Here is a 57,078-nt window from a genome sequence, read left to right as displayed (position 1 = left end):
TACGACGCCGACGAGGAGTGGCCGGCGGCCTTCGCCCGTTTCTGCGAGGCCGTCGACACCACCCGGGTGCGTGCGCTGATCGTCGGCGCCTGGGCGGAGGCGTACGACAGTGACCCCTCCGAAGTCATCGAGGCGCTGCTCGCCGCCCGGGACCGGCTGCCCGCGCTGCGCGCGCTGTTCCTGGGCGACCTGGTGATGGAGGAGTGCGAAATCTCCTGGATCAACCAGACCGACGTCACCCCGCTGCTGGCCGGCTTCCCCGGGCTGGAGGAGTTCGGCGTGCGCGGCGGCTCGGGTCTGCAGTTCGACGCGCTGCGCCACGAGGGGCTGCGCCGGCTGGTGGTGGAGAGCGGCGGTCTGCCCGCCCGGGTGGTGCGGGGCATCGGCGCGAGCGACCTGCCCGCCCTGGTCCACCTCGACCTGTGGCTGGGCACCCCCGACTACGGCGGCGACAGCGAGGCCGCCGACCTGGAGCCGCTGCTGTCCGGCGCACGGCTGCCGAACCTGCGTCACCTGGCGCTGCGCAACAGCGAGATGCAGGACGCCGTGGCCGCGGCCGTCGCAGCCGCGCCCATCGTCGCCCGTCTTGAGGTGCTGGACCTGTCCATGGGCGTGCTGACCGACGAGGGCGCCGTGGCACTGCTGAGCGGGCAGCCGCTGTCCCACCTGAAGAAACTGGACCTGCACCACCACTACCTCAGCCAGACGGTCGAGGAGCGGGTGCGCCAGACGCTGGAGACGGCAGGCGTGGAGGTGGACCTCGACCGCGACGACGCGGAGGAGGACACCGAGGACGACGGCACGGTCTGGCGCTACGTCGCCGTGGGCGAGTGAGCGCGGGCGGCGTGGACCCTGTGGACGATGTGCGCTTCGCGGTGGTCGGGAACCCCGGCAACCGGCGGGTGTCGCTGTTCGCCGACGCGGTGCGCGCCGCCGGACTGCCCGGCCCGCGCGTGGTGCCGTGGGCGGACGTCCTCGGCGCGGGCGGAGCGGACTTCGCGCCCGAGGAGTACGTGCGGGTCGACTCCCCCGGTGAGGAGCCCGAGGTGAACCGCATGCTGCGGGGCGCCCTCGAGCCCACCCGGGTGGAGGGTTCGGCGCGCTGGTACGCCGCCTTCACGGCCGCGTTGCGCGGACTGCGCGGCGGGGTCCCGCTGGACGATCCGGGCGAGCTGGCCGTGCTGTTCGACAAGCGCCGCTGCCACGCCGTACTGAACGCGGCGGGGGTTCCCGTTCCCTCCTCCCCCACCTCCGGACCGCAGGGCGCGCCGGTGCGCGGCTGGGACGACGTACGGGCGCTGATGCGTGAGCACCGGATGTCACGGCTCTTCGTCAAGCCCGCCCATGGTTCGTCGGCGTCGGGGGTTCTCGCGGTGGAGGCGGGCCGCGGGCGGATCAGGGCGACGACCTCCGTCGAGCTGACCGCGGACGGCCGACTGCACAACTCCCTGAAGGTGCGCCGCTACGAGCGGGAGCGGGACGTCGCGGCGGTCGTGGACGCCCTGGCGCCCGACGGGCTGCATCTGGAACGGTGGGTGCCCAAGGCGTCTCAGGAAGGCCGGGCCGCGGATCTCCGGGTGGTCGTGGTCGGCGGACGGGCGACCCACGCCGTCGTGCGCACCAGCCGTACGCCGTTGACCAACCTCCATCTGGGCGGCCGCCGCGGTGATCTGGACGCGGCCCGTGATGCCGTCACGGCGGCGGGCCGGAGCTGGTCCGAAGTACTGGCGGTGTGCGAGCGGGCGGCCGCCTGCTTCCCGCGCACCTTGTGCGTCGGCGTGGACCTGCTGCCGGCCCTCGGCTGGCGCCGGTCGTTCGTCGGCGAGGTCAACGCCTTCGGCGACCTGCTGCCGGGCTTGACCGGCCTGCCGGGCAGCGGCGCCGAAGGGCTGGACACCTACGGCGCGCAGGTGGCGGCGGTCCTGCGCGCCCGAGCCCGGCCCGAGGACACCTGGCTGGGCGCTCCGCGCACGCCGGGCCCGCCGTCGCGCGGCGCCCAGGCCGCACCCGTACTCGTAGCGAACAGGAACACGGCATGACCGAGCCCGACATGAACGACGTCGTCGGCGATCACGACATCCTCCTCGTCACCCTGGACACCCTGCGCCACGACGTCGCCGAGGAGCTGGCGGCCGCGGGCCGCATCCCGCATCTGGCGAGCCGGCTGCCCGGCGGCCGCTGGGAGAAGCGGCACGCGCCGGGCAGTTTCACCTACGCCTCCCACCAGGCGATCTTCGCCGGTTTCCTGCCCACTCCGGCCGCTCCGGGTCCGCACCCCCGGCTGTTCGCGGCAACGTTCGCGGGCAGTGAGACCACCGCGTACGGCACGTTCGTCTACGACACGCCCGACCTCGTCAGCGGGCTGGCGAAGGCCGGCTACCGCACGGCGTGCATCGGCGGCGTGGGCTTCTTCAACAAGCAGGGCCCGCTGGGATCGGTGCTGCCGGGCCTGTTCCAGGAGTCCCACTGGGAGCCGGAGTTCGGCGTCACCTCGCCCCGGTCCTTCGAGAACCAGGTCGACCGCGCGGAGCGGATCGTCGCCGGACTTCCCGGCGAGCAGCGGCTGTTCCTCTTCGTGAACGTGTCCGCGCTGCACCAGCCGAACTGGTTCCATCTGCCCGGCGCCACCCGCGAGGCGGGCGACACCCGCGCCACCCACGCCGCGGCCCTGGAGTACGTCGACCGGCACATCGGCCGCCTCTTCGACGCCATGCGCTCCCGGCGGCGCTGCTTCGCGATCGTCTGCTCCGACCACGGCACCGCCTACGGCGACGACGGCTACACCGGCCACCGCCTGGGACACGAGTCCGTGTGGACGGTGCCCTACGCCCACTTCTTCCTCGACCCCGCCGAGGCCACCCGATGAGCACCAGCCTGACGACCCCCGCCGCCACGAGTGCCCCGGCCGCGTCGACGAGTCCGTACCAGCACTACGTGTACGCCTACCCGCACAAGACCGCCTACCGTCCGCTGGACGACCGACCAGCCCTCAGCGACCTGTGGGCGACGGAGGACAAGAGCGCGCTCTCGCTCTACCTGCACATCCCGTTCTGCGAGGTGCGCTGCGGGTTCTGCAACCTCTTCACCCGCATCGGCGCCCCCGACGGCCTGACCGGCGCCTACCTGGACGCGCTCGAGCGGCAGGCCGGGGCGGTACGCGAGGCCCTCGGCGACGGCATCCGGTTCGCCACGGCGGCGTTCGGCGGCGGCACCCCCACCTTCCTCACCCCGCGGGAGCTGGAGCGGCTCTGCGACATCGCCGAGCAGGGGATGGGCGCCGACCTGCGCGCCGTACCGCTGTCGGTGGAGGCCTCGCCCGCCACGGCCACCGCCGACCGGCTCGCCGTCCTGGCGGAGCGCGGCACGACGCGGCTGAGCCTGGGCGTGCAGAGTTTCGTCGACTCCGAGGCGCGGGCCGCCGTACGCCCGCAGCGGCGCGCGGACGTCGAGGCCGCGCTCGGCCGCATCCGCGACACGGCCGTCCCGGTGCTGAACATCGACCTCATCTACGGCATCGACGGCCAGACCGAGCGGACCTGGCTGCGCTCACTGGACGCGGCGCTCGCCTGGCGGCCCGAGGAGCTGTACCTCTACCCGCTCTACATCCGTCCCCTGACCGGCCTGGACCGCCGCCGCCGGGACGCGGGCGGCCCCGACCCCGCGTGGGACGAGCAGCGGCTGCGCCTGTACCGCGCGGGCCGCGACCATCTGCTGGCCCAGGGGTACGTCCAGCAGTCGATGCGGATGTTCCGCCGGGCCGACGCGCCGCCCCAGGGCGCGGACGACTACGCCTGCCAGATGGACGGCATGATCGGCCTCGGGTGCGGTGCCCGCTCGTACACGTCCGCGCTGCACTACTCGTTCGACTACGCCGTGGGCATGCACGAGATCCGCGGGATCATCGACGACTACGTCGCCACCACCGACTTCGGCCACGCAGCGGTGGGTTACCGCGTCGACGGCCCCGAGGCACGCCGCCGGCATCTGCTGCAGTCCCTCCTCCAGGCGGACGGCCTGGACACCGGCGACTACCGGGCCCGGTTCTGCGCCGAGCCCGGCGACGACTTCGGTGCCGAACTCGACGGCCTCGCCGCACAGGGCTGGCTGGCGGACCCCACCGCCACCCGCCTGCGACTGACCCCCGAAGGACTCGCGCACTCCGACGCCGTCGGACCGCTGCTGTTCTCGCCCGCCGTGCGCGCCGCCATGGCCGCCTACGAGCGCAAGTGAGCGACCCGTCATGGATCTGACCGTCCTGTACCGCGGCCCGCTCGCCTCCTGCGACTACGACTGCCCCTACTGCCCGTTCGCCAAGCGGCGGGACTCCCCCTCCCAGCTCCGCGCCGACCGGGCCGCCCTGCACCGCTTCGCCGACTGGGCGACCCGGCAGACCGAGGACCGCCTCTCCCTGCTGTTCACCCCGTGGGGCGAGGGTCTGGTCCGCTCGTGGTACCGCAACACCCTCGCCGAGCTGTCCCACCTGCCGCACATCCGGCGCGTCGCGATCCAGACCAACTTGAGCTGCCGCACCGACTGGCTCGACACGGCCGACCGCGACACGCTCGCCCTGTGGTGCACCTACCACCCGGGCCAGACGCCCTACGACCGGTTCCTCGCCAAGTGCCGCGACCTCGCCGGACGCGGCATCCGCTACAGCGTCGGCGTGGTCGGCCTGCCCGACCACCTCCCGGCCGCCCGCCGTCTGCGTGACGACCTTCCCGACCACGTATACCTGTGGATCAACGCGGCGGAAGGGCACACCTACCGGGACGCCGAGGCCGAGCAGTGGACCGCGCTGGACCCGCTGTTCCCCTACAGCCGCACCCCGCACACGAGCGCCGGACTGCCCTGCCGCACCGGCGAGTCCGTGATTTCCGTCGACGGCGAAGGCACCGTGCGCCGCTGCCACTTCGTCCGCGCCGAACTCGGCAACCTGTACGACGGCACCTACCGCGCCGCCCTGCGCCCGCGCCCGTGTCCGCTGACCGTGTGCGACTGCCACATCGGCTACGTACACCTGGAGACCCTGCCGCTGTACGACGTCTTCGCAGGCGGCGTGCTGGAGAGAATCCCGGCGGCCATGCAACGCAACGGCAAGTAGGGCTCCGCCCCACCACCAGGCTCGCCACCCGCGGCGACCGCAACACCCTCGCCCGCCGTAGGCACATGTGTGCCGTCGGCAGCCCGGGCGAACAATCCTGGCCATGCGGCACAGACACGCACAGTTGACGTGCTCCCTGGCCCAGAGTCCAGGGATTCCGGTCTGGGTCGTCTGACCCTTGCGGGGGCTTCCTGCCTCACCGCGCCGTGCGGGCACGGGCGCCCGTCTTAATGGCGCTCCACAGGCGTTCAGTGTCTCCGCCCGTCCGGCGGCGACAATTTCGGCGGCCCTCGAAGAGGACGTTGCGGGCTGCGTTGTGGTCGCGGTCGTGCACGGTGCCACAGGCCCTACACGTCCACACCCGGACGTACAGGGGCTTGGGGCCGGACCATCCCGCGTCGTGCACCGACTTGGCGAGCCGGGTACGGCCGAGGCCGGACACCGCGAGGTCTTCCACGGACACCGCTTGGGCGAATGATCTGTGTGGATGCCCAGGCCGTCCGGCACGCTGATCCGGGGTGGGACCATCCCCGCGTCGGCACGCGGCCGCGACCGCGCTCGACGGCCCGTCGCGCACCACACGCCGTCGGATGGCCTATACGGCCTGCGCACCTACTGTTCCCGCGTACCGTGCGAGATATGAATAAATGCCACATCTCGTATCTGGCCTGTGCTGCTGCGCTCATCGGGTCAGGAATCGGCGCGGCTCCGCCGGCCGCCTCTCACATGGTCCACGTCGTCCTGCCGGGCCAGTCGATCCAGAAGGCGGTGGACGCCGCCGCGCCCGGGGACACCGTTCAGCTGTCGGTCGGCACGTACTACGAGAGCGTCAAGGTGAGCACCCCGGGCCTGACCCTGCGGGGTGTGGGCAGCCGCACCGTGATCCGGCCGGCCGCCGTGGTCCCGCCGGGCACGGAACGTGCGGCGGCCAACAGCTGCGCCGAGGGCGGCAACGGCATCTGCGTGGTGGGGACGAAGGAGCGCAACGTCGAGGACGTCACGGTCAGCTCCCTGACCGTGACCGGGTTCTCCAGGACCGGTGTGTTCGCCATGGGGACCGACCGGCTGACAGTGCGCGGTGTGAGTGCGGTGAAGAACGGTGTGTGGGGCATCGCCCAGGAGCGTTCCGTGCGCGGAGTGTTCCGCGGCAACACGGCCCGGGACAACGGGGACGCGGGCCTGTTCCTCGCCAACACCGTCAAGACGGAGGAAGGTGCTGCCGACACGGAAGGCACCCTCGTCACCCGCAACCGCTTGGAGGGCAACCGCATCGGAGTCACGGTCCGCCGCCTGCGCAACCTCACCGTCGCGGACAACAGCATCACCGGCAACTGCGCGGGCGTCTTCGTCGTCGGGGACGAGAACAAGCCGAAGACCGGCGCCCTGGCCGTGCGCGACAACCGCGTCGTGGGGAACAACAAGTCCTGCCCGAAGACCGATCGGCTGGAGGCGCTGCAGGGCTCCGGCATCGTCGTGACCGGCGCCGAGGACACGCTGGTGACGCGGAACACGGTCCGCGACAACGCGGGGTCCTCGTCCATGTCGGGCGGCATCGTCCTGTTCAAGAGCTTCGTAGGCACCGCCAACGAGCGCAACCAGATCACCGGCAACGTTCTCGACGGCAACTCTCCGGCCGACCTGGTCAACGCGGACACGGCCCGCAGCAACGCGTTCGAGGGCAACAGCTGCCGGGTGTCGAAGCCCGCGGGCCTGTGCTGACCGTGACGGCATGGGGCCGCAAGAGGAAGGGAAACGACACATGACGACCGCTCACACGGCCGCGCCGTCCATGCGGCTGAGGGAGTTGGCGTTCGGTGCGGCGTGTGCCGCGGCTCTGCGGGCATCGGCCCGGCTGGGAGTCGCTGACGCGCTCGGCGAGGAGGCCATGACGGTGGAGGACCTCGCCGCCGCGGTGAAGACCGAACCGCGGCCGCTGCTCAGGCTGTTGCGGGCGCTGTCCTGCTACGGCCTGTTCGCCGAGCAGCCGGACGGGCGGATTGTCCACACCGAGATGTCCCAGCTGCTGCGCGAGGACCACCCGCACAGTCTGCGCGACATCGCCCTGTGGTGCACCGAACCGTGGACCTGGGACGCCTGGCCCAGGCTGGACGAGGCGGTACGCACCGGCCACAACGTCGTGCAGGACCTGTACGGCAAGGAGTTCTTCACCTACCTCCACGAGGACGCACCGGAATCGGCTGCTGTCTTCAACCAGGCGATGACCACGTCCAGTGAGCAGTCGGCGCGGGACGTCGCCGCCTTCCTCGACCTGTCGGGCAGCTCCTCGGTCGCGGACATCGGCGGCGGTCAGGGGCATGTGGTGGCGAGCCTGCTGGACAAGTACCCCACGCTGCAGGGCGTCCTCCTCGACCTGCCGCGCGTCGTGGAGAACGCCGTCGTGCGGCTGCGTGAGGGAGGCGACCTCGCCCACCGCGTCCGTATCGTCCCCGGGGATGTCCGCGTGGCTGTCCCCGTCGCGGCCGACGTCTACGTCATCAAGAACATCCTGGAGTGGGACGACGACAGCACGGCCAGGACGCTGGCCAACGTCATCGGTGCCGGCGGGCCCGGAACGCGGGTCGTGGTGATCGAGAACCTCGTCGACGACACGCCGTCGATGCGGTTCAGCACCGCCATGGACCTGCTGCTGCTCCTCAACGTCGGCGGTGCCAAGCACACCACGCAGAGCATGCTGAGCCGGCTGGCTGCCGCGGGCCTCGTCGTCGACGACGTCCGGCCGGTCAACCCCTATCTGCACGCTTTCGACTGCCACGTCCCCGGCTGAAGCCCGGCCCCGCACATCCCGGTTATCGACCCCGCCGCGCTACGAGCGGCGGGGTCGGCGAGGTCAGCTGGCCGCGTCGCTCTCCCAGAGGTAGAAGCGCTGCGCCATGGCGTCCTTCGGAGAGCGCCAGGTCTCGGGGTCGTACGCGCTGACGTACGCCGAGAGCCGGTCGCTGACGAGCTGGAACTCGGGATGCCCGGTCACCTTGGCGATGGCGGGGCCTGGGTCCTGCTCGGACTCGATGAGGTGCAGGTACACGTCACCGAACTGAAAGAGGCTGCGCCGGCGGACACCCACGAGGTGCGGCAGCTCTCCCCTGTCGGACTCCTCGAAGATCTTCGCGATGTCCTGGGCCGAGCCCGGGGCCATCCGGGCGACGATCAGGGCTTGGTGCATGGGACTGTCCTCCCGTACGGCTCAGTCGGTCAGGCCCGGAGCGGCGCCCTGGTCGGCGGCCGCTTTCTCGACGCGGTCGCGGATGAGGGCCATCTGCACCTTGGAGTTGCGGTTGATGTTGTCCGTCATCCAGTCGTCGTCGACCGGGGCGTCGGGCTTCATCTCGAAGTCCTGCGTCCACACCATCCGGGTGCCCTTTGGTGTCTCCTCGTACTGCCACCGGATGTTCATGTAGGCGAAGGGGCCGGTCTCGATCCGGTGCGCCTTCACGGTGAGGCTGTCGCGGTCCGTCTCGCGTTCCGACACCCAGCTCCAGACGGTGCCGTTGGCGTCCGGGTGCATGGTCAGCCGGAACCTGGTCCGGTTGCCCTCCCGGGACAGGATCTCGACGGAGGCGTACTCGCTGAACAGCTGGGGCCAGCCTTCGAGGTCGTTGGTGATGTCCCACACCAGGCCGACCGGCGCGGCGATGGTGATCTCGTTCTGGGTGTGTCCGGCCATGTCAGGCTCCTGCCGCAAGTGCGCCGTTGACATGGTCCAGGAACTGGCGGGGTGTCTTGCAGCGCTCCGCGTCCGGCGGCATCGGGGCGCCGTAACGGTTCTCCAGCTCGCCCACGATGCCGAGCAGGCCCAGCGAGTCGACGCCGAGGGTGTCGAAGCCGGAGTCCAGGCTCTGCTGGAGCTGCTCCGGGGACACCGTGGCCCCGGCGGACTTCTTCATGAGCTCGGCCAGCTCTTCCAGCGTGATGCGGTCACTCATAACGTTCCTCTCCTTGTGTCAGCGGCGCCGCAGCAGCAGCGCCGAGTTCGACCCCATGAGTCCCCGGCTGAGGACCAGGGCGGTGCCCACCTCGGCGGCGCGCGCCCGGCCGGTCACGAGGTCCAGGTCGTGGCAGATGTCGAAGACGTGGGGTGTCGGGGGGATCAGGCCGTCCTCCATGGCCAGGACCGCAGCCGCGGTGTCCAGCACGGGCGCGGCACCCCAGCCGCGGCCGATCCCGGTCTTGGGGGCTGTGACGGGCACGCGGGTGCCGTGCGGGCCGAGGGCATCGGCGATCGCCAGTGCCTCGGCCTTGTCCGCCTCGGGCACGCCGAGAGCGTCGGCGAAGACCACATCGATCTCCTCGGGAGCGCAGTCCGCCTCCTCCAGCGCGCCCCTGATCGCCTGCGCGAGTCCCTCCCGCGAGTTGGCCCAGCGGGATGCGCCGGTGAACGTGGCCGCGTGGCCGGCGATCACGGCACGCACCGGCACTCCTCGTTCGCGTGCCGAGTTCTCGTCCTCGACGAGGAGCATGGCGCCGCCCTCGGCGGGCACGAACCCGCAGGCGGAAGTGGTGAAGGGACGGTAGGCCAGGTCGGGGTCCTCGGCGGTGCTCAGCTCCTGGTAACCGAGCTGGCAGACCACCGAGTACGGGGCGAGCGGCGCTTCGGTGGACCCGGCCACCAGCGCCTTGGTGCCGAGCCTGATCGCCCGGGCCGCGTGGGCGAGGGCGTCCAGGCCGCCGGCCTCGTCGCAGGCGACGACACCGCAGGGGCCCTTGAAGCCGCGGCGGATGGAGATCTGGCCGGTGCTGGCGGCGTAGAACCAGGCGATGGACTGGTAGGGGCCGACGTAGCGGCTGCCCTTGCTCCACAGCTGCTGGAGCTCACGCTGCCCGAACTCGCCGCCGCCGGAGCCGGCTGCGGTGACCACGCCGATGTCGAAGGGCGAGGCCTCGCTGTCGCTGCGGCCGAGGCGTGCGTCAGCCAGCGCGAGATCGGCAGCGGCCAACGCGAAGTGCGTGAACCGGTCGGTCTGGACGAGGTAGCGCTCCTCGATCCCGGCCTCCGCGTCGAAGTCCGGGACCTGTCCGGCCACCCGCAGCGGCAGGTGTTCGCACCCCTCGCGGGTGACCGGGCCCAGGGCGCTGATGCCCTCCTTGGTGGACTTCCAGAACGTCTCGGTGTTCGATCCGTTGGGCGCGACCACGCCGATACCGGTGACGGCTGCTCGCCGAGGGTGCGGTGCGTTCATCGTGTCGTCTCCCTCGAGCGGGTCAGGACCACCGCGGACTGGAAGCCGCCGAACCCGCTGCCGACGGAGAGCACGCTGCTCAGCTTCCGTTCGCGGGCGTGTCGTGGGACGTAGTCGAGGTCGCACTCCGGGTCCGGGGTCTCGTAGTTCGCGGTGGGCGGTACCACCTGGTGGGCCAGGGCCAGCACACAGGCGACGAGCTCGATCGACCCGATCGCGCCGAGTGAGTGGCCCACCATGGACTTGATGGAGCTCATCGGCGTGGCGTAGGCGTGCGCGCCGAGCACCCGCTTGACCGCTGCGGTCTCGTGGCGGTCGTTCTGCTTGGTGCCCGACCCGTGCGCGTTGACGTAGTCGATCGCCGTGGGATCGAGCCGGGAGTGGTCCAGGGCGTGCTCGATGGCCCTGGCCATCTCCAGGCCCTCTGCGGTCAGTCCCGTCATGTGGTAGGCGTTACCGAATGTCGCGTACCCGGAGAGCTCGCAGTAGACGTGCGCTCCGCGGGCCCGGGCGTGTTCGAGTTCCTCCAGGACGAGCACCGCGCCGCCCTCGCCCATGACGAACCCGTCCCGGTCAGCGTCGAAGGGACGCGAGGCGTGGGCGGGATCGTCGTTGTTCGGGGAGGTGGCCTTGATCGCGTCGAAGCATGCCATGGTGATCGGCGAGATCGGCGAGTCGGAGGCACCGGCTATGCACACGTCGGCCCTGCCCTCCTCGATCGTGTGGAAGGCGTACCCGACCGCGTCGAGACCGGAGGTGCAGCCGGTGGAGACCGTCTGCACCGGCCCTCGCGCCTCGAACCGCTCGGCCACGGTGGCGGCGAGCGTGCTCGGCGTGAACGCGCGCTGCAGATACGGGCCCGCCTGGCGGTGGTCGACGTCCCAGCGCTGCCCGCGATGGCTCACCAGGACGTAGTCGTGCTCGAGCCGGGTGGTCCCGCCGACCGCGGTGCCCAGACAGACCCCGATCCGCCACGGATTCTCCCGGGCGAGGTCCAGGCCGGAGTCCTGGACGGCTTCCGCGCCGGCCGCCAGAGCGAACTGGATGTACCGGTCGCTGCGCGTGATCTCCTCCGGCTCAAGCCCGTGGGCCTCCGGGTCGAAGTCGCACTCGGCGGCTATCTGCGACCGCAGCCCAGTGGGGTCGAAGAACGTGATGCCCCGTGTCGCCGTGCGCCCGTTTGCCAGCAGGGCCCAGAACGCCGGCACGCCTATGCCGCCGGGCGCGACAACACCAATGCCGGTGACCGCCACACGCCTGCTCATGAACGGACACGGTTTCGTTCGGGCACCAGGTCCGCTTCGCCGGCGACGGCCGTGTCCGCGGCGGTGTCGGTCCCCTCGGTGTCGACGTGGCCGAGCGGCGGGCTCGGTGCCAGCGGGCCCAGATGGAAGACAATGCGTGCTTCCACATTCCCGACGTTGCGGAAACGGTGCCGCACATGGGTGGGGATCATCAGCGCCTGCTCGGCGCCGAGCGGGTGGGCCACGCCGTCCAGGTCCACCTCCAGCTGGCCGCACACCACATAGACGAACTCCTCGGAGTACGGGTGGTAGTGCTCGCTGATGCGATCGCCGGGCTGGATGGTGGCTGCGCCCATGAAACCGCTGGTGGAACCGACCGTGGTGGGCGTGAGCAGGGCGCGCAGGTCACCGCCGCGCCGCGTGTTGGGCTCGATCTCGCAGAAGTCCACGATCCGGGGAGAGGGTTTGATCACGACATTCCTCCGATCACGTTCGGCAACGGCGGGTCGCCGCAGCCTTACTGACGACTAGTCAGGCGCTGGGCGCGCGACGGTCGGTGATGAGGTCCATGCGGGCGAGTGCGAGCAGACGGGCCGCCTCTCCCGCGTTCAGCGCGCGGGCGTCCGCACCGAGCGCCTCGGCGTCGAGGAGCTCGCACAGCCCGGCCGCCCGGGCACGGTCGCTGAGGCCGAACAGCGAGCCGGGATCGGCGTCGAGCCCGCCGCGCACATCGATCAGCCGTACGACGGTGTCGTCGCGCTGGAAGATCGTGCTGCGCAGCACCGGAGTGTCCGGGGCCTCCGCGGCCGCGGCGTCCAGCTGTGCCAACAGCTCGGCCAGTCGCATGCCGCACCCGTTGCGGGCCGGGTAGTAAAGGGCGAGCCGCTCGGTGCCCTCGGTGTCCTGGCCCGTCGTCACATGCTGGACGGCGGGCAGCGCCGCCCGGGTGAAGAAGACCCGTGCGGACTCGGGGTCGTCGAGGTCCCGGTCCTGCTCCAGATACGGATTGATGGCCTCCTCGACAGCGCGTACCTCCGGCTGCCGGGCGACATGACGCAGCGCGGCGAGCAGGTCTCCGCGTACCTCGACGGCCCTGACGACCCGGTTGCCGTGCATGAACAGGGATGTGCGGCACAGCCGGGTGCTGTCGTCGACCCGCGGCTCGGGGGAGGCGTAGTCGGCGAGGATCTTCGCGACGATCTCCTCGCTGCCCGGCTTGACCGTGAAGGTGAGAGCGTGGCGGATCACCCCGTCACCGATCCTGGGCGCTGCCTGGAGCCGGCGGCTGCCGGGCTCGGCCTGCGTCACGGGAGCGCCGGTCTCACGCACGATGTGAAAGCGCAGCGACCTGGTGTCCCGGACGCAGCTGTGCAGCGGCTGCACCATCCGCACGTGCTCCTCGCTGTTGACCCAGGTGAGGAACGGCGGGGCGCTCTCCCACTCACTGGTGATGAGCCACTGCGAGGGATTCTCGATGGACTGGCACAGCTGGTCGCTGACATGTCCGGGAACAGAAGCGACTTGGTTGCACAACTGCTCGTAGGCATCCAGGAACTGCTGCTGAGCACCTTCGTGGACATCGACCAGCAGCACGACACGCAGGGGGGAGCCGTCGAACACGGACTGCGAGATCGCCTGCGACACCTGTCGCGTCCCTGCAGCGGCACGGCGTTCGGAGGTAGCGGTCATCCGGGCACATCTCCTTCGCGGGGGTGAAAGCCAGGGACGCCGCAAAAGCGACGACGCCATGTCCTGATCCTGTGCCCGCCCTCGCAAGTGTGCGACTTGTCGCTACTCCGAACAGGAGAGCCCCCACGCAGGAGAAGACCGCTCAGCCGAGGCGGGCGAAGACCACCCGATGGTCCATGCAGTCCCGAGCCGCACGGTCATCGTCACCCGCACAGGTGACAAGCCGCGCCTGCGCCTGGGCGTTGCCGCCGTGCACCCTTGCGCCAGGAAAGCATTCTGGGCGCACGTCTGAACGCTGCCGGCCACGAAGGCCGCACTGCTCCCGTCGGCGCGTTCCACGGGGCAAGCCCTCCGCCCTCTGAAGCTCCCTGAGGTCCACGACACCAGCCAGTGACGTCGCTGTGCCGACGTGCCCGGCGATGACGGACGTGGCGGCCTCTTGCGGTGACGGTTCCTGGGCGCACCCAGCCCACGAGGCTGACGCCGGCAGCGGGCGAAGGACCGAGCTGCCCCGGGGCGCCGATGGACAGCCTCACGAAGGGGGCACCGGCCGAGATCTTCACGATACGCAGTCGCACGGGCTCCGATCGGGGCAGGCTCTTCGACGCGGGCTGCCCCGCGGGAGGAACCGGCGCGCAGGCCGCAGGCAAGGCTGCCGGCCGGCAGCGCCGCACGGCTCGTCACCGCCGCCGGACACGGTCAGGGCCGGCACGACGCAGGCCACAGCCGACCAACACTCCGGCCCGGGAGACCCCTCTTCCCGCCGGCGGCCTGGCCACCGGTACGGGAAGTCAAGAACGAGATACGCCCTCGGCAACCACCTCAGCCGGGCACAGCAGCAAAACGGCGGACAGAGCCAACAGCGCGGGCCGGCAGGGCCGCCACGCGGCAGGCACCGCAGCGGCCGCCGCGGCTACCGCATCCGGCATGGCCAGGCCACGCTTGTGGCTGTCCTCCTGCGGCGAGCCGTGCACAGACCCGCGCCGACGACGGCAATGACGGCCGGCCCGCCGGCGGTCACCGAACGCGCGGCCAGGGCGGCGCCACCGGTGTGCATGCCACCGCGCGGCACGCCATGCCGGCCCTCGCCGTCGCTCTCCTTGCTCCTCTCCTTGCTGGAGGAGGCGTCGTCGTGGTCGTAGCCTGCCGCCGCGCAACACCGGGCCGAGCCTCAAGTCGGCTGATGCCGCCGCAGTGGCCGACAGCATGCGCGGAACGCCTCTGACATCCCTTCCGACGACGACAAGACCAGCTGACGTCGCATCAGCCGAGCAGGACCCCCGCCTTCGACGTGATCCGCCGTCAGACGGGAGCGCGGCGTACGGCACTCGAGACGAACAGCAGGGCGACTAATGTCCACCTGAACACCGGTCAGTCCCGGGCAAGGACCTCGGCCAGGACCTGACGCAGTGTCAATCCGGGATCCGTGACCGGACCCGGTGACCTCCAGGCGACGAAGCCGTCGGGACGCACGAGCACGGCACCCCCGGGCCCGACCCCGTGGTGCCGCGACCAGTCCGCGCCGTCCTCGCACATCAGGTCGGCATCATCTGTGGGGCCGACCCGATAGGACGCCAGCGGTACTGACATGTCCTCAGCGACACGGACGGCGCTCGCGTGCCAGCCGCACGGATCACCGGAGTCGCTGAGCAGAACGAACGACCTCTCGTACAGGTCGAGAGTGGAGATCCGCTCCCCTCTGTCCCACAGCCAGATATGGGGCGCCCTACTGCCGGGTTCGCCGCTCAGGTCGAGGCCCTCCGGGACAGCAGGCGTCTCGGGGGAAGCCCCCACGACGGCACCCTGCGGATAGCGGTAGCCCAGGGCCACATTGAGGATGCCGCGCTGCGGTTTGCCGCCTGCGCCGGGCGGCGGAGCGAAGCCGGGGTGGCTGTGCTCGACCGACCGGGCGGCAGCGCGAGCGCTGGTCGCCTCCGCCACGGGACGCCGCTCAGCATCGTAGCTGTCCAGCAGCCCCTCCCCCGCCCAGCCGCCTAGCACGGCGGCCAGCTTCCACGCGAGATTGTGCGCGTCCTGGATACCCGTGTTGGAGCCGAAGGCGCCGGTGGGCGACATCTCGTGGGCCGAGTCCCCCGCCAGGAACACACGCCCTGCCCGGTAGCTGCGGGCGACCCGCTGCGCGGCATGCCAGGAAGCCTTCCCCGTGATACGCACATCCAAATCCGCGACCCCTACCGCCCGGCGGATGTGCTCCACGCACCGCTCATCGGTGAACTCCTCCATGGTCTCTCCGCGTTCGGGGTGCCAGGGGGCATGGAAGACCCAGTTCTCGCGATTGTCCACCGGCAGCAGAGCGCCGTCGGCGTCCTGCTCGGTCAGGTAGCAGACGATGAAGCGGCGGTCCCCCACGACATCGGCGAGCCCAAGGGAGCGGAAGGTGATACTGACGTTGTGGAACAGGTCGCCGGGACCGCTGTGCCCGATGCCGAGCTGTTCACGCACCGGACTGCGGGGGCCGTCCGCCGCGACCAGGTAATCCGCCCGGACGGTGGTGTGCTCACCGCTCTCCCGGCTCTTGACCACCGCGGTCACACCTTCCGGCCCGGTCTCGAAGGAGATCAGTTCCTGGCCGTAGCGCAAATCACCGCCCAACCGCCTGGCGTGCTCGAACAGCACCGGCTCCAGGTCGTTCTGGCTGCACAAACACCAGCAGCTGGGACTGAAACGGGCCAGCCCCCCACCCGGATCGATCTCCCGGAACAGCCACTCGCCCGCGTCGCCGACCAGAGTGCGGGTCTGCAGGATGCCGTGGTTGCCGGCGAGCGTGGCGGCAGCCTCACGGATCGCTGCCTCGGCGCCGGCCACACGGAACAGCTCCATCGTACGTACGTTGTTACCGCGGCCGCGTGGATGGATAGACGTGCCGGCATGACGCTCCACCAGCATGTGAGCCACCCCAAGCCGGCCCAAGAACAACGAGGTCGACAGACCGACCAGAGAACCACCCACGATAAGGACCGGCACCCGCAGCACGGCCGGACCGGTACGGTCTGTACTTCTGGACATCACGCGCCTCCGGCGTGTCAGGTCAAGGGAGTCCAGCCGGGTCCGGCCAGACCTCATCCATCCCCGGACAAGACACCCACCGACCAAACCTTCACCCACTCAACTCACCGGATTCGCTACCTCGGAGCACAGGGCGCAGCCGGACATCATCCCTGCCTCCGCCAGAGGGGAGGGGAACGCCGTTTGTTCGTCGAACAAGTTCCCGCCCCTGAAGGCAATGGAACAACTTCCGCTTATGCGGTGAAGCAACCTGACGCCTAGCCCGGTGAGATGTCTTTGTCAGGACCTCTCAGAACCAAGGGCAAGGCGGTAACAAGCGCGATCGAGGGCCCGCTCCTCTAGGACGGCCCGGAGCCGGACGTGAACAACGGTGCGCTGGTCCGTGTCACGCAGCAGACCCGCGGCGGGAAGGTCCTCGGGCAGTTCGCCTACCCGCTGGAGAAGATCTTCGCCCAGAACGACCCCGACAGCCCCTGGGGCCCGGACACCGGCGTCCCCTCCATCCTCGCCTTCCCCGGTCAGCCCCACCGCTACCTCGTGCTCGAACGCACCTGGGTTGCCGGAGCGGGCTACAAGATCCGCCTCTTCGACGCCACCACGCGCGGGGCGACCGACGTGCAGGCCATGGAGTCACTGGCCGGGCAGACCGTCGTGCCGATGCGCAAGAAGCTCGTCGCGGACTTCGACACCCTGGGCCTGTCCGCCATCGACAACACCGAGGGCATGACGTGGGGCCCGGACCTCCCCTCCGGTGAACGGCTGCTGATCCTCGTCAGCGACGACAACTTCACCCAGGAAGCGATCACCCAGATCGTCGCCCTCGGCATCCACTGACGGGGGTTCCATCCGTCATTCATGTGCAGGAGCGCCTGCCAGGCAAGGCTCACGGCAGGCGCCCCTCTCGTCGATCGCGGCAAGCCTCAGCCGGCGCGCATCCTCCTCGGCCTGCATCATCCGATACTGACCTGGCACCTCCACCTACCCTCCCGCCTACACCCGCTTCAGGAGCGAGGCTGGTCGGCTACCGTCATGAGCTGCGCACTCCGCGCCTTGGGTGCTGGCTGGCGGTGTCGCCCTTGCGGACTCTGGTCCCAGTGAGTCTCCGTACGTTCTGGCCCAGAAAGTGGCACGGCCGGGACCGCGCCCTGCCCCCTCAATGCGAACTACGGGCAGGACGGTCGCTGAAGTCCTCTGGGCCGGATCCCCCTGGCGACCGTAGTGGGGGGCGTCTCCATGCGGTCGTCCTGGGTGCTGTCCTTCTGTGCCGTGCAGGGGGTCCTACGGGTCCTCAGGCCGTTCCCCATGGACCGGCGGTGTCCTCCGACTTGGGGATCCACAGCAGGGGTTGATTCTCTCGACAGTAGTCGGCCGCATCGTCTTCCCACGGAAAGCGGCCTTCCCGGTCGGGCCAGAAGAGCTGTGCCATGGGCAGTGGTGAAACCTGGTAGAAGTCCAGCCCTGCGCCGAAGAAGTCGTGGCACCAACTCTCATGAACGGGCCGGATGACAGCGGGGTAATTGTCGTAAATGTCGTTCCGGCGCTGGTCAGGTACGAGCGGAAGCCCGCTGCGCACGGCATCCCCCGCGTCATTGACCAGGGACATCATGACGTCAACGTCCAACCCGAAGATGCACACCTCCGGGCTGCGCAGCGTGTGCCACATGCCTACGGAGTAGGCCCACCCCGCTGGGACTTCGCCGCCAGCGGGGACTCCCATCACATGCCAGCCGTAGTCCCTTGTGCTGGCGGCCACGGTCCGGTCTCGGTGGTTCCACGACGCTTCGTTTGACGACTGTGTGCACAGGATGCACGGACATCCGGAGTTACCCATCGGGGGATGCTAGCGCTGCGAACGTTCAAGGCCGTCACTCGGGCGTTTCCAGGGCTCAGTCCCAGCCCGTTCCGCAGCGGAGCAGCCACAGCCCTCCCCCGGCTCCCATCCCATCTGCCGTCGGCCCACGCCGTGGGGCGGGCGTGGTTCACGGCGTCCAGGTGGAGCGCGCCAGTGCACGAGCGGCCTGGGCGCCAGGGGCCGCGACTGCTCGGCTCTGCCGGAGGCGATGGCAGACGGGATGGGAGCGCCCCCACGCACGCCACTGGCTCGCCGACATCCGCGAACGGCGCCCCCCCCATCTCGGAGCCTGAGTCGGCGAGCAGGCCGCGTACGTCCTCACGCATGCGACGACGCCGCTCCACGCGCCGGAAGGGGCGGCCGATGTTCAGGCCGTGAGCGCAGCCAGGGGGTCGGCTCCAAGGGCCGGATCCCGGGACAGCACAAGGGCCAGTTCAAGGGAGCAGCATGCCCCTGAACTGGCCCGTCAGTGTGTGCTCCGGGCAGGAATCAGTTGCGGGTGATCTTGACTGTCGCCTCAGCCGAGGAGGCGGCGTGCCAGTGGTCACCGCCGTACGCCACGACGTAGCGGACCTCGCCGGCCTTGGCCGGGGCGTCGGTGGCCGTGAAGGTGCCGTCGGCCGCCACCGGTACGGCGCCCAGGGAGACGCCTTCAGGGTTGGTGGCGTCGTGGCGTGTGACCGTGACCGTGGTGCCGGGAGCTATTCCGGGGGTCAGCGTGCCGGTGAGGGTCAGCGTCCGGCCCTTCCTGCTGGTCGCCGGCGCGTTGAGGGCGATCGCCGTCTGCACCGTGGTGTTGACGGGGACAGAGTGGAACCGGAGCCCCATGACCCCGCTCTCCCCCGTCACGGCGAAGAGCCGGCTTCCGTCCGGCGCCCAGGCAAGGCCCCGGACCACAGGGCTCTGCGTGGCGGCGCCCAGTTCGACGGTGGTCAGCGGAGCCGGGGCAGCCGGAGCGTAGAAGGACACGTCCGGTACGTCGGCGCTGGTGTTCTGGGCGCCCCCCGCCACCGTGCCGTCGGGTCCGGCGGCGACGGCCAGGGGCGAGGCCGGGGCCGTGTGCGTCGCCACGTCCGAGAGATCGTCGAGGCGGAAGGCTCGGTACCCCGGCGAGATGAGGGCGGCGGTGAGGATCGTACGGCCGTCCGGTGTCACGTCGATGTCCCGCAAGCCGTTCATCTCGGTCCCGGACAGCACCCGCCGCTCGGCCATCACGGGCAAGCCGCTGCTCACGTCGTACACCGTGAGGGTGTTGCGGTTGGGGTCACCGGTGCCGACCACCAGCACGTTCGGGTCGGCGGGGGAGGTGACGAGCTCCGCGCCGAAGTCCAGCGAGCTGTCCAGCCCCAGTTCGACGACCGGCTCGGAGCCGCTCATGTCGATCGAGCCGAGGTCCCCGCTGACGCCGTAACCGAACCACAGCTTGCCACCCGCGACCGCCACGCCCAACGGGGCTGTGCCGTCGCCGACGTGGTATCGCGCGGTCTCTGCCAGCGTCGCGGTGTCGTACGCCACGATGGTGTCGATGTCCCGCGCGGCCACGTACAGGGTCTGGTTGTCGGGCGAGAGCGCAAGCCCGCTGGCCCCCGGGAGGCCGCCCAGCCACGTGCTCTTCCCGTTGTAGTCCGTCACCACTACTCGGCCGTCGACTCCGGCCGGCATGCTGAGGAAGATCTTCTGATGGCTCCCGTCGACCTTCATGTCGGCGAGCTGGTACAGCGGCAACGACACACCGGTCGCCGCGTACGCCGGCGTGGCCCCCGGTATCGCCAGCAGTACGGAACCGAGCACCGCGGCGAACGTGGCACCCAGCGTGCGTCTGGATCTGCGCACGGCAGAACCCCCCTCTGTGTCCTGTCAGTTCGCACCGGCAGCCCCCTCGACCGACCGGCGGAGACGACGCATGACGCCGTCGTCGATCATTCTGAGCCGCGATGTGTGAAACCGGCGATCTATTTGGCAAGAAAAGCCAAGAAACCAGCGTCTGTTGGGCAGATCACGATGTCACCCGAGCGTGCAGCAGGCTGCCGACTCCGAGCTCAGTGTCGGTTCAGCAAGGACGCGCGACCTCGCCACCGCTCTCACACGGGCACGTAAAGGTCCTGCGGCGATGCGCCCAGGATGAGCCCGTTGTCGAAGCGGACCCGTACCGTCACCAGTGGTCCCTGTTCCTGGAACGCGACCCACGCCGGCTGCAGCGCGCCGACCTTCTGCTCCAGCTGCCGCCTGCTCTCCGGGGGCATGTCGTCACCGTAGGAGTCGAGCAGCGACTTGAGCCGTTCGTACTCGCGGACGTCGGCGTCCTCGCGGACGTGCTCCGTGACCTCTTCCACGGTTCCCACGGTGTCGGCGGCGAGGGACAGGATGCCAATGACCGCCCCGGACACCTCGATCGGGTCGCTCAGGCGAAGATCGGCGGCCAGCTTGACGCGCTGGCCTTCCTGCAAAGTCATGGGATTCCTTCTTCTACGGTCCGGTCGTGCTCGTCCCATGATCGCGCCCGCCCCGCTGAGCCGGAATACCGGCCGGGCCGCTGGCGACGATGCCACGGTGTCTGCCTGCAGACAACGTTCGCCGGCCGTGAAAGTCGCCCCCTTCCTTCGGGGGTGCCCAGCCCGGCCATGATGCTGGTAAGCCCGGACGGCAGCGCGATGACGAGCGGGCCCGAGCTACCCCGCGGGCGCGAAGGTAGCTCCACCGAACGGTCCGGACCTTACCGCTGCCGCGCGTCGTCTCCGTGCCCGCATGGGTAGTTCTACGGGCCGACGTCGCATTCGACGCCGAGGCTGCGGGTGGTCTGAGAGTCGCGCACGGCTTGTTCGGTGTTGGGGCCGAAGTCGCCGTCGATGCCCACGGTGCCGCCGAGCGCGGCGGTCAGTGCTCGCTGCAGTCGGCTGGCGTCCGCACGCATGGCGGGCATCAAGATGGGCACACGCCAGGTCCGGCCCGCAGCCAGCAGCGTCGGCCCGCAAGACAACGGACGCACGGCCGACGGCATCAGGGCCGCCGAAGGCGCGCCCGCACGCAGGGGCGCGGATTCGTGCTTCGGGGAGAGAAGACCTTTCCCGTGGCCCGACATAAGGGAATTATTCCTCATGTGGCGACTTTCGCCCGTAGGGAAGAAAGTGGGCATGGTCGACAACGAAAGGCAGACCGTGATGACCGAGAGCCGACCCGCGACGACGACCGACGCCGGCGCTCCGGTGGAGAGCGACGAACACTCACTCACCGTAGGTCCGGACGGACCCATTCTTCTCCAGGACGCCTACCTGATCGAGCAGATGGCGCAGTTCAATCGGGAGCGGATCCCTGAACGGCAGCCGCATGCCAAGGGCAGCGGTGCGTTCGGCCGTTTCGAGGTTACCCATGACGTCAGTGGGTACACCAAGGCGGCGCTGTTCCAGCCCGGGGCTCGTACCGATCTGGTTGCCCGGTTCTCGACCGTGGCCGGTGAGCGCGGCAGCCCGGACACCTGGCGCGACCCGCGGGGCTTCGCGGTGAAGTTCTACACCGCCGAAGGCAACTACGACATGGTCGGCAACAACACGCCGGTGTTCTTCGTGAAGGACCCGATGAAGTTCCAGCACTTCATCCGGTCCCAGAAGCGCCGGGCCGACAGCAACCTGCGTGATCACGACATGCAGTGGGACTTCTGGACCCTCTCGCCCGAGTCCGCGCACCAGGTGACCTGGCTGATGGGTGACCGGGGCATCCCGCGCACCTGGCGTCACATGAACGGGTACACCTCCCACACCTACATGTGGATCAACGCGTCCGGCGAGCGCTTCTGGGTGAAGTACCACTTCAAGACCGACCAGGGCATCGAGTTCTTCACCCAGGACGAGGCCGACCGCATGGCCGGCGCCGACTCGGACTTCCACATGCGGGACCTGTTCGAGCACATCCGGGACGGCGACTTCCCGTCGTGGACGCTGCATGTGCAGGTCATGCCGTACGAGGAGGCTGCGGCGTACCGGTTCAACCCCTTTGACCTCACCAAGGTGTGGCCGCACGGCGATTACCCGCTTCTCCCGGTGGGCCGCATGACGCTGGACCGCAACCCCACCGACAACCACGCTGAGATCGAGCAGGCCGCCTTCCAGCCGAACAACTTCGTCCCCGGCATCGGGCCCAGCCCGGACCGCATGCTCCTGGCCCGGCTGTTCTCCTATGCGGACGCGCACCGTCACCGCATCGGTGCCAACTACCAGCAGCTGCCGGTGAACGCACCGGTCGTCGACGTCCACACGTACTCCAAGGACGGCGCGATGGCCTACCGGAAGACGTCCGATCCGGTCTATGCGCCGAACTCCAAGGGCGGACCCGCCGCCGATACCGAGCGCTACGGCAGCCCTCCGAGCTGGACCGCTGACGGCGAGATCACCCGGGCAGCGTATGTGTCCCATTCGGAGGACGACGACTGGGGGCAGCCCGGCACCCTTGTCCGCGACGTCCTGGACGACGCTGCCCGTGACCGCCTCGTGGACAACGTGGTCGGGCACCTCCTCGACGGGGTGAGCGAGCCGGTTTTGGAGCGCGCCTTCGCGTACTGGACCAACATCGACCCGGCCGTGGGCAAGCGCATCACCGAGGGCGTTCGGGCCAAGCAGGGCTCGTAGGCCCTGTGGGAGATCACCGCCGGCCCGGACGGAGGATCCAGGCCGGCGGGGCGTACGGGCGCGCGACGGCCGGTTGGTGTCGGTGTGCTGTCTGCGGCTACGGGGCCGAGTGACCCGCGGCTGGAGATGGCCGTCGGCCGAAGTTCTTCCTCCCCGGCCTGTTGGCTGGGCGCGATCGGCCGCCGCGGCGGCGGCTGGCGGACCTGCACCGGCTCGCCCCGCTCACGAACAGCAGCGTCGACGCCCTCCGACGCGCCCTGCCCGACGCGCCAGGAGGGGTCGACACCGCCCCCAACTGGTCCAGCCGTTCCCGCAGCGGGTCGACCGGACTCATGGCCAGGCTGCTGGCCGGGGCAGGAGCGGGCAGCGGTCGAGGATCCGCCCGCCCCGCCGCGAGGCCAGGGTGAAGCCGGCGAAGCTGTACAGCAGGGCCGGTGAGCCAGCCGCCCAGCAGCGGACCGACAGCGGTCAGTGCGCCGGACAGCCCGAAGAACAGGGCGAGGGCACGGCCTCGCCGCTCGGCCGGCAACACCGCGGCCCGAGGTGTGTGTCACTCACCATGTCAGTCGTGCCCGTCCGGGCGGGAGCGCAGCGGCAGGGGTGGCCGTCACAGGGCGCGGGTCCTGAGGTCTCTGGGCCTGCGCCCTGTCGTTCCGGACGGCGCGGTCGGTTCGGGCAGCGCTGCACCGGACCATCGAGTGGCAGCGTTCACCGCGGGGCCCTTCATTCCACGCCCGCTCCGTCCGCGGCGGTGCCAGACTGGATGGCGTGGCGCAGACGGACGACGACAGGCGGCTGGAGCAGGCCATCAGGGGCCTGCTGGAGCGCCGTGCCGAAACCGCCTCGATCTGCCCGTCGGAGGTTGCGCGCGAGGTGTACGAGGGCGACGACGACGGCTGGCGGTCCCTGATGGGACCAGTACGCCGGGCGGCCTGGCGGCTGGCGGAGGCCGGTAAGGTCGAGGTGACCCAGGGCGGGCGGCCCGTCGAGGAGAGCGTGGCGCGCGGTCCCTTGCGTATCCGTCGCGTACGGCCGTAGCTGCGGCCCGCGGCGCGAGCACTCGCCGGGACGGCGGGCACGTACCGCCGGGTTGCGGTGACCGGCCTCTCAGCCGACGGCCTCACCCCGCCCCTCATGCCCTGACAGCAACCCGCACGATGGACTGGGAACACGCCGCGCCGCAGCTGGCCGACCAGATCGTGGCCTCCGGCCCGGGCTTCACCCCGCGCGTCCCGGCCGGGGCCCTGCGCCAGCCTCAACGGTTGACGGACCGCATGCCCGCTTCGTCGTACCGCTCACCGGCCGCCTCGGGAAGTTCCGCGTCGATGCGGGCCAAGTCGTCCTTCGTCAGGTCGATGTCGACGGCGGCAGCGTTCTGCTCCAAGTAGGTGCGGCGCTTGGTGCCCGGGATCGGCACCAGGTCCTCGCCCTGGGCCAGCACCCACGCGATGGCCAGCTGAGCCGGCGTCACGTCCTTCTCGGCGGCGATCTCCTTCACTTTCGCCGCCAACCGCAGGTTCGCCTCCAGATTGGCGTCCTGGAAGCGCGGGTTCTGGCGGCGCCAGTCGTCGGCGTCCAGGTCGTCCGGCGAGGTGAACCGCCCGGCGAGGAAGCCGCGGCCGAGGGGCGAGTACGGTACGAAGCCGATGCCCAGCTCCCTGCAGGCGGGCAGCACCTCGGCCTCCACGTCCCGCGACCACAGCGAGTACTCGCTCTGCACGGCCGTGACCGGGTGCACGGCGTGCGCACGCCGGATGGTCTCGGCGCTCGCCTCGCTCAGCCCGATGTAGCGCACCTTGCCCTCGGCGACCAGTTCGCCCAGCGCGCCGACCGTCTCCTCGATGGGCACGTTCGGGTCGACCCGGTGCTGGTAGTACAGGTCGATGTGATCGGTTCCCAGTCGTTTCAGGGAGCCGTGGACGGAGCTGCGGACGTGTTCGGCCGAGCCGTCCTGCGGGCCGACCGTGCTGATGTCGCCCGGGACAGCGTCGTCCATCCGGTAGTTGAACTTCGTCGCGATCACATACTCGTCGCGGCGCCCCCGGATCGCCTCGCCCACCAGGGACTCGTTGGTGAGCGGGCCGTACATCTGCGCGGTGTCGAGAAAGTTCACCCCGAGGTCGAGGGCGTGCCGGATCGTGGCGACGCCCTCCTCCTCGTCGGCGGTTCCGTAGAAGGCGGACATGCCCATGCACCCCAGCCCTATGGCCGATACCTGCAATTCCCGCAGACTTCGCTTCTGCATGTCGTGTCCCAGCCTTCCCTGCACGGTTGATCGTCCTTCGGGCCGCACGAGGCCTCCCGTCCGTCCAGGCACGGACGCCACCACCCGGAATCCCAGGAGGAGCGGGCGCTGAGACGACTGCTTCGTGCGCCGTTACGTCCTCGACGCTACGACTTCGAGCGCACTCCATGGCAAGTCGGATTGAGGGAAGGCCTGGCTCCTGGCCGGGCACCGCACCCGTGTGATGCTCCAGCGCCTGGAGGAGACGAGCCTGGACTCGTTCGTCTTCGCGTGCGGAATGCGGCGCCGGGGACGCCGGTGGTACCAGCGGCCGGCCGCGCCCGGGACGACGCTGTCGGCGACCGCCCGCCACGTCTCGGGGCGGAGTCCGGCTGTCAGATCGCCCGCTGCGCCCGCCCCTCCCCCATAGGTGGGCACTCACCCGGGGTGGGCACTCACCCGGGGTGGGCACTCACCCGGGGTGGGCACTCACCCGGGGTGGGCCGCGGGGCTGCTGGCCGCCTCCCAGACGATGTCGACCGTGGTCACTTCCGGGTGGCCGATGGGCGCGGGGCGGCCCCCTCCGGCGTGGAGGGGCGCCGCTGGGACGGAGTCAACGGTGGCCTGCATCTCCTGTGCGGTGTCGGGGCGAAACAGTGTGGAGAACAAGGACCGCAGGGGAGAGAACGTGACCGACACGGGCGTGGGCCGGGGCGCAGTACTGCCAAGAAGCGTGATGTCGAGTGCGCAGGCCGGTGATCACCAGTGACGAGATGGACGCCCCGGCCCGATGGCGGACGGCCCTCGGGGAAACCCTGCTCCCACACCTGGACGGCGGACCCACCCCCGCTGGGCGAGACGTGCGCGTCCTGCGCGGCGCGCGGACGCACACCGGCCGACCTGCTGCTGTGTCTGACCTGCGGCCACGTGGGCTGCAGCGACAGCTCGCGCGGCGCTCACGCCACGGCCCACTTCGACTCCAGCACACACCCGGTGGCACGCACCCTGTCAGGCCACCGGCAATGGGCCTGGTGTTACGAGGACGAGGTGTATCTGGACCAGCTGGAAGAGCCCGTGTCACGTTCGGCCCCGCGGCCGCCCGAGTCGGTCTGGGACTACCCGCGGCCGCCCGTCATGCGGGAGGACGACCGCGACGTGCGGGTGGAGTGCGCCGGACAGATGATCGCCGAGACCCGCAGCGCCGTCCGGGTACTGGAGACCAGCCATCCTCCCGTGTTCTACATCCCTCCGCGCGACGTCCGTACGGATTTCCTGATCCCAGCGGTCGCGGGCCGGACCTGGTGCGAATGGAAAGGGGCGGCCCGGTACTGGGACGTCGTCGTGGGAGACCACGTACGCGCTCGCGCCGCTTGGAACTATCCCCGTCCCGAGCCCGGCTACGCACCCATCGCCGGTTTCTTCGCCTTCTACCCGAGCCGCGTGGACCGCTGCACGGTCGACGGCGAGGAGGTCACGGCGCAGGAGGGAGACTTCTACGGCGGCTGGATCACGGCGGAGGTGCGTGGGCCGTTCAAGGGCGCCCCGGGCACCCGACTGTGGTGAGGCGGCCAGGGTGAGCGCCGCTCAGTCGAGGATCGCGGTCGCTGCCACCTCGACCAGGACGTCTGGCTCGAACAGGTACTCCACCCCGGTCAGCGAGGAAGGCGGAAGCGGCACCGTCAGCCCGATCTCCTCCGCCACCTGCCCGAGGCCGACGTCGTCCGCCTGGCCCTGCGACGGCGCCACCTCTGGTACTCCCAGACCCGGTGTTCGTGCCATGGCGCACGCGGCCGCGAGTTTCGGACTGGCGGCCTCATCGAGCAGTAGTGGGTTCTGGCACAGATCGGTTGACCGCCCGGACGGGTGGCGAGGAGGGTGAGCCATGGAGTGGCTCAGGGACGCGCGGCTGGCAGCCGGGCCTGAGGCCACCCGGTCCTTGGAGGCGGCTTTTCACGCTCGGTGCTCACCTTATGAGGGTGTAGTGACGGTGTACGACGATCCGACGACGCCGGTAGTCGTGACGGGCATCGGTCCCCGCGGGAGCCGACGGTGCGCATTCCCCCGGGCGTCTACCCGGGGTAGAGATCGCGTGGACGGCAGGCCCGTACGAGTTCATGGGCGAGCACGCCGACGCCGTTGAGTGCGCCGCGACGCGCCTGTGCAGTGGCCCTCGGTCTGCTGTCGCAGTGCCGTCTGGTGACGGCTCCCACCGACGTCCCCGATGCTGGTTGCGTGAAAAATTGGGCATCAGGGATCCCACCAGGAAAGCGAGCAGTGGAGGTTCGGTGTGGACTGGCGGTGGTTCGCCCAGCAGATGGCGTCGACGGCGCGCGATCTTCTGGCGCAGGAGTCGGTGAACGCCACCCTTGACCGCATCACCCTGGCGGCCACCGAGGTCGTGGGCGATTGCGATGCAGCTGGCATTCTCGTGCTGCAAGGCCAGCGGGTACAGACCCTTGCCCCTACCGAGCAGCTGGTCATCGACAGCGACCAGCTGCAGGAGCGGCTGGGAGAAGGCCCGTGTTTCGACGCCGCCCGCAGCTCACGAGGCGAACGTGTCTTCCGCATCCACGACCTCACCAGCGAACGGCAGCGCTGGCCCGCTTACGCACCGCAGGCCCACACCCTCGGCATCGGCAGCATGATGGGCTTCCTGCTGTTCACCGAAGACGAAGACCTCGGCGCCCTGAACCTCTACTCCCGCCAGCCCGGAGCGTTCACCGAAGCCAGCCAGACGGAAGGCATGCTGCTGGCCTCCCACGCCGCAGTGGCCTTCTCCGCAGCCCGCAGCCACGCCCAGATGCACCACGCCATGGACACACGCCACACCATCGGCGAAGCCATGGGCATCCTCATGGGCCGCCACCACCTCACCGAAGAGCAAGCCTTCGACGTGCTGCGCCGCTACTCCCAGGAGAACAACATCAAGCTCCGCAAGGTCGCCCGCCAGGTCTGCGAGCAGGGCAACCTCGACTGAGGCCCGGATAGACGGCCCCTCCGGCACTCGGTCTGAACCGGAGAAGCCTGAGTCGGACCGGCCCTATGGAACACCGGTAGACGGCCTGAACACAGAGTTGCCCGGCCACGAAACCCGCACCACCCGTTCAAGCCGCGCGGCTGTCGGTACGTGCAGAAGGCCCTCACAGCGCGACCAGTTGACCGAGCTGGAGGCGAAAGCGCGATCGTGCGCGGGGCCGGGACGTGGAGAGGGGTCCGCCTCGCCTGCACCGCCGCTACCAGCAGCAACGCCCCAACCGTTGAACAGCACGCCCTATAGATGCCCAGTTCAGGCTGGGTACGTCACAGATTCCCGACAACGCCGAATTATGCGACCGTCCACGGGCGCCGCCACGTCGTCCGCCCGAGACACCTGCGGGCCCGCCTCACTCGGCCAACGGGGCATTACCTCCGGAGTAATCGCGCCGGTGGCCGGCGGCCAGGCATGTTGATCCCACTGAGCGGCGGCAGGCCGCATCAGCGGAACGAGAGGTGTGCAATGTTTGCGGGGCAGCGTGGTCTGGCGGGTATAGCGGTGGCGGCCCTACTGGCGGGGGTGACGACCTCAGCAGTGGCCAGGGCGGACGACGGGCAGAGCGCCGCCCAGCGGGAGTGCCCGGAGGCACACGCAAAGGTCGAGCGGCTGGAAGGGAGGATCACCCCCAACGCCTGCGCGTTCATACGACGCCAGGTTGCCTTCGGTGAGCTGGCGACCGGCACCCCGCCGTCCCTCGGAGACCTCAACCATCCCCGGGTACAGGCCTATCTCGACATCTTCGACGAGGAAGCCACCCTCTGGGAGGCAGGCAGCGCCCCGCAGCGCGGCCACGCCGTCATCGGCACCTCCATCACTGGCTCCCTGCGGCTGGTCCCCAACCTCCGCTACCGCGGCACCGACGTGGTAGCCGACGGAGCTGTCATGATGTTCGGCCAGTGGAACGAGGCCACGCTGAAGGGCCACAAGGTGGCCTACCCCCAAGTCGCACGCAACGTTCTGGGCGACGACGGCAAGACGCTCCAGGCGCGCCGCTACTACGACCGCTACATCCTGTTCCGGGACACGGTTCCCGAGCTGGTACCCACGCCTTTGTTCGAAGGGATCGCGGAAGCCGGCCCAGCCCCATCCTCCGGTGCGGCGCCCGAGCGCTTCCGGGCGGCGGAGATCTCGACGCGTCTCGCGGCGTGGAACGCAGAGGACACCGACTCTCTGGTCGCGCGTATGGGCGGCGCACGGCTGACGGGTCCGGGGCTCGACGTTCCGCTAGCGACCAAGGCTGGAAAGCGGGCCTACCTCCAGCGCTTCTTCGACACAGCGGACGTCCGCTTCAAAGCCGGGCAGGCCGCGTTCGGCAGGACCACGACGTACCTGGAGTGGCACGGCACAGTTTCCGGACCGAAGGGCCAGGACATTTCGTTCGGGATCGTCGAACGCTTCGGCCCCGGCGGCGAGTGGGAGCTGTACTTCGACACCCTCCCGCTGGTCGCGGACCAAGCACAGATCAGCGCCCTCTTCCAGAAGCTGGCGCAGCCCTAGCAGATCGACTCCGATGCCGATGAAACAGCGATGATGGGGCGGGCGAGCACTGTAATCCGTCGGTACGTCGCGTGAGCCAGACGCGTCACCGTTCCCGCTTCTTGGCCCGCGCCGGGTTCGACGTTGGACTTTTGCACGCTTCTGCGGGGTGCCTCGGGAAGGCTCCCCACGTCCACCCGATGCTCCCGCACCCATGCCGCCGGGTATCGCCCCCAGCGGACAGGCGGGGAGAGGCGCAGACGGCAAGGGTGCCCGGGTAGAGGACCTGGTACCCGGATCGGGCCCGGGCGAGGTCGGCGACGGTTTTCTCGGCGGGACGCAGATGCTCGGCGGCCAGAGCAACGGTGCGGACCCGCGCGCTGGAGCCCGCAGGACGTGTAGAGGGCGTGCGCGGCGCGGGCCAGGAGCACGGTGTGCTGGGTGGCCTCGGGCAGAGTCCGGCTGCGGCGGGTGGAGCTGTGGTCGGCGTAGTGGATGGTTCAGGTGACCGAGCCGGGGGCCGATGGCTGGCTGCGCAGCTGCCCGGCGGTCGGCTCGCCGCGCACCGCCGGGCAACCCTGCACAGTTGTTGCCCCTGTTCACCGCCATGGAGACGCCATCGTGCTCTAGCGGGGCAGTGCTGTCCCGGGTGCACGGCCGCCGCAGTCAGACCAGCAGGAATCCCCCCAACACTCCGGCCGTAGTGGCGTCAGCGGTCGTCGGGATGGGGGGAGGCGGGGCCGGGCCCGGAGGGGGGACGGCTCCACCCCGGGCGCGTGGTGCATCTGCGCCGCCTGGGCCACGGCCTGGCCCCACCCGTGGGCGCGCTGGAAGCCACCGCGGCTTCCCTCGCGCCTGACCACATGTGCGGTGAACACGCTCGCCCCGGGTGGCTCGAGAATTCCGTGGAGTACCTTTCCGCCCCGTGCCGGGGCGTCCTGGGCCCCTGAGGCTGATCCGACCCCGGCGAAGGCGTGTACGCGTGTCCGCTTCGGTCTCGGACGGTACGTACATCCTCAGCCTGTACGACCGCGCCTCCGCCTACGTGCTGGGGCAGGAGGCCGACAGGGCTCGTGCGGAAACGCCCTGGCTAAGATCAGCGAGCAGCGGGCGTCTGGGGGGATCCAGCGCATGCCGTGATGCGCTACGTCTGCCGGCGCAATGAAGCACGCCGTCTCGAACAACTTGGCGAGCCGGAGCGGGCCGCGGCCGTCTGGCGAGAGCTCGCAGAGCAGGGCGCCCCGGATGCATTCGTCCACGTTGGGCTCCATCACCTGGGCTCGACCAGCGGACGGGCGCTGAGTGCTGGTTCCGGCAGGATGCCGAGACCGGTGACGACGACGCCTCGCAGGAGCCGGTGTTCCGGCCCTGGCAGGTCTGCTCCGCCACGATCATGTCCGCTCGAAAGGGCCGGGGCTGCAGGGCGGCCCCTGCGGCCATGCGGGATGACCCGGGCAGGCAGCAGGGTCAGGCGAGGCTGAGACGGCAGCCTGTACACGTAGGACGAATGCCGGATCTTCAGGGGCAGTTGCGGTGTTCGATCCGGTGCCGCATCCACGCGGCCACGTCGCACACCCGCAGCACACTGACGGTCTCAAGGATGCCGACAAACCTGACGCAACGTCACCAGGCCGCGGTGCACGGCACGGTCGTCGCCGCGCAGTGCGGCGTGCAACGTCAGCCAGAAGTCAGCGGGGTGTCCCAGCGCACAGCGCACCACATCGTCGTAGACGAGCAGCAGTCTGGGGCGCTTGCGGGCCAGGAGCTTGCCTGCGGTCACCCACCCGACACCGTGCTGGGCTACCAGCAGTGCCCAGGCCTTATGGCCGACGAGCCCGGTTTCAGTTGGGCGGTGTCGGCATCGGCCATGTCAAAACCGGCGGGAATCTCACTCAGCATGCCGGACAGACGAACGCCGAGGCGGCCCTTCACAGGGTCCAGCGCCACGGGCGCCGGAACGGTGACAGACAGGGTCCGCACCGCGATGAGGGCCTGCGCCGTGATGCGGTCGGCGACGTCCGGGCGGTCACCTCCACCCGTCAGGGAAGCTGCCGTCTTTCGCCGAGATCGCGCACCGGGTGATTGGCGCCAGAGAACATCCAGCCTATGCCTCGTGGGCGGTGTGGGTGGACGGGATCGAAAGGCTCCGGTGCAGCCGGGCCGACGCCGAAGACAAAGCGCCCGCCTGAGGGGCTTGAGGCGCCACCTGCCAGGCCAGAGACCATCCCGACTCGGACCGTATGGTCCTGGCCGTGTGCTACGCGCACTCGGGGCAAGGTCATTCCATCCCGTGCGTCGGCGGATCCGACCGCGCCTCTGACGTGGTCTTGTCGGCCTCCACAGCGAACGACAGCCCGCCGGCGTGCACTTCACCGGTGCCACGCGGCTGCGCGGTCCAGGCTTCGCCAGGGCGAATGGACGGTATCGGGCTGGCTGCTGCCTGGTTCACGGAAGGCGAGTTCGGGCAGGACGCCGCCGCAGTCCAACAGCGGCCGGCCGACCAACTTTGTCCGCCGTTGGGCTCTTGCATGCGAAGTGTGATCCGGGGGTCATCGTGCCCGTGGCCTGTCTATTCGCCATCCCCTGGTCCTTACCCCCTCATTGAATAGACGCGACGACTAGTCTAGTCTTCAGATTAGACGCAACGGTAAGTCTCGGCATGCGCCGTTACTTCCGTACTCACCTGCTCATGAGAGGCCACTTCAGTGGGGAACTCGACCGTCCGCGCCGTCGACCGGACAGGCGCTCCAGAGAGGGCACGCGGCGGCGGCCTCGCCGTGTTCAGCGTGGCCTTCGCCTTCTGGATCACCATGGCGGGCACCACCGCGCCCACCCCGCTCTATCCGCTGTACGGCGAGGAGTTCGGCTTCACGCCGTTCACCGTGACCGTCGTCTTCGCCGTCTACGCGCTCGGCGTGGTTCTCGGACTGCTGGTCTTCGGCCGGCTCTCGGACCAAGTGGGACGCCGTCCCGTCCTGGTCGCGGCCACCTTGCTCTCCGTGGTCGCCGCGGTGGTCTTCCTGCTGGCCCAGAGCGTCGCCGCGATGCTCGTCGCCCGGGTCGTGTCCGGCTTCTCCGCGGCCCTGGTGACCGGCGCCGCCACCGCCTCCCTCACCGAACGGCTCGGGCAGCACGGCCGCATCAAGCCGGCCACCCTCGCGTTGTTCGCGAACATGGGCGGCCTCGCCTGCGGCACGCTCATCGCGGGGATCCTGGCGGACCTCGCGCCCTCCCCGCTGCGCACCCCGTGGGTCGTCATGCTCGCCCTCGCCGCCATCGGCACGCTCGGCGTCCTCGTGAACGGCGAGAGCTCCCCCCACCGTTCCGGTTTCTCGCTGCAGGTCCAGCCGCTGCACGTCCCCGGCGAGATCCGCTCGGACTTCTTGCGCTCCGCGATGGCGGCGGGCGCGGGCTTCGCCGTGCTCGGTGTCCTGACCGCCGTAACAGGCCTGTTCCTGGGGACGGTGCTGCACGAGTCCAGCCACAGCCTCACCGGACTCGTCGTCTTCATCGCCTTCGCCTGCACGGCCCTCGGCCAGCTTCTCGTCCGCACCCTCAAGCCGGCCACCGCCCTGCCCGCCTCGTGCCTGGGCCTGATCGTGGCGGCCGGTCTGATCGCCACCGCGATGGCCACCAGCACCCTGGCTCCTCTGCTCCTCGGCGCCGCGATCAACGGACTGGCGACGGGTATCGCCGTCGGTCACGGCATCGGCGGCATCACCACCCGCAGCGCCCCACAGCACCGGGGCGCCTCGGTCTCCACCTTCTTCGCCATCCTGTACTCGATGCTGGCGGTGCCCGCGATCGGTGTGGGCGTCCTGATCCGCGAGACCAGCCTGCGCCCGGCCGGCGAGACGTTCAGCGCGGTGGTCGCCGCGCTCTCCCTCGGCGTCCTGCTCAGCCTGGTGCGCACCGGCCGGAAGGCCGCCTGAGTGAGCCTGCCGTGAACCGTTTCACGGCAGGCCCGCTGTGCCAGAATCACAGCGACGGACACGATGCGAAGGGTAGACGGAACCATCAGCGCCACGCGGAAACCATCACCGGCCTGCGAGAAGACCACCGTCGTCAGCCGAACCGGCCCACGCCGCAGCGAGAGCGTCCGGCTCGCGGTGCTGCACGCCGCGGACGACCTCCTGGTCGAGCGGGGCTTCGCCGCCCTGACCATCGAGGGCATCGCCCAGCGCGCGGGGGTGGCCAAGCAGACGATCTACCGCTGGTGGAAGTCGAAGGTCGACATCCTCCTCGACACCCTCGCCGACGACGCCCGCGAGGCCCTGGAGTGGCGTGCGGACGAAAGTCGCGGTCTCGAGGAGGCCCTCACCTCCCATCTGCAGCGGGTGGCCGATTTCTTCGCGGAGCCCGCCGGCCAGGTGCTGCTGGCCCTCTTGGGCCACGCCCAGTTGGACAGCGATACGGCCGCTTCCCTGCGGGCCGGGTTCCTCAAGGAGCAGCGGGAGCGCGACATGGTCGGCCTGCGAGATCTCCTCGCCCGCGACAAGGACCTGTCCGTGGACGACCGCACCCTCGACCACCTCGTGGACATGCTGCTCGGCCCGCTGTACTACCGGGTTCTGGTCTCCGGTTCCCCCATCGACAGGGAATTGGTGGAGACGACGTCGCGTCTCGTCCTGGCGCTCGCCCGCGAGCCGTCGCCCCGGAATCCCTGACCTGCGACCCGGACCGACCTGTGGGAGTGGCCCCCGACGTGTGTCGTCGGGGGCCACTCGCACGCGATGGTCAGTGCAGGCTGATGCAGCCGCTCCTGATCCCCTCGATAACCGCTTCGGTGCGCGATGCCGCACCCAGCTTAATGAAAATCGAATGCAGATGAACCTTGACGGTGCGCTCGGATATCCCTAACAGTCGGGCCACCATCCTGTTGGAGTTCCCCTCCTTGATTCCATTCAGGACCTGACGCTCCCGCGGCGTAAGTGTCGATACCGTTCTGGTCGCCACGCGATCCGCCACCACCTGCTCGGGCTCCGGAGTGGTCGCTAATCCCTCGGACGTCGGACGGGATACGCGAGACATGTACTTCCCCCTGCCATGCATGGTCGTCACTCATCAAGACGTGTACGCGAGCGCCATTGCCCTGCCGGACACATCTTCAACGATTACTCGTCGCGAAAACAGTATATGGGCGCCACCGAAAACCATGGATTAAACGTGGGTTACTTCACACGTGAAGGTTGCATTCTAAACTTTCCACCGCCTGGGCCACACCAACAGCCGGAAGCTGTGATTCCACTGCAAGAAAATGTATGTTGCATACATTGCACTGGATAAAGCATCGAACGGCCAATAGGGTGGGACCCGGAGGCGGAATAACGCCTCGCGTCTCATCATTCGTTTTCCCTGCGGGGAGTGAGCCGATGTTCGTCGAGCGGGTACGGCGAAAGAACCACTTACTCTTTCCGGCCGGCTGCCTGGTCTTCTCCTGCGGCGCCTACCTCTTCATTCACCCCGACCGCGACCACCAGGCAGACCACCGCCACCAGGGCCTCCGAGACGCCCACCGTGCCGGTCGGCGCTCATCATCATGAGCGGTTTCGGTATCCGCGCCATCGACGTGCTCGCCCTCAGCAAGGGCTCGTCGAGGCCACTCTGATGATCTCCGGATTCCTCATGGGCGGACTTCTCGGGATCGGCACAGTGTGTTTTCTCGTAGGCGTCGACCTGCTCATCCAGCCCCTCATAACGGCGAATTGCAAAACCTTTCGCATTCCCCATCCAGTAATCCCGGAACGGTCCCTCCAGGCCATCCGATGAACCCAATGAAAGGACGAAGAAGAATGTCTTCCTCTCTGGCTTCCCCCCAGGTTCGTGCAGTGCTCGACACCATCACAGCCACACAGCAGCGAGTGGACGCCGTAGAACAGCCGAAGCTTCTCGACATCATCATTAATCGCACCGATCCATGTACCCCCGAAGAATTGGTGGACGCGTGTGCCGGCGGCTATTACGCGGCACCCAGGGACATCGACCGAATGCTTTACGCATGGGTGCGCGCCATGCGCCCGCAGACCGTCTTCGAGTTCGGTACCTCCTACGGTTTCACCGCCATCCGTATCGCGGCGGCGCTCCGGGACAACGGTTCGGGAAAGCTGTACACCGTGGATCTCCACGAAGGAAAGTGCGCGGCTGCCCGGGACCATCTGAAATCCGCGGGCCTGGCCGAGCACGCCGAGGTGATCGTGGGTGAGGGCGCGGAAGTGATGTCGTCGTTCCCCGAGCGGATCGACCTCCTGTACCTGGACGGCTGGGCGGACTTCCATCTCGACGTCGTCCGCGACCCCGCCAACGGCTACGTCTCCGTCGCCGTCTCAGACGGGCAGGGGCTGGAGCTGTCCACCTTCACCGGCATGTCCGGACGGACCGGCTCATGAGAGCCTCCCCGTCCGCCCGCCCTGCCCGGCGGTCCGCAGCCGCGCCGGGCGGCGACCGCCCCGGCTCGCGGGCGGCCGTCGCCACGCTCGGCATGTGCGTCATGCTGGTGTTCGGACTCGGGGCCGGTGTGAACCTGGCGGTCGGCCGGCTGGCCACCAGCGCGCTGCACCCGACGCCGACCGAGGTGCTGTGGATCGTCGACAGCTATCTGATCGTCTTCGGGTGCCTGCTGATTCCGAGCGGAGCCGTCGGAGATCACTTCGGGCGGAAGGGAGCCCTGCTCACCGGCCTGACCCTGATGGTCGTGGGGTCCCTCGGATCCGCCGTTTCTCCGACCATCGCCCTGCTGCTCGTCGCCCGGGCGGTGACCGGGGCCGGGGCCGCCCTCATTCTGCCCAACAGCCTTCCGCTTCTCACCGGTTGCTATCCGCCCGACAAACGCGGTCACGCCGTCGCGCTGTGGACCGCATTGAGCGGCGGCGGCGGTGTGGCGGGCAACATCGTGGGCGGTGCCGTTCTCCAGTTCTTCGACTGGCAGGCCCTGTTCGCGGTCGCCGCTCCTGTGGCCGCATTCGGAATCGTTGTGGCGGCGAAGTCCCTGCCACGCGTCGAACGCCGACAACACTCCATGGACGCGGGCGGGGTACTTCTCCTCGTCGTCGCCGTGTTCGGCCTGCTGTTCGGCATCATCGAAGGGCCCGCACTCGGCTGGGCCTCCCCCGCCGTGCTGTTGAGCTTCGCCGCGGGCGTGCTGTTCTTCGCGCTTTTCCGCCGGTACGAACTGCGCCGGGAACAGCCATTGCTGGATCCGAGGCTATTCCGCCACTCCGGAATGCGCGCCGGGACCCTCGGCATCATCGTGTCGTTCGTAGCGATGTACTCCGTGTTCTTTCTCAACGGGCAGTACCTGATGAACGTCAAGGACTATCCGGCCGTCCTGGCGGGCCTGGGCACCGCACCCCTGGCCGTTGTCATCTTCCTGGTCTCGCCGCGGGCTGCCCGGCTGACCGACCGGTACGGCGCGCGGCCCGTCATCGGCTGCGGGCTGCTCGTGGTCGTCGCAGGGCTGGGACTCTTCTCCCTGTGCGGCCCCGGCACCGCCTACGCGCTGTACGCCGGATGCATCATCGTGGTCGGCGTCGGCTCGGGACTGTCCAACCCGCCGCTGTCCCAGGCCATCTTCGGCTCGGTGCCCGCGCATCAGGCGGGTGTCGGCTCGGGCGTCAACAGCTTCAGCCGGGAGATCGGCGGAGCGCTCGGGTTCGCCGTGTTCGGCACGCTGCTCAACGCGCGGTTCACCGAAGCCCTCCCAGCCGGGCTGCGGCACCTTCAGGGAGCGTCCGGAGGGCAGGCGCTGGGCACAGCCCTGCGCGGGGCGGAGCACTCCGGGACCGCCGCGGCCCGCCTCCCGGCGCAGGTACGGGAGGCGTTCACCACGGGAATGGCCGAGTCGTTGCGGTCGATCGGCCTGCTGTTGCTGGTGGCGGCGCTCCTGGTCATAGCGTGGCTGTGTCCCCACGCGGCAGAGCCGACGCGTCTCCGCGGCGCGGAGCCGGCGCGTCCCCGCGCCAAAGCACCGACCACATCCCAGGAGAAGCATTGAGCCCGACCGGTGTCGACGACCTGGGCCAGGACGGAGACTGGGCGCGCGAGCTGCCCGGCGCCCTGGCGTCGTCCCAGGTGGACCTGAGGCTGCTGCCCGCCCTGGACGCCCTGTTGCAGGAGGGGAGCGTCACCGGGGCGGCCGAGCGGCTGGCGCTGTCCCCACCCGCCATGAGCCGTGCGCTGTCCAAGATCCGTCGCGCGCTGGGCGACCCCGTGCTGGTGCGGGCCGGGCGCGGTCTGGTCCCCACGCCGAGGGCGCTGGAGCTCCAGCCCAAGGTACGGGCCCTGATGCGGGAGGCCGAAGCCCTGCTCGCCCCGAGCCGGCAGGAGGACCTCGCGCATGTCAGCAGGACCCTGACCATCGTCGCGGACGAGGCCTACGCCGCCGTACTGGCTCCGGCGCTGCTGAACCGGGCGAGCGCGGAAGTGCCGCACGCCCGGTTCACGTTCACGGTGGAGAACACCCACGGCAGCGCGCCGCTGCGCGAGGGCGCCGTGGACATCGAGGTGGGGATCATCGACGAGTGCAGCCCGGAGCTGCGGATCGAACCGCTCTTCGAGGACCGGTTCGTCGGGGTGGCGCGATCCGGACATCCTCTGCTGGCCGAGGCGGTGAGCGCGCAGACGTTCACCTCGGTCCGGCACGTCAGCGTCTCCCGCAAGGGCCGTATGACGGGCCCGATCGACAGTGCGCTGCACGCACGAGGTCTGCGACGGGACGTCATCGCCTCCGTGCCGAACTACGGTGAGGCGTTGCTGATGATCGCCTCGAGCGACCTGGTGACCGCGATGCCGCACTCGCTCGCCGCCAGCGCGCTGCAGTCCGTGGGCATCGAGCTGTTCGACCTTCCGGTGGAGACCGACCCCATCAACATCTGCCAGGCCTGGCACCCCCGCCACGAGACCGAGCCCGTGCACGTGTGGCTGCGGCACGCCGTCCGCGCCGCGCTCACCGGATCGGCGCCCCCGGCCCGGCGCGGCACACGCCGGTCAGGTCCGCCCGCCGGTCAGGTAGCGGACCGGGCCGTCGAGCAGGACGTCGACAGCCGACGGTGACGGTGGCGGGTCCGCCCCGTCGCCGGGATCGCTCCGTTCCACTGCGGCGCCGACGACCGCGCCGATCAGGAGCTGAGCGGCGAGCCGGGGAGCGATGCCGCCGCGCACGTCGCCCTGCGCCACGGCCCGCTCCAGCAGCTCGGCCAGCCGCCGGACCACCTCGTCCCGGCACACGGCGTCGGGGGCCGACGGGCCGGGCTCGCCGTCCGGCCCCCAGAACAGGGCGTACCGGCCCGGGTCGGCCGCTGCCGCGCCGGCCAGCCCCCGCAGCAGCCCGGTGAGTTCGTCGACGGGCCGGCCCGTCCCGGCCGCGCTCGCGGCCAGCAGCGCCCGCACGTCCGCGCCGACCGGCCCGGTGATCGCGCGCAGCAGCTCGGCCTTGCTCCTCACGTGGCGGTACAGCGCCGCCTTGGTGCGGCCGAGGCGGGCGGCGATGTCGCTCATGCTCGTCGCGTGGTAGCCCCGCTCGTGGAACAAGGCCGTCGCGGCCGCGAGGACGTCCTCACGGCCGCGACGGAAACGGGGCGACGCCGTCGTATCCGGTGGCGGGTTCACCGCGGTGACCGCCCGCGGCACATCTCCAGCAGTGCCTCGGCTACGACCGCCCCGCCCTCCCCCAGCTCCTCGGCGTACCGGCCCCGGATGCGGACCTCACGCCCGGAGTCGACGTGGGAGCCGCCGCTTCCGGTACGGATCCGCTGGATCTCCCGGGAGGTCTCCAACCGCTGCTTGAGCGTGCCGATGAGGAACCGGTCCAGGGCGTCGATCCGTTCGCGCAGCCGGGCGATGTCCCCGGACGCGGGCTCCGTCGAGCCGCCTGCTTCGGAGGTGATCTCGGTGTGCATCGTCTTGCTCCGTTCGTACGACGGGACAGGGGCCGCCGAGGGGTACGACCCGAGGGACCTCAGCCCGGACACGCGCAGCCGCAGCAGGCCGACGGCGCGTGCGGTCGCGGGCCGGTCGGTGCCGCCCGGGCACTCGGCGAACAGGACCGAACCATTGCGCCCGTCGGACACGGCCCACACGGACACGGCCCGCAGCAAGGGGTGACGCCGTAGTCCGTCCAGCAGCCCGTCGACGTCCTCCGGCCGGTCCGACAGACGCCCGACCAGTGCCGTGCGGTCGGCACGGGCCGGGTGCGGGGTGCCCGGCCCGCCGGGGCGCGCGCACAGCAGGAACCGGGTGGCCGCGCCGACGGTGTCCTGTATCCCGGTGACCAGGACCTGCAGACCGTAGTGAGCGGCGGTGAAGTCACCGGCCACGGCGGCGTCGCACTCACCGTCCCTGACCCGGCGCGCGGCCTCGGCGTTGGACGGCGCCGGGATCCACCGCGCCCGCGGCGCGCGCCGGTCGAGCCATCCCGCGACCTGCGCCCCGGCGTGCGGATGGCCGCTCACCGTGGCCACCCGCGCGAGGGGCGTGCCGGGGCGGACCAGCAGGGCGAACTCGACGGCGAGCACGACCTCCCTGAGCACGGTCAGCGCGGGTGACTCGGCGAGCCCGCGCACCGTGTCCGCGACGACACCGGCCACCGTGTTGTGCACGGGCAGCATCGCCGCGTCCACGGCGCCCCGGCACACCAGGTCCAGGGCGTCCGCGGCGCTGGCTGCCGGTACCAGCGGGGAGTCCGCGGCCTCCGGGAGCGAGCGCAGGGCCAGCTCGGTGAAGGTACCCTCCGGGCCCAGATAGGCGAACCGCCGCTCCAGGCACGGGAGTCGGCCCGGTGCGGGCCGCGCCGGGGTGTCCGGCACCGACATCCTCATGTCACGCGCTGGCCAGAGCGGCGTCCATGGTGCTCGCCACCGCGCTCTTGGCCCGCCGCAGTTCCTTGTCCTCCAGCAGGCCGGGGGCGAACGCGGCCGCGTCGATGGCGACCGTGGCCGCGGCCCGTCCGGCCTGCTCCACCTCCACCGTCGTGCGGAAGGTGAGCCGGCTCGGTTCCGACACCTCGGACTCGTCCACCGTCAGACGCAGGGTGGCACCGACGGGGAAAAGGAAGTTGGAGAAGGTGGTGTTCAGGGAGTTGAGGACGATGTAATAGCGCTGCTGCGGCCAGCGGGCCGTGAAGTACCGTTCGACCACCGCGACGAGCATCTGACGGGCCGCCTCGACGGCCACCATGCCCTGTACGTGCACGCGGTCCTGGACGTCCACGAGCAGTTCGTTGTGGTCGTGCAGGCGGAGGGCGGCCTCGTACGTGGTGTCGTCGACCTGGGAGAGTCCGGCGACCAGCACGTTGTCCTCGCGCGCCTTGTGCAGGTCCTGGCGGCGGGCGGGCCGGCCGGTGGAGTGCACCAGCACGATCCGGTCGTCCAACTGCCGCCGGGTGACGGCATCCTGGAGGTAGGAGATCTCGAACTCCCCGATCCCCTGGCCGGCGACCACGTGCACCGGCCCCTCGACGGCGTCCAGATCGCCCGCGTCCAGCGAACGGGCCAGGCGCGAGAACGTCTCGGCGCCGACGGCCTCGGCGAAGTCGCGGAACCGGTCACCGACGACGAGTCGGGAGGTGACTGAGCTGCTCATGAACATGCCTCCTTGGGGGGAGACCGCGGTCAGGCGGAGCCGCGGAAGTGCCTTCAGCGTGAAGTCCCCGAAATGCGCTCGCCAGTCGCCTGTTGGGAGTAGGTACGAGGTACTAGCCGTATCGGCCGACTGCCGTCGCCGCGGCGCGGCGAGAATGCTGGTACGGGGGTGCCGACTCCGGGCGGTCGGCGATACCCGGGGATCACGAACTGGCATGTGGACGAGGCAGGATGATGCCGAGGCTGGCCCTAGGGATGCCCGGGTACGGAGGCGCTGGCGAGGGGCGACTCGCACGAGACCCTGGGACTTCGCGGCCGGCTGCCGGACCCGTATGGCAGGCCGCGCGGCGGGCTGACGCCGGGGTGGGGGACCGGGGCCGGCGGGGAGACGGAGGGGATCGCTGGAGAAGGCAGACGGAGTCTTGCCGGCAGAGATCCCCTCGCCGATCATCAACCGCCTGGAGCGCCCTTGCTCGGTGTCGACAGCCTCACGCGAGGGGTCGCGAAGCCCTCAACTCCACTACGCCCAGAGCGACTTCGTTGACTTCCTCGGGCGTACGGCCATCAGTGGCCACGACCGCCGTAGCGATCCCCTCGAACGGGTGCCGGCGCGCCTCCATCAACTCGCGCCACTGCGCGGCCGGGTTAGCGCCAGCAGAGGGGGCCCTGTTCATAGCGGTGCGTTTGGCTGCTTCCTCGACGCCGATCGGAGGTAGACGACCTGAAGTCCGGCGAGCGCGGCGCACGCGCCCTCGTCCAGAATCGCGCCGCCGCCCGGCGCGAGGCCGCCCACGTGCTCGGTCAGCGCCCGCAGCACGGCCTGCTTGTCTGGGGCGGCTCGATCCCGGCCGTCTCCTTCAGGTACGACCGCGCCACCGCGCCGAGCGCCACCCGGGCCGCCGTCTCACGCGCCGAGGCGCGCTCCAGGATCGGCCGGGCCTCGTCGAAGCCGTACTTCTGCATGCCGGCGAGGCCCGCGTGACCCGGACGGGGCCGGGTTAGCGGCGCGTTGCGGGCCAGCGCCGCCAGGATCTCTGGATCCACCGGGTCGGCCGCCATCACCCGCTCCCACTTCGGCCACTCGGTGTTGCCGACCATCACCGCAACCGGAGAACCCAGAGTGAGGCCGTGCCGGACGCCGCCAAGGAAGGTGACCTCGTCGCGCTCGAACTTCATCCGTGCACCGCGGCCATAGCCGAGCCGGCGCCGGGCCAGGTGGTCCGCCACCATCTCCGTCGTGATCGGCACGCCGGCGCGGTAGGCCCTCCAGCGTCGCCACGAGTGCGGGGCCGTGGGACTCCCCCGCGGTCAGCCGGCGCAACCTGCTCAACGATGCTCCCTCAGCGGGCCCGGTACGCGTGCAGGGTGACGTGCTCGGGCTCGCCGGGCCGGACGGGGGCCGGGGCGGCGGCGTGCTCGGTGGCGGCCTCTGCCGGTTGCAGCCCGCTGAGGCAGCGCTGGGCCAGCTTCTGGTACTGGGCCGTCCCGTTGCCCTTCCAGGCGATCTCGTCGGCGGTGAGCTCGCGCACCACCTTGGCCGGGCTGCCGGCCACCAGATGCCGCTCCGGCACCTGGAAGCGGGACTTGACGAAGCTGCCGGCGCCGACGAAGGCGTGCTTCCCCACCACGACCCCGTCCATCAGGACGGACTTCATGCCGATCAGGCTGTCCCGGCCCACCCGGCAGCCGTGCAGCACACTGCCGTGGCCGACGTGTCCGTCCTCCTCCACGATCGTGTCGGCGCCGGGGAAGCAGTGCAGGACACAGCCGTCCTGGACGTTGGAGCCCGCGCGGAGTGCGATGTGCCCGAAGTCGCCCCGCAGGCTGGCGAGGGGGCCGACGTAACACTCGGGTCCGATGTCGACCGAGCCGATCAGTACCGCGTCGGGGTGCACGAACGCCGTGGGATGCACGACGGGGACGTGCCCTTCGAAGGAGTAGATCCTTGCCATGTGTCTTTCACCGTTCGTCGATGTCGTCGGGCGGGTCAGCTCGTCGCGGGCGCGGCGGCGGTTCGGGCCGGTGCGGTGGCCGGGTTCAGGGCGGCGAGGGGGTCGTGCCCGTGGATCCAGGCGAGGTCGTCGGGCAGGCCTGCCAGGCGGACGTTGCGGGCCTCGGCCTCCGGTCCGTCGGGCAGCTGGAAGCAGCCGGCGTTCTTCCGGGAGCCCGCCTGCAGCAGCCGGGTCCGCGGTCGGCGCAGGCGCTCGTAGGCGCGCAGGGCCGAGGGCACACCACCGGCGTCCGTGTCCGCCAGGAGGTGGGCGAGGACCACCGCGTCCTCCAGGGCCTGGTTGGCTCCCTGGCCGTGGTGCGGCAGCATCGCGTGCGCGGCGTCGCCCAGCAGGGTCACGGGGCCGGAGCTCCAGGCGCGCTGCGGTTCCCGGTCGTACAGCGCCCAGCGGCCCGGGCGTTCGCAGGCTTTGAGGATCGTGCTGACGAACGGGTGCCAGCCGTCGAAGGCGGCCAGCAGTTGCGCGGCGTCGCCTTCCGTGGACCAGGATTCGACGGTCCATGTGCGGTCGGGCACGACGGCCAGGAAGTTCAGCGCGCTGCCGTCCGCCACCGGGTAGGCGATGAAGTGCCGGCCCGGTCCGAGCCACAGCCACAGGACCGGCTCGGCGAGTTCGGGCAGGTGCCGCAGCCGGTCCATGGGGACCAGGGCGCGGTATCCGCTGGTACCCGAGAACACCGCCTCGTCGGGACCGAAGAGGCTGTGGCGGACCGCGGAGTGGATGCCGTCCGCCCCGATGACCGCGTCGGCTTCCGCCTCGCTGCCGTCCTCGAAGCGGATCACGGCGCCGGAGGCCGTCTGCGCCACTCCGGTGCAGCGCGCGCCGAGGCGGACGTGCTCCGTGCCCAGTTCGGCGAGCAGGGCCTGCTGAACGGCTGTCCGTTCCACGGTCCAGAAGGGGGCGCCGAAGCGTTCCTCGTACATGCCGGTGAGGCGGTGCGACACCATGGACCGGCCGGTGCGCCAGTGCCGGAAGTCGGCTCGTACGGGCTGGGCCGCCGCCGCGGTCAGCCGCTCGGCGACGCCCAGTTCCCGCAGGGCCCGGTGTCCGTTCGCGCCGATCGCGATCCCCGCGCCCAGGTGGGTCAGTTGCCGCGCCTGTTCGTGGACCACCACCTCGACGCCCTGCCGCCGCAGTCCTAGCGCGACGGCCAGGCCGCCGATGCCGCCGCCCACCACAGCCACATACGGGCGTTTCCCGGCCATGGCGTCTCCTCTCCTGTTCGCTGCTGGGGGTCGTAGGCGTGTGCTCACGTGGCCGGTGCGACCTCGGTGAGGGTGCCGCGGTGGAAGACCAGGGGCTCGTGGTCGCGGCCGACGGCGCCCAGGACCCGTCCGACGACGAGGACGTGGTCGCCGAGCGTCTGGGTGAGGTGCAGGGCGCATTCGAGCGTGCCGGGCCCGTCCGGCAGGACCAGGCAGCCGGTGTGCGGGCCGACGGCCCAGTCGGCGGCCTGCTCCACCGGCGGCCGCCGCGCCGCGGGCGTGGTGAGGACGCCGACCAGGGAGCGCGCCCGGTGGCCGAGGAACGACACGGCCCACTGGCCGGACGTTCGCACGCGCCGCAGGAAGGTCGAGTCGTCGCGCAGGTACATCGACACGAGCGGCGGGTCGAGGGAGACCGAGGCGAACGAGTTCACCGCGATGGCGTCGTGGCGTACTCCGGACCGGGTCTCGAAGCGGGTGGACACCGCGCACACACCGGTCACGAACTGTCCGAGGACGTGCCTGAGATGGGCCTCGTCCGGCAGGACGGTGACTCCGGGCGGGGCGGCGGGGCCGCCCGGAGCGGGGGTACGGCTGCTCACCGCGCGGCCTCGACGGGGGCGATCGCCCCGGTTTCGGGGGTGCCGGCGCCGATGATGGTGGTGTCCTTGGGGTTGATGAGGTCCGGGACCTTCCAGCCGTGCTCGTCGTACTCCGACAGGCACTGGTCGACGAGCTGCTTGTAGTCGTCGAACTTCCCGGAGGCCTGCTGGGCGTGGAGGGCCTCGAAGCGGATCTGCTCGTGGTTGCCGGCGTAGTTCATCTCGTACAGCTCCCAGCGGGCCCCGAACTCGGTGCCGACCGCGTCCCAGGCCAGCTTCATCAGCTTCACCCGGTCGATCGCCTCCACGCCCAGGCCTCGGACGTACTTGTCCAGGTAGGGCCGGACCTCGGGGTTCGACCAGTCGAGGGCGTGGGAGTTGTTGTAGATCAGCGCGCTGCCGAGGTCCCGCAGGAAGATCTCGCGCACCTTCGGGAAGATCGACGAGGACAGGACGCGGAAGGCCAGCGCGGTCTCGCCGTTGGGGGTGACGGTGCCGTCGGGCCACTTGGTGGGGTTCGTGGCCATCGAGTCGACCAGCGCCCAGAACATGTTGCGGTAGGCGAGGACCTCACCGAGCCGGCTCTGCACGCCGCGGAACTCCGAGGTGCCCGTGGTCTCCAGGCACTTGGCGAGCAGGCCGGTCAGGAAGTCCATCTTCACGGCGAAGCGGACGCAGGCGTGGAACATGGCGCGGTAGAAGAAGCCGGACCCGTAGAAGAAGTTGTTCGCCTTGTCCACGTCGTAGCAGAAGACGTTCTCCCAGGGGATCAGCACCTCGTCGAAGACGAGGATGCCGTCGTTCTCGTCCAGGCGGCTGCTGAGCGGCTGGTCGAAGGGGCTGCTGACGGTGGCCGAGGCGAACTCGTACGACGGCCGGGAGATGATCTTCAGGCCGGGGCTGTTGGTCGGCACGATGAAGTACGCGGAGAACTCCTTGGCGCCCTTCGGGATGACCCCGTAGCTGCCGATGAAGATGTGCTGCGTGAGTGCCGCGCCGGTGCCGACCACCTTGGCGCCGGACACCACGAGGCCGGCGTCGGTCTCCCGGTCCACCGTCAGCATCACGTCCTTGAGCTCGGTCAGCCCCCGGTTGCGGTCGATCGGCGGGTTGACGATGCCGTGGCCGATGAACAGCACGTTCTCCTGCGCCTTGCGGTACCAGGCGGACGCGTTGTCCTCGAACGGCGCGTAGTGCTCCTTGTTCGACCCCAGGGTGGACAGGAACGCGGCCTTGAAGTCCGGCGTGCGGCCCAGCCAGCCGTACGTCCTGCGCGCCCACTCCTCCATGGCCCGTGCGGCGGCGCGCAGGTCGTCGGAGGTGTACGGGGCCTTGAAGTAGGGGTGCGTGAAACCGCCGTTGCCGGTGTCGGTGGGGACGACCAGTTTGCTGTTGCGCTCGGGGTCGTGGAGCGCGTCGAAGAGCCGGGCGACCATGCGGGAGTTGTTGCGGAAGGCCGCGTGGCTCGTGACGTCCCGCACCTTCTCGCCGTAGATCCTCACTTCCCGGCCGTCCCGCAGGCTCTCGAGGTACTCGTCCCCGGTCTGCGGGCGGGACACGGACCCGGACGGGCTGGCGGTGTTGCTCATGCGGAATCACCTTTCGAGCCGGTGGCGTGGGGGAATGCGGAGGCGGAGCGCGCCGCCGCCGGGTTGCGACGGCGGTGTGCGCCTGCCGAAATGCTCCAGGAGTGCGACCGGCCCCGACAGTCGGCCGCTGGGGCTAGTACGCGGGTAGTAGATCCGCCCTTCTAGCCACAACGACCCACTGCCGGGGCCCGGCGGCCGCGTGACAGGCTGCGCCCACCGCAAACCCGTGCCCTGCCCTCGGAACAGAAGGCGTTGAGGTTTTCAGCGTGAAGTCCCTGCCAATGGACGAGAATCCACTGTCCGAACCCGCTGCCGACGCGTGGCGGGCGCTGCCCGCGGCGCAACAGCCCGACTGGCCGGATCCCGTGGCGCTGCGGACGACCCTGTCGGCCCTGTCCACCGCGCCTCCGCTGGTGTTCGGCAGGGAGTGCGACACCCTGCTCGACCGTCTCGGAGAGGTGGCCCTCGGCAAGGCCTTCCTGCTCCAGGGCGGCGACTGCGCGGAGACCCTGGCCTCGGTGAGCGCGGAGTCGGTCCGCAACAAGCTGGAGGTCCTCCTGCAGATGGCCGCCGTGCTGACGTACGCGGCCGGCGTCCCGGTGGTCAAAGTCGGCCGGATCGCCGGCCAGTACGCCAAGCCCCGTTCGCAGCCCACCGAGACCCGCGACGGAGTGACGCTGCCCTCGTACCGGGGCGACGCCGTCAACGGGCTGGAGTTCACCGCCGAGGCCCGCACCCCCGACCCGGCCCGGCTCGAGCGCGTCTACCACGCGTCCGCCGCGACGCTGAACCTGCTGCGCGCCTTCACCTCCGGCGGGCACGCGGACCTGCACCGGGTGCACGAGTGGAACCGTGACTTCGTGGCCCTGTCCGCCGCGGAACGCCGCTACGAGCGGCTGGCGGACGAGATCGACGCGGCGCTCGCGTTCATCCGGGCCTGCGGCATGAGCACCTCGACGCTGCGCACCACGGAGGTGTTCGCCAGCCACGAGGCGCTGCTCCTCGACTACGAGTCCGCCCTGGTGCGCGACGACCCCGACACGGGGCGACGGTACGCGCTGTCCGGGCACCTGCTGTGGATCGGCGAGCGCACCCGCCAACTCGACGGCGCGCACGTCGCGTTCGCCGCCGGCGTCAGCAACCCCCTCGGCGTCAAGCTGGGTCCCGACGCGGCCATCGACGACGTGCTGACCTTGGTGGACCGGCTGGACCCGCAGCGCACGCCGGGCCGGCTGACGTTCATCGCGCGGATGGGACGGGGCAGGGTGCGCGACCGGCTGCCCGCCCTGGTGGAGGCCGTGCGCGCGGAGGGCGCCCAGGTGGTGTGGGTGTGCGACCCGATGCACGGCAACACCTTCACCGCGCCGAGCGGCCACAAGAGCCGGCGTTTCGAGGACGTCGTGGACGAGATCACGGGCTTCTTCGAGGTGCACCGGGCGCTGGGCACGCATCCCGGCGGGGTGCACGTCGAGCTCACCGGCGAGGACGTCACCGAGTGTGTGGGCGGGAGCAATGAGGTTCTGTCCGACGATCTGCACCTGCGGTACGAGACCGCGTGCGACCCCCGTCTCAACCGTGGGCAGTCGATGGACCTGGCGTTCCGGGTGGCCGAGTGGTTCACCGCCGAGAAGCGCCGCCTCGGCCGCCCGCGCCCCGAGCCCGCCTCCGTCCGTCCCGCGAGCGTGCCGGTGTACGCGGCGTCCCTCGGCTGACTCCCGTACCGGACCGCTGCCCGACGCCCGGGGCCTGAGTCCCCCGAGACTTCCCGAACATCCGAGACACTCGAGACGAAGGAGCACTGACCGTGCGGCACTTCGAGCATTTCCGCGTCGGCGGCACGTACGAGCTGGGGGCCACGCGGCTCACGAGCGGGGACATCATGGACTACGCCCGCGCGTGGGACCCGATGCCCTTCCATCTGGATCCCGAGGCGGCGGCCCGCTCTCCCTTCGGCGGCCTGGTGGCCAGCGGCTGGCACACCGGTGCTGTGCTCATGGGGCAGTTCGTCCGGGCGCTGCTCGCGGACTCCGCCTGCCAGGGCTCCTACGGCATGGACGAGGTCCGCTTCCTGCGCCCGGTGCGCCCCGGCGACGAACTGCGCGGACGGGCCACCGTGGAGGAGGCGGCGCCGCATCCCCGGCGCCCGGACACGGGCACGGTCCGTTTCGTCGTCGAGGCGTGCAACCAGCGGGGTGAACCGGTGTACCGGATGCGGACACGGCTGCTGTTCGGCCGCGCGGAGACCGGCGGCATCCGGCACGAGGACGCGGTCGCACGCCGCTGACGCGCCACGGGCCACGGGCCACGGGCCATCGTCCACTGGTCACGGGCCACGGGCCACGGGCCACGGGCCACGGATCCCCGCTCCCCCGACCCCCGTTTCCCTTCGGACTTCCCCCGATTCGGAGGGAAACGGGCCCCGGCCCGCATCGCGCGGGGCGGATTCCCGAGCCTTTGACTATACGCACCGTTGCGTCTAGTCTCGAGCCGTCGATCTTCCCGGCCGATCTCACCGACCGTCCCGGGACCGGCGCCGAGACGCGACGAGGAGGGCACGCCATCAACGACCCACACGACCGCGGGCAGCCGGCCGACACGCCCTCGGCGCGCACCAGAAGCGGCCCGCGGCGCAGCGAGGCCGCGCGGCTCGCGGTCCTGCGGGCCGCCGACGACCTGCTGATGGATGTCGGTTTCCACGCGATGACGGTGAGCGCGATCGCCGAACGAGCGGGAGTGGCCAAGCAGACCATCTACCGGTGGTGGCGGTCGAAGGTGGCCATCCTCCTCGACGTCCTGGCGGAGGACCTGCACGACAAGGCCGGCTGGCCCGAACTCCCGGACTCCGCGCAGGCAGCCCTCGAGCAGCATGTGACGCACCTGGGCCGGGTCTTCACCCAGTCCCCCACCGGCCACGTCCTGTTCGTGCTCATCGGCCACGCCCTGCACGACCCTGCGACCGCCGCGATCCTGCGCGACCAAGTCCTGGACCGGCAGCGGCAGTACGACCGTGCACACCTGCGGCAAGCCCTGGCCATCCTCCCCCGCACCCCGGTGGGCCGAAGCGAGGCCGACCAGCTCCTGGACCTGCTCGTCGGTCCCGCCTTCCACCGGGCCTTCACCACGGGACAGCCACTGGACCCGCGGTTCGTCGAGCGTCTGACCACCACCGTCCTGGCCCGCCGACGCGAGGTTCCATCGGCCGTCCCCTCTCCCTGAAGGACTGTTCCCATGTTCCGTAACCGCCGCACCCGCTACACCGCCACGGTGGAGGCGGTCTCCCTGATCGCCCCGCGCATGGCCCGCATCACCCTGGGAGGGCCCGGCATGCGCGCCTTCCACTGCGACGAACCGACCCAGTGGGTGAAGTTGTTCGTGACCGATCCCCTCGACGGGCGGACGGCCGGACGCGCCTACACCGTGCGCCACCACTCCCCCGACGAGCCCCGCGTCGACATCGACGTGGTGCTGCACGGCAACGGTCCGGCCGCGCGCTGGGCCGCGACCGCCCACCCGGGCGAAGAGGTCTCCTTCGGCGGGCCCAAGGGGTCCTTCCGGCCCGCTCCCGACACCGACTTCTACCTCCTGGCGGGCGACGAGAGCGCCCAGCCCGCGGTCCTCACCATCGCCGAAAGCCTGCCGCCCGGTATGCGAGGCGCCGTCTTCCTGGAGGTGGAGGGCCCTGAGGCAGAGGTCGCGGTGAACCTCCCGGCCGGCCTGGACCTCGTGTGGGTGCACCGGGACACCGGCCGGGCCAAGGGCGCGGCGCTGCGCGACGCCGTCCTCAAGGCCGCCGTGCCGCCGGAGCGCGTCGCCGCGTGGGCCGCGGGAGAGTCCGGTGCCGTACGGGACATCCGCCGCCACTTCACGGAAGCCCTCGGTCTGGACCGCCGGCGCGCCTATGCGAAGGGCTACTGGAAGCGGGACGAGGCGGACCACCGCGATCCCCTGGCCTCGGACTAACAGTGCTTCATCTGGCCCGACGCGGCCACGTCCACCCAATTCTCCCAGCGCTCATTCCGGGCCCAGACCGCGTACACCTGATCCTGTGGCACCCGCTCTTCCACTACACCCGTGCTTGACGAAGTCATGTATGGGGTCTTCTTGTTGTCCGTTGTCCAAGGCCAAACAACGGTTGAGGGCTCTGCGCTGCGGATGCGCATCCGGAGCGACTCAGCGCAGGGTCTGGGCGGCATACAGGATCCCGAGGGCTGCGGCGAGGGCGCCGAGCAGGAGGCGTAGGGCTCGGTCGGGCAGGCGGGGTTGGAGGTGTGCGCCGAAGTAGCCGCCGAGCAGTCCGCCGATGCCGCAGGCAAGGCCGAGCCACCAGTCCGGCGCGATGTCTCCGGAACTCGCCAGCGACAGGCCTGCGTAGGCGGCTGCGCCGACGAGGGAGGTGGCGAACGTCGCGGCGAGCGCGGCCGGGGCGACGCGTGCGACGGGCAGGCCGCGTGCGACGAGAACCGGGCCGAGGAGAGAGCCGCCGCCGATGCCGTACATGCCGCCGATCACTCCGACCGCCAAGGCGAGGCCGGTGAGGGTGAAGGGGGCCAACTCACCCGCCGGCGGCTGCCGGAGGTGGCGAACCGGAGTGAGAGCGCTCAGGCAAAGCCACAGGCCGAGCGGAAGCAGCAGGACGGCGATCAGGAGCCGGAACACGTCGGGGCCGGGGAGGACAAAGACGCGAACGGCGGCGCCGACGACGACGCCGGGCAGCGTGCCCAGCACCAGGCGGCGGGCAAGATCTCCGCGCAGGGTGTCATCGCGTCGGTAACGCCACAGAGCGCCCGGCCCGGCGACGACGTTGAACAGCAGGTTGGTGGGGGTCACCGCCGGACTGGGCACACCGAAGACGCTCAACTGGACGGGGAGGAGGAATACTGCCCCGGACACGCCGGCAGGCGCGGTCACGGTCGCGATCAGCAGGCCGGCGGCCAGCCCTCCCACCAACGTCCAGTCCACCTGTGCCCCTCCGTTTCGCCCGCCCGGTCAGCATCGACGATTCGGCCGCCGTGTGGGTGGCCTGCAACGAGATGTTCATGAGCGGCAGGAGCAACCGGGCCTGGAGCCGGACGCGTCCGCACCTGCTTCGCAGGGACAGCCGTGGGTGCGGCGATAGGGGGCGGCGTCTGTCTGTCGCTCGGCAGCTGATGCGCCGAGCCCAACACTTGCGCCCGTCGCGCGATACATGCCGATCGAGTCGTGTGTGGCGGTACCTGCGAAGCCGTACTTCTCGTGGAGGGAGCGGGCGGGGCCGTAGGCGCAACGGGTGCCGGGCGCTCCAGTTCCTCGGTGAGGGCGGCCATGGTGCGTTTGCCGAGGCCGCCGCCCTCCAGCAGTGAGGGTGTCGAGCGCCGACACGGGCCCGCACGTTGTCGGCCAACTCCCCGCGGTACAGCCGGGCCTGTCGCCGGGCTGTATCCGGGTGCGTTTTGATGCCCGTTCATGACCTCCGTGCGACAGGGCGGGCTGGCCCACCCACGCGTTTCCCGACGGTGTGAGATCCCCTTGGTGCGCGTTCCCGTTGAGGGTTGTGAGACTGGGGGATGTTGATGAGCCGGGCGATGCGGGTGCTTGTCGCGGTGGCTCTGGTGGTGAGCGCGACCGGGTACGCCGCGACAGAGGCTCTCAATGCCGATACCCGGCATGCACCGGCGCCGGTTCCCACAGCGGACCAGGCCGAGGTTCGGCCCTCCATTCCATGCGATTGGACGCCTACTTCCGCTCCCCCGACCGGCTCTGTGCCGCGCACGGCTGTCGCAGTCGCGTGTGATCCCTCGTACGACGGGGCGGACGGAGCAGAAGGGACGGCATCGCATGAGTGAGCAGGGGGGTGGAGGCGGCGTGGCTGCGCATTGAGGGTTGGCTTCAGAAGTTTGCGCCGCAGTCGCACGGTTTGCTGCGGGCGCCCGCCACACTTGAGCAGATCGCGCACACCGAGCGCGTCCTTGGATGTGTCCTGCCGCCGGAGCTGAGGGCGCTCTACTTGATGCATGACGGCGTCCACGGGGCGGACCTCGACGAGTTCGGCGAGCAGTCGTTCGCCCCGAAGGGTGGGGAGGATGCGTGGCACCGCAAGGCGAACGCGGTTGACTTCATGACCAACGGCCAGGCATGGCTCCCGCTGGAGCACGTGATCACGGCGCACGCTGGGCTGTTGTCGGCGTCGTCCGGTCGGGAAGCCGCTGCTTCCGTGCCGGTCACCGCGAGCGCGAAGTACACGATGCTGGAGGGCATGTACCTCGACCTGGCCACAGGGCTTCTGGGTGTCTGGGCGGATGCGCAGGAGCCGACCTCGCTGCGGATCGGGTTGGCCGACTGACTGGAAGAGGGTGCCGCTGCTCTGGTCGAAGGACGACCGGATCGCGTCCTCGGGATGTGCCCCTACATGTCTCCCACAGGTGACGGGCTGACCTGGTGCGACCCGGATCCGATGTACGAGCAGGACGGCTGGCTGCCCGCGGAAGGTTTCAGGACATCACGGGCGCTGAGCGCACACGATCACGTCAGCTGTGGCATCGCAGTCCTGGAATCCGTCGATGTCCACCCAGTACGTGTCCTTGTCGAGCAGCCGGTACGTGGACGCGAACGACCCGAACCGTGCCATCGACTGGGAGTTGACGTTGAGTGACATCGAGGACCGGCCGCAGGTCTCGTTCCACGTCGGGGCCGCGTAGCGCTCATCGTCGTAGAGCCGGTAGGTGCCATCGGGCAGCTTCTGCTCATAGGTCTGCACGCACTCCCGTCCCTGAAGGGCGTCCGAGACAGGCTCCTTGTTGGAGCTGGAGAGCTCCGGATGTTGTGCTGTGTCGGTGCGGTACACCCATCTCCGTGGAGCAAGTCTTACGTGCCCGCCCGCGCCGCATAGCGCGCCTGCAGGACCCCTTCCACGCCCTCCAAGAAGGTCTGGGTGATCAGCCCGGAATCAGAGAGGCACCCGGCGGCCATGGCTCCGTCCCGCAGCATGACGAAGTGCCGGCCCGCCGGCTCGGCAGGCCCCTCTCCAACCTGCGCGAGCAGGCTCGTGACGGTGCCGAGAAACCACTGCCGGTGCGCGAGCACGGCCTGGTGGATCGGGTGCGTCGCGTCGGGATACTCGGCCACGGCGTTGAGGAAGGCGCAGCCGCGAAAGCCTTCGGATCGGATTCCATCGGCGATGGCGCGGCCGACCGCGCGCACTTTGTCGTCCGGGGTCTGAACACCCTCCTGGGCAGCCGACATCTGTGCCCTGATGCCCTGGTCGGCGTGTTCGAGGTAGGCGAGGACGAGATCCTCCTTGCCGGCGAAGTGCCGGTACAAGGTGGCCCGCGTCACCTGCGCTTCCTCGATGATCCGGTCGACACCGACGGAGTGGATCCCCTCCGCGTAGAAGATTCTGATCGCGGTCCCGAGCAGACGCGCTCGAGCTTCGGACGTGCTGTTCTCTCTCGGCTTCCGGCTCATGACGCCCACCCTACCCCTGAGGGAGAACGTTCGGTCTTGACAGGAAGTCCCGAGCGGCCAAGGATGAAAGAGACCGAACGTTCTCCCTCATCGCGAAGGGCGGATCCGCCATGGACGCCGTTGTCAGCCAGCCCGCTTCCAGCACCCACGCCGCACTCCCCCCGGCTCTGCGCAAGCTGTATCTCCTGCGCTTCGCGTTCGCCGCCATTTGGGCGGCACTGTTGTTCTCGACAACCGACGGACTGGGCCCGCTCAGCGGGACGCTGCTGGTTCTTTATCCCCTGTTCGACGCGGCCTGCGCGGTGGTCGACTTGCGGTCGACTCGGCAGGCCGACGGCGCGGCCAAGAGGCTGTGGGTGAACATCGCGCTGAGCGTTCTCACCAGCATTGCCATGGTCCTCGCGCTTGCTTCTGGCATTCCGGCGGTCCTGCGAGTCTGGGGTGTCTGGGCCGTCACGGCAGGCATCACGCAGCTTGCGGTGGGTCTGGTGCGGCGCCAGATGGGCGGACAGTGGCCGATGATCGTGAGCGGAGCCATCTCGACCCTCGCCGGCGCGAGCTTCTTCCTCCAAGCCGGCAAGGACGGCGCCACGCTCACGAATCTCGCCGGGTATGCCTTCCTCGGCGGCCTCTTCTTCCTCGCCTCCGCGCTGCGCCTCAACCCCACGAACCGGCACAGCTGAAGCCGTCGACGCGGACTCTCCGTTCATTGCGCCGACGGTGCCGGACGTGGCCACCGACAGGGTGTGGCCGTTGGTGTCGTAGGAGAAGGTGTCCTTGCGGCCGTTGGCGCTGGTGAAGTCGCTCGGCAGGTCGGTGCCCGCGGGCGTCCCAGCCGTAGGTGGTGGTGTTGCCTCCCATGCCGTCCGCACCCGTGCCCATCGCATCAGTCGCCGTCTGCGTCAGGTGGTTCGTGTAGATGGCGTGGCGGGAGTGGCCGAGCGGATCGGTGACCTTGGTGACCTCACCGTCGCCGTTGTGGACGTACCAGGTCGCGTCGCCGTCCGGGTCGGTGACCAACGTGGAGCCCGCGCGGCCTTCACCAGCATCGCCTGCACACTCACCTGCTACCGCAGACCCAGCAAATGAGAGGAGATCCAAGCGCGACGGCCTGGCCGTGGTCACGGTGCGCCGGGTCTGCCTGCCTGCTCGCGCCCGGCCCAGTCGTCCGGAGGGCGCCTGGGCTGCGCGCGACCCCACAGGGTTATGTCACCGGCGCCGGCACCGTTCAGGCGCCTGGAAGGAACAGGCAGAAGAGGTGACCGTGAGGATCGCGGAGAACTCTCACGTCCTTCTGGGGCTGGTGGTCCTCCCGCGTCGCACCCAGGGCACAGGCCCGTGCGGTCTCCGCCTCCAGGTCATCGACCTGCAGGTCCAGGTGCGCCTGCATCTGCTGGGTTCCCGGGCTCTGCGGCCACACCGGCGGAGTGTGGTCTTCCTCCAACTGGAAGCTGAGGCCGGGGCGTTCTCGCTCCGGATGCCTCAGGCGAACCCACTGCGGCTCACGGTCGACCTCCTGCCAGCCCAGCAGGGCCCGATAGAAGTCGGCCAGGGCGGGAGGATCGGGAGTGCCGAGCACGAAGGCACCGAGTGTTGTTGTCATGCCACCGCTGTGCCCCTCAGACCCGATCTCACTCATCCGCACATCCAATGCGCGATGACCAGTACGCTCTGCTTCCTCCAGGGCGTGGATCTGTGGTGGCGCGGGCGCGGGCGTGGTTGCGCCGGGCATGTCCACCCCGAAGGGCCCACCGATCGTCGACCTGAACCACGACAGGCGCGCCGACTACGTGCGCATCGCGGCGGACGGATCCGTACGCGGAGCACTGAACACTCAGGGCGAGCCCGCCCGGCCCGACTGGGTCGACCAGGGGATCATCTCCCCCGCCGAGGCCACGGACCCGAGGCGGTCCGCTTCGCGGACATCGACGGAGACGGCCGTGACGACTACCTCCTCGTCGGCGAAGCCGGATCCGTACGGGCCTGGCGCGACAACGTTCCCGGCAGTGCGGACGGCCCCTACCAATGGACAACCCTCGGCGTCATCGCCCCCAGCATCAGTGGCATCACCCGTGATCACCTCCGTTTCGCCGAGGTCAACGGTGACGGACGGGATGACAACTTGCGCGTCTCCGACGCCGCAGCCATCCACGCCTACGTCAACACCCGCACCAGTACGGGCGGCATCCACTGAGAAGAGCACCTGAACTGGGCGCCTGGCATCTCCTACGGCTCGCTCGACGAGCTCAGGCTCTCCGACGTCAACGGCGACAGCAGAGCCGACTACGTCGCTACACCGAGTCCGTACGTCCCCTCGCGTCGGACAACCGTCACGCGAGCGAAGTCAGAGGTTGCCTGCCCTGTTGAGCCAGGCCGCGAGAGATCCACGAGAGGAACGACCTCCGTGACGTACGGCTCCTGCCCACCGGGCGCCCACCGGGCATGCCTCGCTCCTGAGGTCTCGTCTCCGCCAGGTCCGCGGGAGGGTCCGGCGGCGGCCCAGCTGTGTCCCCCCACCGTTCACGGCCCCTCGGCCACGAGGTGATCTGGCGGCACGGTCCCGCCCCGCTCTCAGGCCCCTCGTACCTCCGCCCTGCCCCCTCCGCTCCCGTCGCGAAAGGCCCCCCAAGGGCTTCAGGGCGGTCCAACCGGATGTGTGGCCGCGATCCCCTCCACCAGGCCGACCTCCAGATGGTCCGCCCACGGCCGCAGTTGGCGCCCGGGGCGGGCCCGACGAGGCGGGCACCCATCACCATCGCGGGAACGCGAGGCGAGCCGGGCGAGGACCGACCGGATCAGCCGACCGCTGCAGGGCACGGCCCGGTACGGCCCGAAGCCATCGCACAGGCCCACACGACCGAGTGACCTTCACACGCGCGGCACGTACGTCCGGCCGCATCCGGCGCCAGAGCGTGCCGCGGCCCAGAGGGGGACATGCCGGAACAACCCCGATGGCTCCCACCAGGGACTCGGCCTGGCAGGTCGCGCTGGCGAAATCTTGAAACCAGTGAAGGCCTGGCGCCCCGCCGCACTTCCCGCGACCGAACCGGACGACCGCACCCAGCCCGCCACCTGACCGAAGACACTCCTACGAATGACCAGGGTCACGTCCGCTGGAGTGGTGTATCGACGGCCACTCGGTGATCTCGGTTTGAGGCTATGCGGTGAGTTCGGTCGGGAGGACGGTCTCGTCGGT

At 70.2% G+C, this 57,078-nt stretch carries 50 protein-coding genes and 5 pseudogenes (1 of these 55 only partly in view); 24 read left to right on the top strand and 31 right to left on the bottom strand.

Annotated elements, in window-relative coordinates; all coding sequences use genetic code 11:
• The 5 genes in view from AC068Z_RS39565 to AC068Z_RS39545 are tightly spaced (at most 11 nt apart) and all read left to right on the top strand, a layout consistent with a single transcriptional unit that may run on beyond the window.
• A protein-coding gene (locus AC068Z_RS39565; protein WP_478567660.1) for an STM4015 family protein crosses the window boundary here: on the top strand, nt 1-834 show its 3' portion. The gene continues 126 nt to the left of window position 1, outside the view; 834 of the gene's 960 nt are visible here — the last part of the coding sequence; the start codon falls outside the window, past its left edge; its stop codon occupies nt 832-834.
• 11 nt (nt 835-845) lie between these two features.
• A complete protein-coding gene (locus AC068Z_RS39560; protein WP_478567657.1) occupies nt 846-2,039 on the top strand; it encodes an STM4014 family protein in 1,194 nt (397 codons plus the stop codon).
• 11 nt (nt 2,040-2,050) lie between these two features.
• Nucleotides 2,051-2,866 (top strand): STM4013/SEN3800 family hydrolase, encoded by an 816-nt coding sequence (locus tag AC068Z_RS39555; protein WP_478567819.1) that lies wholly within the window; start codon nt 2,051-2,053, stop codon nt 2,864-2,866.
• Nucleotides 2,863-4,230, top strand: a complete 1,368-nt coding sequence (locus tag AC068Z_RS39550) for an STM4012 family radical SAM protein (RefSeq protein ID WP_478567654.1) — start codon at nt 2,863-2,865, stop codon at nt 4,228-4,230. The genes AC068Z_RS39555 and AC068Z_RS39550 overlap by 4 nt, the downstream gene beginning before the upstream one ends.
• Before the next feature lie 10 nt (nt 4,231-4,240).
• Entirely contained in the window at nt 4,241-5,101 is an 861-nt protein-coding gene (locus AC068Z_RS39545; RefSeq protein WP_478567651.1) for an STM4011 family radical SAM protein, read from the top strand.
• Nucleotides 5,102-5,297: 196 nt separating this feature from the next.
• Here the strand turns inward: AC068Z_RS39545 and AC068Z_RS39540 are convergent, their stop codons facing one another.
• Complete coding sequence (locus AC068Z_RS39540) at nt 5,298-5,462, bottom strand: zinc ribbon domain-containing protein (protein WP_478567816.1); 165 nt, start codon at nt 5,460-5,462, stop codon at nt 5,298-5,300.
• Between the two features lie 278 nt (nt 5,463-5,740).
• On the opposite strand from AC068Z_RS39540, the gene AC068Z_RS39535 reads away from it, so the two are divergent.
• On the top strand, nt 5,741-6,820 hold the full coding sequence (locus AC068Z_RS39535) for a right-handed parallel beta-helix repeat-containing protein (protein ID WP_478567648.1): 1,080 nt from the start codon (nt 5,741-5,743) through the stop codon (nt 6,818-6,820).
• A gap of 40 nt (nt 6,821-6,860) precedes the next feature.
• Nucleotides 6,861-7,886: a methyltransferase gene (locus AC068Z_RS39530; RefSeq protein ID WP_478567645.1), complete on the top strand. Its 1,026-nt coding sequence runs from the start codon at nt 6,861-6,863 to the stop codon at nt 7,884-7,886.
• Between the two features lie 63 nt (nt 7,887-7,949).
• Here AC068Z_RS39530 and AC068Z_RS39525 read toward each other — a convergent pair whose 3' ends face one another.
• From AC068Z_RS39525 to AC068Z_RS39490, 8 genes are all read right to left on the bottom strand, one after another.
• Nucleotides 7,950-8,282: a TcmI family type II polyketide cyclase gene (locus AC068Z_RS39525; RefSeq protein WP_478567642.1), complete on the bottom strand. Its 333-nt coding sequence runs from the start codon at nt 8,280-8,282 to the stop codon at nt 7,950-7,952.
• Between the two features lie 21 nt (nt 8,283-8,303).
• A complete protein-coding gene (locus AC068Z_RS39520) occupies nt 8,304-8,783 on the bottom strand; it encodes an SRPBCC family protein (protein ID WP_478567639.1) in 480 nt (159 codons plus the stop codon).
• Nucleotide 8,784: 1 nt separating this feature from the next.
• Nucleotides 8,785-9,042, bottom strand: coding sequence for an acyl carrier protein (locus tag AC068Z_RS39515; protein WP_478567636.1), 258 nt, complete (start codon nt 9,040-9,042; stop codon nt 8,785-8,787).
• Between the two features lie 18 nt (nt 9,043-9,060).
• A complete protein-coding gene (locus AC068Z_RS39510) occupies nt 9,061-10,296 on the bottom strand; it encodes a ketosynthase chain-length factor (protein ID WP_478567634.1) in 1,236 nt (411 codons plus the stop codon).
• Nucleotides 10,293-11,561 carry a beta-ketoacyl-[acyl-carrier-protein] synthase family protein gene (locus AC068Z_RS39505; protein ID WP_478567631.1) on the bottom strand — a complete coding sequence of 423 codons (1,269 nt, stop codon included), beginning with the start codon at nt 11,559-11,561 and terminating at the stop codon, nt 10,293-10,295. The genes AC068Z_RS39510 and AC068Z_RS39505 overlap by 4 nt, the downstream gene beginning before the upstream one ends.
• Nucleotides 11,558-12,013, bottom strand: coding sequence for a cupin domain-containing protein (locus tag AC068Z_RS39500; protein WP_478567628.1), 456 nt, complete (start codon nt 12,011-12,013; stop codon nt 11,558-11,560). Before AC068Z_RS39500 ends, AC068Z_RS39505 begins: the two co-directional genes overlap by 4 nt.
• A gap of 58 nt (nt 12,014-12,071) precedes the next feature.
• Nucleotides 12,072-13,229, bottom strand: a complete 1,158-nt coding sequence (locus AC068Z_RS39495) for a SchA/CurD-like domain-containing protein (RefSeq protein WP_478567625.1) — start codon at nt 13,227-13,229, stop codon at nt 12,072-12,074.
• A 1,371-nt stretch (nt 13,230-14,600) separates the two neighbouring features.
• A complete protein-coding gene (locus AC068Z_RS39490) occupies nt 14,601-16,256 on the bottom strand; it encodes an FAD-dependent oxidoreductase (RefSeq protein WP_478567622.1) in 1,656 nt (551 codons plus the stop codon).
• A gap of 360 nt (nt 16,257-16,616) precedes the next feature.
• On the opposite strand from AC068Z_RS39490, the gene AC068Z_RS39485 reads away from it, so the two are divergent.
• The gene (locus AC068Z_RS39485) at nt 16,617-17,090 is read left to right on the top strand and encodes an esterase-like activity of phytase family protein (protein WP_478567619.1); all 474 of its coding nucleotides are present in this window, start codon (nt 16,617-16,619) and stop codon (nt 17,088-17,090) included.
• Between the two features lie 454 nt (nt 17,091-17,544).
• Here AC068Z_RS39485 and AC068Z_RS39480 read toward each other — a convergent pair whose 3' ends face one another.
• From AC068Z_RS39480 to AC068Z_RS39465, 4 genes are all read right to left on the bottom strand, one after another.
• Entirely contained in the window at nt 17,545-18,087 is a 543-nt protein-coding gene (locus tag AC068Z_RS39480) for a DUF4262 domain-containing protein (protein ID WP_478567616.1), read from the bottom strand.
• Between the two features lie 510 nt (nt 18,088-18,597).
• Entirely contained in the window at nt 18,598-19,941 is a 1,344-nt protein-coding gene (locus tag AC068Z_RS39475) for a WD40 repeat domain-containing protein (protein ID WP_478567613.1), read from the bottom strand.
• A gap of 248 nt (nt 19,942-20,189) precedes the next feature.
• The gene (locus tag AC068Z_RS39470; protein ID WP_478567610.1) at nt 20,190-20,561 is read right to left on the bottom strand and encodes a hypothetical protein; all 372 of its coding nucleotides are present in this window, start codon (nt 20,559-20,561) and stop codon (nt 20,190-20,192) included.
• Between the two features lie 302 nt (nt 20,562-20,863).
• Nucleotides 20,864-21,028 carry a peptidoglycan-binding domain-containing protein gene (locus AC068Z_RS39465; RefSeq protein ID WP_478567607.1) on the bottom strand — a complete coding sequence of 55 codons (165 nt, stop codon included), beginning with the start codon at nt 21,026-21,028 and terminating at the stop codon, nt 20,864-20,866.
• 238 nt (nt 21,029-21,266) lie between these two features.
• Between AC068Z_RS39465 and AC068Z_RS39460 the strand changes: the two genes are divergently transcribed.
• Both AC068Z_RS39460 and AC068Z_RS39455 read left to right on the top strand, forming a co-directional pair.
• Nucleotides 21,267-22,727, top strand: coding sequence for a catalase (locus AC068Z_RS39460; protein ID WP_478567813.1), 1,461 nt, complete (start codon nt 21,267-21,269; stop codon nt 22,725-22,727).
• A 768-nt stretch (nt 22,728-23,495) separates the two neighbouring features.
• Nucleotides 23,496-23,765, top strand: a complete 270-nt coding sequence (locus AC068Z_RS39455) for a DUF3253 domain-containing protein (protein ID WP_478567604.1) — start codon at nt 23,496-23,498, stop codon at nt 23,763-23,765.
• 217 nt (nt 23,766-23,982) lie between these two features.
• Here AC068Z_RS39455 and AC068Z_RS39450 read toward each other — a convergent pair whose 3' ends face one another.
• Entirely contained in the window at nt 23,983-24,972 is a 990-nt protein-coding gene (locus tag AC068Z_RS39450; RefSeq protein ID WP_478567601.1) for an aldo/keto reductase, read from the bottom strand.
• Nucleotides 24,973-25,716: 744 nt separating this feature from the next.
• Here AC068Z_RS39450 and AC068Z_RS39445 point away from each other — a divergent pair.
• Nucleotides 25,717-26,514: a DUF427 domain-containing protein gene (locus tag AC068Z_RS39445; RefSeq protein WP_478567598.1), complete on the top strand. Its 798-nt coding sequence runs from the start codon at nt 25,717-25,719 to the stop codon at nt 26,512-26,514.
• 21 nt (nt 26,515-26,535) lie between these two features.
• Here the strand turns inward: AC068Z_RS39445 and AC068Z_RS39440 are convergent.
• Nucleotides 26,536-26,664: pseudogene (locus tag AC068Z_RS39440) on the bottom strand (RidA family protein); the annotation flags it as partial.
• A 574-nt stretch (nt 26,665-27,238) separates the two neighbouring features.
• Here AC068Z_RS39440 and AC068Z_RS39435 point away from each other — a divergent pair.
• Nucleotides 27,239-27,928, top strand: coding sequence for a GAF and ANTAR domain-containing protein (locus AC068Z_RS39435; RefSeq protein WP_478567595.1), 690 nt, complete (start codon nt 27,239-27,241; stop codon nt 27,926-27,928).
• Between the two features lie 576 nt (nt 27,929-28,504).
• Entirely contained in the window at nt 28,505-29,482 is a 978-nt protein-coding gene (locus AC068Z_RS39430; protein WP_478567592.1) for a hypothetical protein, read from the top strand.
• A gap of 1,573 nt (nt 29,483-31,055) precedes the next feature.
• Here AC068Z_RS39430 and AC068Z_RS39425 read toward each other — a convergent pair.
• A pseudogene (locus AC068Z_RS39425) lies at nt 31,056-31,834 on the bottom strand (DUF6308 family protein).
• Between the two features lie 332 nt (nt 31,835-32,166).
• On the opposite strand from AC068Z_RS39425, the gene AC068Z_RS39420 reads away from it, so the two are divergent.
• Entirely contained in the window at nt 32,167-33,393 is a 1,227-nt protein-coding gene (locus tag AC068Z_RS39420; protein ID WP_478567589.1) for an MFS transporter, read from the top strand.
• Nucleotides 33,394-33,456: 63 nt separating this feature from the next.
• On the top strand, nt 33,457-34,128 hold the full coding sequence (locus tag AC068Z_RS39415) for a TetR/AcrR family transcriptional regulator (RefSeq protein ID WP_478567586.1): 672 nt from the start codon (nt 33,457-33,459) through the stop codon (nt 34,126-34,128).
• Nucleotides 34,129-34,198: 70 nt separating this feature from the next.
• On the opposite strand, the gene AC068Z_RS39410 is transcribed toward AC068Z_RS39415, so the two are convergent.
• Complete coding sequence (locus AC068Z_RS39410) at nt 34,199-34,492, bottom strand: response regulator transcription factor (protein WP_478567583.1); 294 nt, start codon at nt 34,490-34,492, stop codon at nt 34,199-34,201.
• A 797-nt stretch (nt 34,493-35,289) separates the two neighbouring features.
• Here AC068Z_RS39410 and AC068Z_RS39405 point away from each other — a divergent pair.
• From AC068Z_RS39405 to AC068Z_RS39395, 3 genes are read left to right on the top strand one after another with little or no spacing between them, the layout of a single operon-like run.
• Entirely contained in the window at nt 35,290-35,847 is a 558-nt protein-coding gene (locus AC068Z_RS39405; RefSeq protein WP_478567580.1) for an O-methyltransferase, read from the top strand.
• A complete protein-coding gene (locus tag AC068Z_RS39400) occupies nt 35,844-37,451 on the top strand; it encodes an MFS transporter (RefSeq protein WP_478567577.1) in 1,608 nt (535 codons plus the stop codon). Before AC068Z_RS39405 ends, AC068Z_RS39400 begins: the two co-directional genes overlap by 4 nt.
• On the top strand, nt 37,448-38,509 hold the full coding sequence (locus AC068Z_RS39395) for a LysR family transcriptional regulator (protein ID WP_478567574.1): 1,062 nt from the start codon (nt 37,448-37,450) through the stop codon (nt 38,507-38,509). The genes AC068Z_RS39400 and AC068Z_RS39395 overlap by 4 nt, the downstream gene beginning before the upstream one ends.
• Here AC068Z_RS39395 and AC068Z_RS39390 read toward each other — a convergent pair.
• The 9 genes and pseudogenes from AC068Z_RS39390 to AC068Z_RS39350 form a co-directional block, all read right to left on the bottom strand.
• Nucleotides 38,444-39,064, bottom strand: coding sequence for a TetR/AcrR family transcriptional regulator (locus tag AC068Z_RS39390; protein WP_478567571.1), 621 nt, complete (start codon nt 39,062-39,064; stop codon nt 38,444-38,446). The genes AC068Z_RS39395 and AC068Z_RS39390 overlap by 66 nt on opposite strands.
• Complete coding sequence (locus tag AC068Z_RS39385; protein WP_478567568.1) at nt 39,061-40,260, bottom strand: chorismate mutase; 1,200 nt, start codon at nt 40,258-40,260, stop codon at nt 39,061-39,063. Before AC068Z_RS39385 ends, AC068Z_RS39390 begins: the two co-directional genes overlap by 4 nt.
• Before the next feature lie 13 nt (nt 40,261-40,273).
• Nucleotides 40,274-41,035 carry an AfsA-related hotdog domain-containing protein gene (locus AC068Z_RS39380; protein WP_478567565.1) on the bottom strand — a complete coding sequence of 254 codons (762 nt, stop codon included), beginning with the start codon at nt 41,033-41,035 and terminating at the stop codon, nt 40,274-40,276.
• 487 nt (nt 41,036-41,522) lie between these two features.
• Nucleotides 41,523-41,899, bottom strand: a pseudogene (locus tag AC068Z_RS39375) (shikimate kinase); the annotation flags it as partial.
• Nucleotides 41,872-42,364: pseudogene (locus AC068Z_RS39370) on the bottom strand (chorismate synthase); the annotation flags it as partial. The pseudogenes AC068Z_RS39370 and AC068Z_RS39375, both read right to left, overlap by 28 nt.
• A 10-nt stretch (nt 42,365-42,374) precedes the next feature.
• A complete protein-coding gene (locus AC068Z_RS39365; RefSeq protein WP_478567562.1) occupies nt 42,375-42,986 on the bottom strand; it encodes an acyltransferase in 612 nt (203 codons plus the stop codon).
• Between the two features lie 35 nt (nt 42,987-43,021).
• Nucleotides 43,022-44,251, bottom strand: coding sequence for an FAD-dependent monooxygenase (locus AC068Z_RS39360; RefSeq protein ID WP_478567559.1), 1,230 nt, complete (start codon nt 44,249-44,251; stop codon nt 43,022-43,024).
• Between the two features lie 44 nt (nt 44,252-44,295).
• Nucleotides 44,296-44,853, bottom strand: coding sequence for a flavin reductase family protein (locus tag AC068Z_RS39355; RefSeq protein ID WP_478567556.1), 558 nt, complete (start codon nt 44,851-44,853; stop codon nt 44,296-44,298).
• On the bottom strand, nt 44,850-46,442 hold the full coding sequence (locus tag AC068Z_RS39350; RefSeq protein ID WP_478567553.1) for a 4-hydroxyphenylacetate 3-hydroxylase family protein: 1,593 nt from the start codon (nt 46,440-46,442) through the stop codon (nt 44,850-44,852). The genes AC068Z_RS39355 and AC068Z_RS39350 overlap by 4 nt, the downstream gene beginning before the upstream one ends.
• Nucleotides 46,443-46,723: 281 nt before the next feature.
• On the opposite strand from AC068Z_RS39350, the gene AC068Z_RS39345 reads away from it, so the two are divergent.
• The 4 genes from AC068Z_RS39345 (at nt 46,724) to AC068Z_RS39330 (ending at nt 50,402) form a co-directional block, all read left to right on the top strand.
• Nucleotides 46,724-48,154 (top strand): class II 3-deoxy-7-phosphoheptulonate synthase, encoded by a 1,431-nt coding sequence (locus AC068Z_RS39345; RefSeq protein WP_478567810.1) that lies wholly within the window; start codon nt 46,724-46,726, stop codon nt 48,152-48,154.
• Nucleotides 48,155-48,246: 92 nt separating this feature from the next.
• Nucleotides 48,247-48,726, top strand: coding sequence for a MaoC family dehydratase (locus tag AC068Z_RS39340; protein ID WP_478567551.1), 480 nt, complete (start codon nt 48,247-48,249; stop codon nt 48,724-48,726).
• 170 nt (nt 48,727-48,896) lie between these two features.
• A complete protein-coding gene (locus tag AC068Z_RS39335; RefSeq protein ID WP_478567548.1) occupies nt 48,897-49,658 on the top strand; it encodes a TetR/AcrR family transcriptional regulator in 762 nt (253 codons plus the stop codon).
• A 12-nt stretch (nt 49,659-49,670) separates the two neighbouring features.
• Nucleotides 49,671-50,402, top strand: coding sequence for a siderophore-interacting protein (locus AC068Z_RS39330; RefSeq protein ID WP_478567545.1), 732 nt, complete (start codon nt 49,671-49,673; stop codon nt 50,400-50,402).
• Nucleotides 50,403-50,612: 210 nt separating this feature from the next.
• Here the strand turns inward: AC068Z_RS39330 and AC068Z_RS39325 are convergent, their stop codons facing one another.
• Nucleotides 50,613-51,401: a TSUP family transporter gene (locus AC068Z_RS39325; RefSeq protein ID WP_478567542.1), complete on the bottom strand. Its 789-nt coding sequence runs from the start codon at nt 51,399-51,401 to the stop codon at nt 50,613-50,615.
• A 207-nt stretch (nt 51,402-51,608) separates the two neighbouring features.
• Nucleotides 51,609-51,772: pseudogene (locus tag AC068Z_RS39320) on the bottom strand (GNAT family N-acetyltransferase); the annotation flags it as partial.
• A gap of 500 nt (nt 51,773-52,272) precedes the next feature.
• On the opposite strand from AC068Z_RS39320, the gene AC068Z_RS39315 reads away from it, so the two are divergent.
• Entirely contained in the window at nt 52,273-52,761 is a 489-nt protein-coding gene (locus AC068Z_RS39315) for an SMI1/KNR4 family protein (protein WP_478567539.1), read from the top strand.
• A gap of 156 nt (nt 52,762-52,917) precedes the next feature.
• Here AC068Z_RS39315 and AC068Z_RS39310 read toward each other — a convergent pair whose 3' ends face one another.
• The gene (locus AC068Z_RS39310; protein ID WP_478567536.1) at nt 52,918-53,262 is read right to left on the bottom strand and encodes a hypothetical protein; all 345 of its coding nucleotides are present in this window, start codon (nt 53,260-53,262) and stop codon (nt 52,918-52,920) included.
• 20 nt (nt 53,263-53,282) lie between these two features.
• Nucleotides 53,283-53,882: a TetR/AcrR family transcriptional regulator gene (locus AC068Z_RS39305; RefSeq protein ID WP_478567533.1), complete on the bottom strand. Its 600-nt coding sequence runs from the start codon at nt 53,880-53,882 to the stop codon at nt 53,283-53,285.
• 110 nt (nt 53,883-53,992) lie between these two features.
• On the opposite strand from AC068Z_RS39305, the gene AC068Z_RS39300 reads away from it, so the two are divergent.
• Nucleotides 53,993-54,565 carry a hypothetical protein gene (locus tag AC068Z_RS39300; RefSeq protein ID WP_478567530.1) on the top strand — a complete coding sequence of 191 codons (573 nt, stop codon included), beginning with the start codon at nt 53,993-53,995 and terminating at the stop codon, nt 54,563-54,565.
• Nucleotides 54,566-55,110: 545 nt separating this feature from the next.
• Here the strand turns inward: AC068Z_RS39300 and AC068Z_RS39295 are convergent.
• Nucleotides 55,111-55,614, bottom strand: a complete 504-nt coding sequence (locus AC068Z_RS39295; protein ID WP_478567527.1) for a VOC family protein — start codon at nt 55,612-55,614, stop codon at nt 55,111-55,113.
• Between the last annotated feature and the right edge of the window lie 1,464 nt (nt 55,615-57,078).

This window comes from Streptomyces sp. NPDC043726, assembly GCF_056436565.1.
Note: the sequence above shows the minus strand (reverse complement) of the source record. Positions and strands in the feature narration are given on the sequence as shown.

Bases quoted from the DNA above. Each gene is read 5' to 3' on its own strand.
- AC068Z_RS39365 (WP_478567562.1), bottom strand. From the start codon at position 42,986: ATGGCAAGGATCTACTCCTTCGAAGGGCACGTCCCCGTCGTGCATCCC.
- AC068Z_RS39525 (WP_478567642.1), bottom strand. From the start codon at position 8,282: ATGCACCAAGCCCTGATCGTCGCCCGGATGGCCCCGGGCTCGGCCCAG.
- AC068Z_RS39460 (WP_478567813.1), top strand. From the start codon at position 21,267: ATGACCGAGAGCCGACCCGCGACGACGACCGACGCCGGCGCTCCGGTG.
- AC068Z_RS39295 (WP_478567527.1), bottom strand. From the start codon at position 55,614: ATGCCCGGCGCAACCACGCCCGCGCCCGCGCCACCACAGATCCACGCC.
- AC068Z_RS39480 (WP_478567616.1), bottom strand. From the start codon at position 18,087: ATGGGTAACTCCGGATGTCCGTGCATCCTGTGCACACAGTCGTCAAAC.
- AC068Z_RS39305 (WP_478567533.1), bottom strand. From the start codon at position 53,882: ATGAGCCGGAAGCCGAGAGAGAACAGCACGTCCGAAGCTCGAGCGCGT.
- AC068Z_RS39410 (WP_478567583.1), bottom strand. From the start codon at position 34,492: ATGTCTCGCGTATCCCGTCCGACGTCCGAGGGATTAGCGACCACTCCG.
- AC068Z_RS39345 (WP_478567810.1), top strand. From the start codon at position 46,724: ATGGACGAGAATCCACTGTCCGAACCCGCTGCCGACGCGTGGCGGGCG.
- AC068Z_RS39415 (WP_478567586.1), top strand. From the start codon at position 33,457: ATGCGAAGGGTAGACGGAACCATCAGCGCCACGCGGAAACCATCACCG.
- AC068Z_RS39520 (WP_478567639.1), bottom strand. From the start codon at position 8,783: ATGGCCGGACACACCCAGAACGAGATCACCATCGCCGCGCCGGTCGGC.
- AC068Z_RS39330 (WP_478567545.1), top strand. From the start codon at position 49,671: ATGTTCCGTAACCGCCGCACCCGCTACACCGCCACGGTGGAGGCGGTC.
- AC068Z_RS39495 (WP_478567625.1), bottom strand. From the start codon at position 13,229: ATGACCGCTACCTCCGAACGCCGTGCCGCTGCAGGGACGCGACAGGTG.
- AC068Z_RS39505 (WP_478567631.1), bottom strand. From the start codon at position 11,561: ATGAGCAGGCGTGTGGCGGTCACCGGCATTGGTGTTGTCGCGCCCGGC.
- AC068Z_RS39510 (WP_478567634.1), bottom strand. From the start codon at position 10,296: ATGAACGCACCGCACCCTCGGCGAGCAGCCGTCACCGGTATCGGCGTG.
- AC068Z_RS39380 (WP_478567565.1), bottom strand. From the start codon at position 41,035: ATGAGCAGCTCAGTCACCTCCCGACTCGTCGTCGGTGACCGGTTCCGC.
- AC068Z_RS39465 (WP_478567607.1), bottom strand. From the start codon at position 21,028: ATGCCCGCCATGCGTGCGGACGCCAGCCGACTGCAGCGAGCACTGACC.
- AC068Z_RS39350 (WP_478567553.1), bottom strand. From the start codon at position 46,442: ATGAGCAACACCGCCAGCCCGTCCGGGTCCGTGTCCCGCCCGCAGACC.
- AC068Z_RS39535 (WP_478567648.1), top strand. From the start codon at position 5,741: ATGAATAAATGCCACATCTCGTATCTGGCCTGTGCTGCTGCGCTCATC.
- AC068Z_RS39545 (WP_478567651.1), top strand. From the start codon at position 4,241: ATGGATCTGACCGTCCTGTACCGCGGCCCGCTCGCCTCCTGCGACTAC.
- AC068Z_RS39530 (WP_478567645.1), top strand. From the start codon at position 6,861: ATGACGACCGCTCACACGGCCGCGCCGTCCATGCGGCTGAGGGAGTTG.
- AC068Z_RS39300 (WP_478567530.1), top strand. From the start codon at position 53,993: ATGGACGCCGTTGTCAGCCAGCCCGCTTCCAGCACCCACGCCGCACTC.
- AC068Z_RS39400 (WP_478567577.1), top strand. From the start codon at position 35,844: ATGAGAGCCTCCCCGTCCGCCCGCCCTGCCCGGCGGTCCGCAGCCGCG.
- AC068Z_RS39490 (WP_478567622.1), bottom strand. From the start codon at position 16,256: ATGTCCAGAAGTACAGACCGTACCGGTCCGGCCGTGCTGCGGGTGCCG.
- AC068Z_RS39470 (WP_478567610.1), bottom strand. From the start codon at position 20,561: ATGACTTTGCAGGAAGGCCAGCGCGTCAAGCTGGCCGCCGATCTTCGC.
- AC068Z_RS39555 (WP_478567819.1), top strand. From the start codon at position 2,051: ATGAACGACGTCGTCGGCGATCACGACATCCTCCTCGTCACCCTGGAC.
- AC068Z_RS39515 (WP_478567636.1), bottom strand. From the start codon at position 9,042: ATGAGTGACCGCATCACGCTGGAAGAGCTGGCCGAGCTCATGAAGAAG.
- AC068Z_RS39550 (WP_478567654.1), top strand. From the start codon at position 2,863: ATGAGCACCAGCCTGACGACCCCCGCCGCCACGAGTGCCCCGGCCGCG.
- AC068Z_RS39450 (WP_478567601.1), bottom strand. From the start codon at position 24,972: ATGCAGAAGCGAAGTCTGCGGGAATTGCAGGTATCGGCCATAGGGCTG.
- AC068Z_RS39360 (WP_478567559.1), bottom strand. From the start codon at position 44,251: ATGGCCGGGAAACGCCCGTATGTGGCTGTGGTGGGCGGCGGCATCGGC.